The sequence below is a fragment of the Verrucomicrobia bacterium CG1_02_43_26 genome (assembly GCA_001872735.1).
Taxonomy (GTDB): domain Bacteria; phylum Verrucomicrobiota; class Verrucomicrobiia; order Opitutales; family CG1-02-43-26; genus CG1-02-43-26.
Window position 1 is genome coordinate 115,344 of the sequence record MNWT01000016.1, and the last position, 48,393, is coordinate 163,736.

Annotated in this window: 40 protein-coding genes and 2 pseudogenes (1 of these 42 cut by a window edge); 32 read left to right on the forward strand and 10 right to left on the reverse strand. The window is 43.6% G+C overall.

Going from position 1 to position 48,393, the window contains the following annotated elements:
• The 9 genes from AUJ82_06315 to AUJ82_06355 all read left to right on the forward strand — a co-directional run.
• Positions 1-259, forward strand: the 3' portion of a protein-coding gene (locus AUJ82_06315) for a hypothetical protein (protein OIO59379.1). It extends 2 nt beyond the left edge of the window; only the last 259 of its 261 coding nucleotides appear in the window; its start codon straddles the left edge of the window (only 1 of its three bases is visible, at position 1); its stop codon occupies positions 257-259.
• 35 nt (positions 260-294) lie between these two features.
• Positions 295-1,302: a hypothetical protein gene (locus tag AUJ82_06320; protein OIO59380.1), complete on the forward strand. Its 1,008-nt coding sequence runs from the start codon at positions 295-297 to the stop codon at positions 1,300-1,302.
• 17 nt (positions 1,303-1,319) lie between these two features.
• Positions 1,320-1,844: a hypothetical protein gene (locus AUJ82_06325; GenBank protein ID OIO59381.1), complete on the forward strand. Its 525-nt coding sequence runs from the start codon at positions 1,320-1,322 to the stop codon at positions 1,842-1,844.
• 33 nt (positions 1,845-1,877) lie between these two features.
• Entirely contained in the window at positions 1,878-2,900 is a 1,023-nt protein-coding gene (locus AUJ82_06330) for a flagellar motor switch protein FliM (protein OIO59382.1), read from the forward strand.
• Between the two features lie 3 nt (positions 2,901-2,903).
• Complete coding sequence (locus AUJ82_06335; protein OIO59383.1) at positions 2,904-3,170, forward strand: flagellar motor switch protein FliN; 267 nt, start codon at positions 2,904-2,906, stop codon at positions 3,168-3,170.
• Positions 3,167-3,694 (forward strand): hypothetical protein, encoded by a 528-nt coding sequence (locus AUJ82_06340; GenBank protein OIO59384.1) that lies wholly within the window; start codon positions 3,167-3,169, stop codon positions 3,692-3,694. The genes AUJ82_06335 and AUJ82_06340 overlap by 4 nt, the downstream gene beginning before the upstream one ends.
• A 129-nt stretch (positions 3,695-3,823) precedes the next feature.
• A complete protein-coding gene (locus AUJ82_06345; GenBank protein OIO59426.1) occupies positions 3,824-4,474 on the forward strand; it encodes a flagellar biosynthetic protein FliP in 651 nt (216 codons plus the stop codon).
• Complete coding sequence (locus AUJ82_06350) at positions 4,471-4,740, forward strand: flagellar biosynthetic protein FliQ (protein ID OIO59385.1); 270 nt, start codon at positions 4,471-4,473, stop codon at positions 4,738-4,740. The genes AUJ82_06345 and AUJ82_06350 overlap by 4 nt, the downstream gene beginning before the upstream one ends.
• The gene (locus AUJ82_06355) at positions 4,737-5,498 is read left to right on the forward strand and encodes a hypothetical protein (GenBank protein ID OIO59386.1); all 762 of its coding nucleotides are present in this window, start codon (positions 4,737-4,739) and stop codon (positions 5,496-5,498) included. The genes AUJ82_06350 and AUJ82_06355 overlap by 4 nt, the downstream gene beginning before the upstream one ends.
• Positions 5,499-5,575: 77 nt before the next feature.
• On the opposite strand, the gene AUJ82_06360 is transcribed toward AUJ82_06355, so the two are convergent.
• A complete protein-coding gene (locus tag AUJ82_06360) occupies positions 5,576-7,654 on the reverse strand; it encodes a hypothetical protein (GenBank protein OIO59387.1) in 2,079 nt (692 codons plus the stop codon).
• A 324-nt stretch (positions 7,655-7,978) separates the two neighbouring features.
• On the opposite strand from AUJ82_06360, the gene AUJ82_06365 reads away from it, so the two are divergent.
• From AUJ82_06365 to AUJ82_06380, 4 genes are read left to right on the forward strand one after another with little or no spacing between them, the layout of a single operon-like run.
• Positions 7,979-9,292 (forward strand): hypothetical protein, encoded by a 1,314-nt coding sequence (locus AUJ82_06365; protein ID OIO59388.1) that lies wholly within the window; start codon positions 7,979-7,981, stop codon positions 9,290-9,292.
• A 21-nt stretch (positions 9,293-9,313) separates the two neighbouring features.
• Entirely contained in the window at positions 9,314-10,564 is a 1,251-nt protein-coding gene (locus AUJ82_06370; GenBank protein ID OIO59389.1) for an aspartate kinase, read from the forward strand.
• Positions 10,565-10,570: 6 nt separating this feature from the next.
• Positions 10,571-11,935 carry a threonine synthase gene (locus tag AUJ82_06375; GenBank protein ID OIO59390.1) on the forward strand — a complete coding sequence of 455 codons (1,365 nt, stop codon included), beginning with the start codon at positions 10,571-10,573 and terminating at the stop codon, positions 11,933-11,935.
• A 16-nt stretch (positions 11,936-11,951) separates the two neighbouring features.
• Complete coding sequence (locus AUJ82_06380) at positions 11,952-12,809, forward strand: hypothetical protein (protein ID OIO59391.1); 858 nt, start codon at positions 11,952-11,954, stop codon at positions 12,807-12,809.
• 16 nt (positions 12,810-12,825) lie between these two features.
• Here AUJ82_06380 and AUJ82_06385 read toward each other — a convergent pair whose 3' ends face one another.
• Positions 12,826-14,451: an NAD+ synthase gene (locus AUJ82_06385; protein OIO59392.1), complete on the reverse strand. Its 1,626-nt coding sequence runs from the start codon at positions 14,449-14,451 to the stop codon at positions 12,826-12,828.
• 37 nt (positions 14,452-14,488) lie between these two features.
• Between AUJ82_06385 and AUJ82_06390 the strand changes: the two genes are divergently transcribed.
• The 6 genes from AUJ82_06390 (at position 14,489) to AUJ82_06415 (ending at position 20,293) form a co-directional block, all read left to right on the forward strand.
• Positions 14,489-14,875 carry a hypothetical protein gene (locus tag AUJ82_06390; protein OIO59393.1) on the forward strand — a complete coding sequence of 129 codons (387 nt, stop codon included), beginning with the start codon at positions 14,489-14,491 and terminating at the stop codon, positions 14,873-14,875.
• A gap of 42 nt (positions 14,876-14,917) precedes the next feature.
• Positions 14,918-16,180 (forward strand): hypothetical protein, encoded by a 1,263-nt coding sequence (locus AUJ82_06395; GenBank protein ID OIO59394.1) that lies wholly within the window; start codon positions 14,918-14,920, stop codon positions 16,178-16,180.
• A 70-nt stretch (positions 16,181-16,250) separates the two neighbouring features.
• Positions 16,251-16,793 carry a septum formation protein Maf gene (locus AUJ82_06400; protein OIO59395.1) on the forward strand — a complete coding sequence of 181 codons (543 nt, stop codon included), beginning with the start codon at positions 16,251-16,253 and terminating at the stop codon, positions 16,791-16,793.
• The gene (locus AUJ82_06405; protein OIO59396.1) at positions 16,790-17,854 is read left to right on the forward strand and encodes a hypothetical protein; all 1,065 of its coding nucleotides are present in this window, start codon (positions 16,790-16,792) and stop codon (positions 17,852-17,854) included. The genes AUJ82_06400 and AUJ82_06405 overlap by 4 nt, the downstream gene beginning before the upstream one ends.
• Positions 17,851-18,678, forward strand: coding sequence for a hypothetical protein (locus tag AUJ82_06410; GenBank protein ID OIO59397.1), 828 nt, complete (start codon positions 17,851-17,853; stop codon positions 18,676-18,678). The genes AUJ82_06405 and AUJ82_06410 overlap by 4 nt, the downstream gene beginning before the upstream one ends.
• Before the next feature lie 91 nt (positions 18,679-18,769).
• Positions 18,770-20,293 (forward strand): 4-alpha-glucanotransferase, encoded by a 1,524-nt coding sequence (locus tag AUJ82_06415; GenBank protein OIO59398.1) that lies wholly within the window; start codon positions 18,770-18,772, stop codon positions 20,291-20,293.
• On the opposite strand, the gene AUJ82_06420 is transcribed toward AUJ82_06415, so the two are convergent.
• From AUJ82_06420 to AUJ82_06445, 6 genes are all read right to left on the reverse strand, one after another.
• Positions 20,290-21,177 carry an alpha/beta hydrolase gene (locus AUJ82_06420; protein ID OIO59399.1) on the reverse strand — a complete coding sequence of 296 codons (888 nt, stop codon included), beginning with the start codon at positions 21,175-21,177 and terminating at the stop codon, positions 20,290-20,292. The two genes, AUJ82_06415 and AUJ82_06420, sit on opposite strands and share 4 nt — an antisense overlap.
• A gap of 27 nt (positions 21,178-21,204) precedes the next feature.
• Complete coding sequence (locus AUJ82_06425) at positions 21,205-21,816, reverse strand: acyl-phosphate glycerol 3-phosphate acyltransferase (GenBank protein OIO59400.1); 612 nt, start codon at positions 21,814-21,816, stop codon at positions 21,205-21,207.
• Between the two features lie 37 nt (positions 21,817-21,853).
• Positions 21,854-23,443 (reverse strand): phosphoglycerate dehydrogenase, encoded by a 1,590-nt coding sequence (locus AUJ82_06430; GenBank protein ID OIO59401.1) that lies wholly within the window; start codon positions 23,441-23,443, stop codon positions 21,854-21,856.
• A gap of 63 nt (positions 23,444-23,506) precedes the next feature.
• Complete coding sequence (locus AUJ82_06435; protein ID OIO59402.1) at positions 23,507-25,759, reverse strand: hypothetical protein; 2,253 nt, start codon at positions 25,757-25,759, stop codon at positions 23,507-23,509.
• A 51-nt stretch (positions 25,760-25,810) separates the two neighbouring features.
• Positions 25,811-26,782, reverse strand: a complete 972-nt coding sequence (locus tag AUJ82_06440) for a hypothetical protein (protein ID OIO59403.1) — start codon at positions 26,780-26,782, stop codon at positions 25,811-25,813.
• A complete protein-coding gene (locus AUJ82_06445; GenBank protein OIO59404.1) occupies positions 26,779-28,083 on the reverse strand; it encodes a hypothetical protein in 1,305 nt (434 codons plus the stop codon). Before AUJ82_06445 ends, AUJ82_06440 begins: the two co-directional genes overlap by 4 nt.
• Before the next feature lie 40 nt (positions 28,084-28,123).
• On the opposite strand from AUJ82_06445, the gene AUJ82_06450 reads away from it, so the two are divergent.
• A complete protein-coding gene (locus AUJ82_06450) occupies positions 28,124-31,030 on the forward strand; it encodes a hypothetical protein (GenBank protein OIO59405.1) in 2,907 nt (968 codons plus the stop codon).
• On the forward strand, positions 31,027-32,850 hold the full coding sequence (locus AUJ82_06455; protein ID OIO59406.1) for a hypothetical protein: 1,824 nt from the start codon (positions 31,027-31,029) through the stop codon (positions 32,848-32,850). The genes AUJ82_06450 and AUJ82_06455 overlap by 4 nt, the downstream gene beginning before the upstream one ends.
• 3 nt (positions 32,851-32,853) lie before the next feature.
• On the opposite strand, the gene AUJ82_06460 is transcribed toward AUJ82_06455, so the two are convergent.
• Entirely contained in the window at positions 32,854-35,442 is a 2,589-nt protein-coding gene (locus AUJ82_06460; protein ID OIO59427.1) for a DNA mismatch repair protein MutS, read from the reverse strand.
• A gap of 551 nt (positions 35,443-35,993) precedes the next feature.
• Between AUJ82_06460 and AUJ82_06465 the strand changes: the two genes are divergently transcribed.
• The 7 genes and pseudogenes from AUJ82_06465 to AUJ82_06495 all read left to right on the forward strand — a co-directional run bounded on the left by AUJ82_06465 (position 35,994) and on the right by AUJ82_06495 (position 44,895).
• On the forward strand, positions 35,994-37,361 hold the full coding sequence (locus AUJ82_06465) for a hypothetical protein (GenBank protein OIO59407.1): 1,368 nt from the start codon (positions 35,994-35,996) through the stop codon (positions 37,359-37,361).
• A gap of 8 nt (positions 37,362-37,369) precedes the next feature.
• Positions 37,370-38,266 (forward strand): hypothetical protein, encoded by an 897-nt coding sequence (locus tag AUJ82_06470; GenBank protein OIO59408.1) that lies wholly within the window; start codon positions 37,370-37,372, stop codon positions 38,264-38,266.
• A gap of 100 nt (positions 38,267-38,366) precedes the next feature.
• On the forward strand, positions 38,367-39,302 hold the full coding sequence (locus AUJ82_06475; protein OIO59409.1) for a hypothetical protein: 936 nt from the start codon (positions 38,367-38,369) through the stop codon (positions 39,300-39,302).
• A gap of 103 nt (positions 39,303-39,405) precedes the next feature.
• Positions 39,406-40,311 carry a lipoyl synthase gene (locus AUJ82_06480; protein OIO59410.1) on the forward strand — a complete coding sequence of 302 codons (906 nt, stop codon included), beginning with the start codon at positions 39,406-39,408 and terminating at the stop codon, positions 40,309-40,311.
• 59 nt (positions 40,312-40,370) lie between these two features.
• Positions 40,371-42,215 carry a phosphomethylpyrimidine synthase gene (locus tag AUJ82_06485; GenBank protein ID OIO59411.1) on the forward strand — a complete coding sequence of 615 codons (1,845 nt, stop codon included), beginning with the start codon at positions 40,371-40,373 and terminating at the stop codon, positions 42,213-42,215.
• A gap of 195 nt (positions 42,216-42,410) precedes the next feature.
• Positions 42,411-42,727 (forward strand): annotated as a pseudogene (locus AUJ82_06490) (hypothetical protein).
• A gap of 125 nt (positions 42,728-42,852) precedes the next feature.
• Entirely contained in the window at positions 42,853-44,895 is a 2,043-nt protein-coding gene (locus tag AUJ82_06495) for a hypothetical protein (GenBank protein OIO59412.1), read from the forward strand.
• A gap of 4 nt (positions 44,896-44,899) precedes the next feature.
• On the opposite strand, the gene AUJ82_06500 is transcribed toward AUJ82_06495, so the two are convergent.
• On the reverse strand, positions 44,900-45,421 hold the full coding sequence (locus tag AUJ82_06500; protein OIO59413.1) for a hypothetical protein: 522 nt from the start codon (positions 45,419-45,421) through the stop codon (positions 44,900-44,902).
• Between the two features lie 148 nt (positions 45,422-45,569).
• On the opposite strand from AUJ82_06500, the gene AUJ82_06505 reads away from it, so the two are divergent.
• From AUJ82_06505 to AUJ82_06520, 4 genes and pseudogenes are all read left to right on the forward strand, one after another.
• A complete protein-coding gene (locus AUJ82_06505; protein ID OIO59414.1) occupies positions 45,570-46,553 on the forward strand; it encodes a hypothetical protein in 984 nt (327 codons plus the stop codon).
• Positions 46,546-47,520, forward strand: coding sequence for a zinc transporter ZntB (locus tag AUJ82_06510; protein OIO59415.1), 975 nt, complete (start codon positions 46,546-46,548; stop codon positions 47,518-47,520). The genes AUJ82_06505 and AUJ82_06510 overlap by 8 nt, the downstream gene beginning before the upstream one ends.
• Before the next feature lie 71 nt (positions 47,521-47,591).
• Positions 47,592-47,945 carry a hypothetical protein gene (locus tag AUJ82_06515; GenBank protein OIO59416.1) on the forward strand — a complete coding sequence of 118 codons (354 nt, stop codon included), beginning with the start codon at positions 47,592-47,594 and terminating at the stop codon, positions 47,943-47,945.
• A gap of 29 nt (positions 47,946-47,974) precedes the next feature.
• Positions 47,975-48,393, forward strand: a pseudogene (locus tag AUJ82_06520) (hypothetical protein).

A 48,393-nucleotide genomic window follows, 5' to 3' on the forward strand; every position in this document is an offset into this window, starting at 1 on the left:
GAACGCACGCAAAAAAACAACAAAAAAAACGACCACGGGGAAAAATAAAAAAACTCAAGCAACTCATGAACCGGAAATTCTATTATTCGACTTGTTTGATCCAGGATACGCTATCTTTGAGCTCGATGGCGATGTCATCTGCTACAAAGCGGGTAGCGATATCATTATCCACCTCGATGGCGATGAAGATTTTGAAGACGGAACCCAACTCCTTCTCGAACTCGAGGAGGATAACGATAACAACCCTAGCTTAAATTAAGCTCTTTTTAACAACAACACAACGAAAGGCACGAGATGGCTCTCAGTAATCTATTACAAAGTGGTGTAAGCACAATCGATGCGGCATCCAAACGCGTGGAGGCTACCGGTAACGACATCGCAAATGTCGAAACCGTAGGCTACAAACGCACCATGGTTCTAACCGCAGACACGTTCAGTAACACGCTTAACGCCGCGGCCCCTTCACCGGGCGGTAATAAGCCCGGCTCCAATTCACCGTCTAACCAAATCGGCTTGGGTGTGCAAATTCAGGGTGTCGTGAACGACTTCTCTCAAGGCCCTATTGAAAAAACAGGGGTTCGTTCTCACTTGGCTATCGAGGGGGGCGGTTTCTTTAAGGTAAAGGATAGTATCAACTCCGTAGACTACATCTCTAGAGCCGGTACTTTTCGTGAGGATGATAGAGGTTACCTCGTCACCCAACAACAGGGTTTCCGTCTCCAGGGTGCGGTAAATGATCCCGCTTTCTACCCCACTTATAACGTCTCAGAGGTAAGTGGTCAGCTTGTTTTCACCAAGGTCACCCCTTCCGGAACGCCTTCAGCACCTACTATTGGCGACCTTAATGTGGACTATAACCTCGCTGTTGGTAGTGGTATTAATAAGGTTGGTACATTTTCAACCTTTGCCGATGGTGATATCAACCGAGCTGCCCCCACGTTTACGGGTTACAGTATCAATAATGCCGGCGATGTTGTCATGCAGCTCAGTAATAATGATTCTTTCACCAAGGGGTCCATTCTGCTCGTTCAGGTCAGCGATGAACAAGCGCTCACCAAGCAGGGGGACAACTTGTACTCCGGTCTTGCCGCAGCCGGGGCTTCACCGTTTGATGTTAACTTAAGCCGGGCTAATTCCGGTAAATTAGGTATCATCAGGCAGTACAGTCTGGAAAGCTCTAACGTTAATTTAACAGAATCTTTCTCTAAATTAATCGTAGACCAAAGATATTACCAAGCAGGGGCTACTTTAGTAAGAACTGCAGACCAAATATTACAAGAGCTTGTAAATCTCAAACGATAATGTCATGATCCATCATTATGGCTGATGAAGATAAAATAGAAGATTTGCCCAACGATAAACAATCCCAGGGGGGAGCCTCGCAGAACCCCTGGGTGCCTTTGATCGTTCTCATTGTCCTCGTGCCTTTGGTGTCCATCTTAACAACAAAGTTCATCACGATCCCCACAATCCAGAAGCATTTAAAAACAACGGAGTCTACCCAGTCCGCCGGCCACGAGGGTCAGGAAATTCCGGTAGGTCCTCCTCAGAAATATAAATTTGATAACATCGTAGCAAACATATCCGGTACACTCCAGGCTCGTTACGTTAAGGTCAGTTTTACCGTGGAGGGTAGAGCCGCCAATTTCAAGGATGTCATCGAGTCCAATAAGGCTAAATTGATCGATGCCACCATCACCCTCCTCTCTTCTTTAACGCTTACTGACCTCGAAGAGCCTGGCATCCAAAATAAAATTCGTAGCAATCTCTTAAGCGTCTTCGAAACAAAATTAAACCAAGAACTCATTCAGAATCTCTACTTCTCTGAATTCGTTGTTCAATAAACGCTACCCACTAATCTCTACCCCACACACATTATGAGCGCGGAAGATTCTGGAGATGATTTTTCAGAAATCCTTAATCAATCCGATATTGATCGTCTCATGGAGGATGCCCAAGGCACCCCCAGTGGTATCGTTTACAATCTCGAGGGTGAAAAATTCGGTTCCGATGAGAAAATTAACATCGAGGCCTACGACTTTCGTAATCCCGTTTTCTTAACCGAAACAGAGCTCCGGCAAATCCGTATTCGGCACGAAAAATTCGTCCACTACTTATCCGCTCGTCTCTCTATGTTTCTTCGCTTGGATACCCAGCTAAAAATGTCCAAGCTTTACACCACCACTTACCAAAAGTTTACAGAAGCCATCCCAAACCCCACGTTCATCAGCCTTTTCCAAATCGATAAACTCGAGGGAATCGGCGTTATGGATGTGAACCCGCGTTTGGCCATGACGTTCATAAACCGCATGCTCGGTGGCAGGGGCCACTCTATTAAGGATGAACGCTACCTCACCGAAATCGAAATCACCCTCATGGAGGATGTTATTTATATCATCCTTTTCGAATGGTGCCGCCAGTGGACAGAGTATACGGGCATGGAGCCCATTATCGCGGGTCAGGAAAATAGTGGTCGTTTCCTTAACACTGCTTCCCCGGACGCCATAGTACTCATCCTCGATATCGAAGTCTCCCTGGGCGATTGCTCCGAAACCATGCAGCTGTGCTTCCCTTACTTTATGATCGAGCCGATCATAAAAACAATGCACGCCAATAGTCTCAAATTTAACCAGGGTAAACAGGCGGACAAAACTAAGCCCGCGTGGACAAAAAGCTACGACAACATCACCGTACCTGTCTCCGCCGAATGGGAGCCTTTCGAAATCCAAGTGCGTGATCTCTTAAACCTCAGGCCGGGTGACATCCTTGAAATGCCGGAAAACGCTTTACGCAATACCCGTATCCGTCTCATGAATACCGTCTGTTTCATCGGCGAGGCCGGTATAGACTCGGATCATAATGCCGTTAAAATAACTCGTAAACATATAGGGGAAAAATAAATTATGGAAACACCTACAATTGATACCAAAAATCTCGAAATCGTTTTAGATGTAAGGGTAAAAGCAACCGTACAACTCGGCTCTTGCGAACTGCCTATGCGAGAAATTGTTGAGCTTTGTCCCGGTGCCGTCATTCAGTTACGCCAAAAAACAAAAGACCCAGTAGGCCTCTATGTTAACCAAAAGCTTGTTGCCTATGGTGAGGTTGTTGTGGTAGAAGATAACTTTGGCATTAAAATAACTGAATTAGTCGGAGACAGTACCAAGTGAAATGTATATCGTTACTCGCAATCATAATCCTCACCCCGCTCCATCTCGCCGTTGGAGAATCAGTCGCTTCTAAGGACAATACTCTTCCCCAAGAGGTCATTGAACAAACTATAGTTGAGCAGGCACAAGGTGCCAAACCCGAAATAGTGGTTGATACTGCCGTTGTAACACCGCCGTCTTATTTCCCTTCACCGCAAAGCCCTCCTTCGTCCGCCGAAATGGTGAATACTTCCGGCCTCATCGGCCAGATTTTCCTCTACCTAGGGCTAATCGCTTTCATCGGCTTATTAGTTATCTATATCTCCCGAAAGAGCAGCTTTCCTTTTAGAAATAAAAAACAGGGTAGCAAGCTCATTATCTCGGAAACACGTGTTCTCGGCAATAAACAGTTTCTCGTTGTCGTCGAATATGGTCAAAAAAAATTCCTCCTCGGCGTCGGCCCTGGCATGATCAAAAATTTATCTATCCTAAGTTCCGAATTTGATGAGGATCTTTCCCAAAAAGAATCTTCAAGTTCGTCATAAAGTCGTACCTCTTTGAAACCTTTTAAATATACCCCTCTCCTCCTTACTTTAGGCTTCTTCTTCTTTTCGGCAGCGCTTACGCCTGCGTTCGCTCAAGCTGCCCCCGCTCAGCCCACATTCCGATTAGATATTAGCGGTCTCGATAGCCCGGGTGACCTCAGTGTCGCCATCCAATTGCTTTTCTTCATGACGTTGCTCACCCTGGCACCGTCTATCATTATGTTGATGACAAGCTTCACGCGTATCGTCATCGTCCTGGGTTTCGTCCGTAACGCTCTCGGTGTCCAATCTGCCCCCGCAAACCAAATCATTATCGGGCTAGCGCTCTTTCTCACATTCTTCCTCATGGCTCCCATCTGGGAACGCGTCTACAGCGAGGCCGTTCAGCCTTATATGGATAAAAAGATAACGTCCACACAGGCTTTCGATAATGGCTCCGCCCACCTCAAGGGTTTCATGTTAAAGCAAACGCGAGAATCCGATATCGAATTCTTTCTCGGCCTGGCCAGTATGGGCTCAACCTTACCGTCAGACCTCCCCATGCGCGTTGTTATACCGGCTTTCATCATGAGTGAGCTTCGTACCGCTTTTCAAATGGGTTTTATGATATTTGTTCCTTTCCTTATCATAGACTTCCTCGTCGCGTCAACGCTCATGGCCATGGGTATGATGATGATGCCCCCCGCTATTATATCTTTGCCTTTTAAAATACTCCTATTCGTTCTCGTAGATGGTTGGTACCTTGTGGTACGTTCCCTCGTCGAAAGCTTCCGATTATGACCATTGAATCCTCAGTTGATATCTTGAGGACGCTTATCCTCACTTCCATAACCCTCATCGCCCCTCTCATGGCAACCGCCATCAGCGTAGGCGTGCTCATCAGCTTGCTACAATCCATTACAAGTATCCAGGAACAAACCCTAACATTTGTCCCTAAGCTACTAGCCGTCTGCTTCGTCCTCATCGCCTCCGCTCACTGGATGATCCGCACGCTCATGGAGTTTACCATCACTTTTATACAAAAACTCCCTGAAATGGCACGATGACTTTTCCCTTAACGGATATCATTATTGGTTTCTTCGTCCTCGGGCGTACCGCGGGCTTCCTGATGATGATTCCCTATTTTTCCGGAAAAATCATCCCGCTACCGGTTCGTTTCGCCCTAGCAATCACATTTGCAATCCTCATCTATCCCAAGATTAACGAAACCACCCCGATCCCTTCCCACGTCCTAGGGCTCTTCTTAATCTTCGCAAAGGAATTTCTCTTCGGCACACTCATGGGTTTTGGTGCCCGCATAGCCTTCTGGGTAGCAGAATTCGCCGGCTCCGTCATCTCCACGGAAATCGGCCTCTCCATGAGCTCGAACTTCGATCCCATCGCGCAAACCCGTTCAACTGTCATCAGCACCGCTCTGTTCTACATGACAGCGATCCTTTTCTTCATAACAGGTGTCCATTACCAAACGCTTCATAACTTTGTCATGAGCTATTACCACTTCCCTGTCCTCGGCGGTTTCCCCGCCTTCCGCGGGGTCGAAGGTCTCGTAAAGGCCACCAGTCTCATTTTCCTCGTTGGCGCCCAAGCGGCAGCCCCCGCCATCGCCCTCAACTTCGTCATCAACGTCACCTTCGCCATCATGGGCAAAGCCGTCCCCAAAATGAACGTCTTTATGGTGAGCTTTTCCGTAAGAATCCTAGCCGGCCTAACCCTCCTCTTCCTCACCGTTGGCCTAATAACCCAATACCTCTACAAAATCATCGATTTTACCCCACGGATAATTATCGATGTCATTACGTTTTAGATGTAAAGAAACAGGATCAGACTTAGAATTCAGGTTGGCATTTTTATTTAACGGTGCCTCCCGATCAGCCATTAAAATCACTCAAGTTCATCTTTTTCAAGCAACTTCCTACCACGCTCACTTTTGCTGAAAAAATCCAAAATTTTACCCTCGGTTGCTTCCATCAAAACATCAATAATGAGCTTATTTTCCAAAGTCTTTTTACTCATCAATCCATCCTTCACCGGAAACAGATGTACACGATCAATAGTTTCATTCATCAACAAAATAAACTCATCATCATCCTTAAAATTCTCAAGCACTATATTTAGTATGATCGGCAAATCCTTAACGCGCGGAACGCCATGGCTATCATCACAGGCTTCCATTACCGCCTTTTTTAGGTAATCTTTTTTGATCTCAAACGTTACATCGGCTAACGCTTTAATCATTTCTTTCGGTAAAATTTTTTGCAAACTGTCATACAAATCTCGATTACTATACTTCAGGTAATGTATCAACGGTAATTGGTAGGTCTTATGCGTCACGCATGAAAGCAGCTCTTTCAACATTGCCTCAGGTACTAATTTAATGATCTCCCCAATTTCTTTTTCATCACTTGCTAAGGTTAAAATTTTAAATAATGAATTCGCCAAAACCAGTCTATCCCTCTTGTACGCATCAGGATACTCATCTTTCGTTTTCGTGAACCCAAGTTTGCTAATATCTTCTAGGAAATATTTTGAGATTTCTTTTTCCATGTAGTCATAATGCTTGTCATCACTTCTTTTCATGGCATCTTCCAACTTATCAAAGTAATCTGAGCTCTTCTCCCAATAAACGCCTTCTTTCTCTAGTTGCTTAATCGCAGTCAGGGTCTCTAAACCAAGAGCTTGGTTAAAATAAATGCAATTACCCACTACTTGTCGTTTGTCTTTCAGTTGGCGCTCAAAAAGCAATGACATATCGGGCTCAACATCTTTCATGTTCTTAATCGTATTGTTAACTTGTTCTTTAAAGCGTATGCCACCCTTCATTTCTGTCACCGTAAATAGGTTTATTCCGGAATAGTTCTTGCCAACAAGCTCAGGCTTATCCGTCACATATCCTTTATCTTTTTTCTTTATATCTCCCAAATTTACGGCTAAGCGATTTCGCCCATTAAGATCCACCACCATGCGTACCCGCCGTCCTTCCAATTTGGATTTTTCTCCCTTGACTGCAATGTAAGACTGCAGGTGCCCGGATCCTTCCTTGTCAAACATCCTAACCTTTATCGGCTTGCCATCCTTATCTTGGGTAAAGGTTACCCAATCATGTCGAGCTTCCATAACCTTTATAAGATCTTTAACAATTTCACTGTCCTTATTGCGCTCGGCAAATAATGTTAAATACCCAATCAGTTCTTCCCTAACCAAACGCCCAAAGTATCCCTCAGATGCCTCACATATTAAGCCCAACAAATGTATCTTGAACATTCCGTATGCCACCTCAAACTTATCCTTGGGCATATTGTCTCTTATATCCGCAAGAGTTATTTCAGGAATGCTACACACAAGTTCGCCTATAAAACTTCCTGCACGGCATCCATGATACGTATCTAATATATTTGGTTCGCCATCGCGTAATACTTGTAGCACGAATGCTTTATTGCCGGACTCCGCCATACACGTAAACCAACTAGCAGCATAGCCCTCTTCTGTTTTTGCCGTGAAGTCAGATAAAGCTCCTTCTTTAAGAAGCTCCTTAAAAATGTCATAGTGCCCCAGCTTGCTGGCCATCAAAAATGGAGTGTAATCATTTTTATTCCTAAAATCGTCAACAAATATCCATTTCTTATTGTATGCTGCTATTATCTGTTTAACGCACCCCAAATCCCCTCCCTTAACTGCTGCCATTAACAAACTGTCTCCTGTTTCTTCTCCCACAAACTTAAGATCAAAGCCTTCTTGCCCCATATAGTATTTCAGTCGTTCCAAATCCCCTTCCTTTGCCGCAAAAAAAGCGCCCGCTGTATTCACAGAAACATTACTGTTAAATTCATAATTCCAACTTATCTTCTTTTTAAGTTCATCCACTTCGTTATCATGAGACTTATCCGTTGATAATGATTTTTCGTTACTTTTAACAGAGCGCCTGGTAACATCGCGATTACCGGAAGAATAATTTGTATTCATAGCAGAATATAGCATAATTTTTCCATACTTCAAGATATGGAGACCATTTTCAACAAATCCTCACGAAATACTGCTCATAATTTCACTACCCCATCCAATGTTTGTTTCAGGTGAAACAAACCGCCTCCATTATACCGAACAAATAGCTAAAAAATGAACAGAAAATAACCAAATAATTATCAATTAAAGATCAATTGGATATCATAAATACTCAATAAATAATCCAATAAACGCTACAAATAACAGGTTTTTGGCTCATCTCACATCGTTAGAATACCCTTGAACTATTCCACAAAATAAAAGATAATTTTGTTATATTTCCCCATGGATCCTAAAAAAATTAAAATCGGCCTACTAGGCTTTGGGACCGTTGGCCAAGGGGTCTGGAAGGTTCTTGAAGCCAAAAAAGCCAAGTTTTTAGAGCACTTTGGCCTCGAAATTGAGATCCAGCGTATATTTGTCCGCAACCCTCATAAAAAAAGAGAGATCGCTCCTCCAGCGCATTCCCTAACTATGAATGCCGATGACATCCTAAACGATCCCAATATAGACATAGTATGCGAGCTCATGGGTGGCGTAGAACTAGCTAAAGAGCTGACTCTAAAAGCATTAGTAAATAAAAAACCCATCATAACAGCCAACAAAGCCGTCATCTGTGAGCATGGAAAAGAGATCTTTCGTATCGCCAACGAACACGAAACCCCCATATTTTTCGAAGCTAGCGTCGCCGGAGGAATCCCTATAATAAAGGTTCTCAGGGAGGGATTGGCAGCAAACTCTTTTCCATCCATCTATGGAATCCTAAATGGCACGTCAAACTATATCCTAACCCGAATGGAGCGTGAGTCACTTTCGTTCGAGGAGACAATCGCCGATGCTCGCCTACTCGGCTACGTGGAGGCAGATGAAGCCTTAGATCTAGACGGCATTGATGCCGCCCACAAGACTGCTATCCTAGCCTACCTGGCTCATGGCAAGTGGATCTCGCCATCAGAAATGATCATAGATGGCATACGTAATATATCCCAGTTAGACATTAGGTTTGCCAGGGAATGCGGGTATAAAATAAAGCTATTAGCCAAGATTGAGGCCAATTTAAAAAAGAACCTAATATCGGCTTCTGTTTGCCCCACTTTTGTGCCGATTAACGAAAGCATAGCCTCTGTAGACGAGGTCTATAACGGCATAACGCTCATTGGCGACGTGGTCGGCAAGGTAATGCTAACCGGTCGTGGTGCCGGCATGAATCCCACTGCCAGCGCAGTCGTCAGCGACATCATAGATTGCGCCCGCCTACACTGCGCCCACAAAAACCCCTACGATGCCAGCCTAGGCAAGGAGAACAGTGATATAGCGCTCTGCCCCCCAGAGAACATCTTTGAAAAGTTTTACCTACGCCTATCCGTTGCTGACAAAACCGGAACCCTCGCAGAAATCTGCAAATCACTGTCCAATAACGACATAAGCGTAGCCACCATGAAGCAACTCACCGGCCCGGAAGAGGGCACAGCCACCCTACTCCTCACGCTCCATCAGGCCAGCGAGCAAAGCATGCAAACCGCCCTTCACCACCTAAAAGAGTTACCGATAGTACTGGACAATCCCTTTCTAGCTCGCATTATGAGTACTCATCATTAGAGTAAAGGTGTAGCGCGTGTCATGGCATTAATCATACAGAAATATGGGGGAACATCCGTAAAGGATATCGATCGCATTAAAGCAGTAGCAGAGCGGATTAAGGCTACTTATGATGCCGGAAATCAGGTCGTTGTCGTAGTCTCAGCTCGCGCCGGCGTGACAAACGAGCTCATTCAACGCGCCCGCCAAATCAATCCCCAAGCCAACAAGCGGGAAATGGACATGCTCCTGGCCGTTGGCGAACAGGAAACCATCGCTTTAATGGCTATTGCCTTGCATACGATTGACGTCCCTGCCGTCTCCCGGACAGGCGCTCAGGCTGGTATTATAACAGACCACGACCACACGTGCGCCCGCATCGTCAATATAGACGGCGGTGACCTGCTGGAACAGCTTTCGCAAAACAAAGTGGTCATCGTAGCCGGCTTCCAGGGCATGAGCCGCGAGGGCAACATAACCACACTGGGGCGTGGCGGCTCAGACTTGACTGCCATTGCCATAGGAGCGGTCGTAAAGGCCGATATTGTTCAGATTTTCACAGATGTAGATGGTGTTTATACCGCAGACCCCCGAATCGTCCCCGAAGCCACAAAAATAGAATGCATTTCCTATGAAGAGATGCTCGAGCTCGCTTCACAAGGGGCTAAGGTAATGCAGGCCCGCTCCGTTGAGTTTGCACAAAAGTATGACGTACCCTTTGAAGTCAGATCCAGCTACAATAATGAACCCGGAACAATCGTTAAGAAGGAGGCCCCCGTTATGGAAGAAGTACTCGTAAGAGGAACCGTGCTCGATGTCAATCAGGCAAAGATCACGGTAGACAAGTTACCCGACAAGCCTGGAACCGCTTCCATGATATTCGTCGCGCTGGGAAAAGCCAAAATCATGGTGGACATGATCATCCAAAACGTAGGCGAAGCTGGTGAAGCCAGCTTGACCTTCACTGTCAATCGTGATGAAGCACACACCGCTAAAAAGGTGGTTGCAGAGGCCTTAAGCACACTCGGCTGGGAAGGCACCGCACGGGATGGCGAAATTGCGATTATTTCCGTCATCGGCATCGGAATGCGCTCCCATGCTGGAGTTGCGGCAACTATGTTTGAGGCCCTGGCCAAAGGCGGCGTTAACATCAAAACGATCACCACGTCCGAAATTAAGATTTCCTGCGCAATCGACCCAATAGATGCCCAAAAGGCCTTAAAAGTGGTTCATAAAGCCTTTAGGCTAGACGAACCTGAAAGCATCCGCATGCAAAAAATTTGTGAAAAATAATCATTCATGAGATATATCAGCACACGGGGCCAATGCCCTTCCCTCTCCTTTACAGAAGCAGTAGAAACCGGCCTTGCGCCTGATGGAGGCCTTTATCTACCCGAAACTCTTCCCAACATAGAGGAGCACTTAAAGGATTGGACAGGTCTAACCTACCCCGAGCTGTGCTACGAATTCTTAAAGCTCTTCGCAGATGATATCGCTCCCGCTCACCTGAAAGAGATTATTGATGCTTCCTACACAAAATTCTACCACCCAGAGATTGCCCCCCTGCTGCAACTAGAAGAGCGCCTATATGTCCTTGAGCTCTTTCACGGCCCTACTCTGGCCTTTAAGGATTTCGCTCTACAATTACTAGGAAATCTTTACGAAGCGCAAATACAGCGCACAGAAAGACCCATTAATATCCTTGGCGCAACTTCGGGCGATACGGGTTCTGCGGCGATACACGGCCTTTTAGGCAAAAAGGGTGTAAATACCTTCATATTGTACCCGGAAGGCCGAATTTCCCCCCTTCAAGAGCGCCAAATGACATGTACAGGAGCTCACAATGTCTTCCCGATTGCTATTAAGGGAACATTTGATGATGCCCAAGCTATTATAAAAGAGCTTTTCAATGACCTGGAATTTCGCAAAGAGCACCATTTAAGCGCTATCAATTCCATTAACCTGGCTAGAATACTCGCTCAATGCGTTTATTATATTTATGCCTGGCTGAAAATACCGGCAAAACGCCAAAATAAAGTACAATTCATTGTCCCTACAGGCAACTTCGGTAACGTCTTTGCGGGCTGGCTGGTACGCAAAATGGGTGTCCCCATCGCTTCCATAAAGGTGGCCACAAACCAAAATGACATCCTTTACCGCCTCTTTAAATCCGGTCTCTACGAAGCCAAAGTCGTCAACCCGAGTGTCGCACCTTCAATGGACATCCAGGCCGCTTCTAACTTCGAGCGTTTCCTGTATTACAGGGTAGGCGAAGATTCCGCTAAGGTGCGTGAGATTATGGCCACCATTAAAGAAACGGGTAAATACACGTTTACGGACTTTGATCCCGATATCCTAAAAGCTTCCCGTGCGGTTGATGACGAGATCACCGAAATCATTCGCTACATTCACAACGCCTACAACTATTGCCCTGACCCGCATACAGCCTGTGCTTTCAAGGAACTAGACACTCAATTTACAAAAATCGTTCTCGCAACAGCTCACCCCGCCAAATTCCCGAAAACAATTGAAAGCGCCATCAATATTACCCCGAAATCGGATATTTTGGAACACCTCAAATCCGCCGAGCCCAGAAAGCAAATTATTGACGCAGCTGCCGATAAAGTACGTGCTCTCATTGAAATTGAAGGCGTTTTCAAGTAACTTAAGGTAGAAGCATATGGTAAACCCCTTAGAATCCATTTTACGATTGGACGATCTAAATGATCGCAATGCTGTGGCAATGCTTATCGAAAGCAATGCCGCGGGTAAGGTTGCCTATTATGCTTCGCATATACGGGGCATGATTGTCATGCATGACAACAGTAATGTAACGGTAGATACCGGCCTTTGCTCGGAAACCTTTAATTGCGTAGTCGCGTCCCACTTCTCCGGACACAAAGTAGACTTTGAGGTTACCCGTACTATTGATCACTTTGTAAGAAAACGTTTGCCGTTCGCCTGGTGGATCAGCTCGTTTAGCGCACCAGAAAACTTAGGTGACGTGTTAACCAGAGCCGGATTACATTTCTCAGAGAAGGATGTTGGCATGGCTGCACTCTTAAAGGATGTAGCCATCCCAGAGCCCCTTCCGAAAAACTTTCAGATACATGCCGTAAATAATGCCCGTGAAATGGAAAACTTCGCCAATGTCTTAGACACCTTATTTGACCCCAAAGACACGGAATTAAAGAAGTATTACCACATGGTGGCCTCACTCAACATGAGGCAAGAACGCCCGATGCATCTTTTTGTAGGCCATTTCATGAATAAGCCCATCTGCTGTTCTGTGCTATTTCTGGGATCTGGTGTTGCCGGCATTTATGATATAGGCACAAAGCCGGAAGCCAGGCGAAAGGGCTATGGTACGATCATGACACTCCATGCCCTTAATTTCGCACGCGAAATGGGCTATCACGTAGCTACTTTGCAGGCCTCTACAGACGGCATAGAATTGTATAAGAAGCTAGGATTCCAGGAAATATGCGAATTTCATGTCTACAACAACAAGGATTTGTTGCATAGGAAGAAGTTTTGATTCTTGGATTCCTCCACTAGCTCACATACTTTTGTACAATCGGCATGCGGCGCCCTACCCCAAACGCAAGGGGAGAAATCTTTAGCCCTAGAGCGGATTGTTTACGCTTGTATTCATTTATATCAACGCGGCGAACAATATCTCGAACTACAATTTCATCAAATCCTTTAGCTATAATTTCAAGGGAGCTTTTGCGCTCTTCAATGTAGAGACGAAGAATCTCATCTAAAACCGGATAAGGAGGAAGGGTGTCCTGATCCAATTGATCTGGAGCCAACTCCGCAGAGGGGGCTTTTGAAATTGTATTTTTGGGGATAAGAACCTTTTTGCGGTTCATAAATTTGGCTAATTGATACACCTTCATCTTGGGCACATCGGATATAACAGCCAACCCACCAGCCATATCACCGTACAGGGTACAGTACCCCACAGCCAATTCACTTTTATTACCCGTGGACAGGAGAATTGCGTTAAATTTGTTCGAGATGGACATGAGCACCATACCTCGCGAGCGCGCCTGCATATTTTCCTCAGCAGTGTCTCTAGGGCGTTTCTTAAAGAGTGGCTTTAAGACATCCTCAGTCGCGGAAACAATTTTCTGTATGGGAATCGTATGAAACTCGATACCAAGGTTTAGCGCGAGCTCCTGAGCATCCGTCTTACTATGTTCGCTTGAAATACTAGACGGCAAGCTCACCCCCATCACATTCTCCTTCCCTAAAGCCTCAACAGCGAGAACAGCGACAACCGCGGAATCGATCCCGCCACTTAAACCGATGACCGCGCGTTGAAAACCTGATTTATGAGCATAATCTCGAAGCCCAAGCACTAAGGCGTCGTGGGTTTCTTGCATTTCACTGGGTTCGGTTAATTTAATGGGCTTGCCGGAAGTATCCACTACTTGAAGTTCCTCTACAAATGGTTCCATCGAGGCAATGACCTCTCCCTTTTTGTTGGTTACAAAACTACGACCATCGAATACCACCTGATCATTTGCGCCAACAAGGTTACAATAAATAACGGGAGCTTTTGTTCGTTTAGCACATGCTTGAGCAACTTTACGTCGCAGCTCATGTTTCCCAAAGAACCAAGGGCTGGCTGAGAAATTAAAAATGAAGTCTACATCTGTGTTAGCAAGCAGGGCAACCGGATCTATATGATACTCATAATGCTCCACGCTAAACTTAGCTGTCCAAATATCCTCACAAATAGTCAAACCGATGCGTTTGCCCTTATACTCAACCATAGTGGGCTCTTTAGCGGGCGTAAAATGGCGCTTCTCATCAAAGACATCATATGAGGGCAAAAGGCATTTATCCGCGAATTGCTGTACTTTGCCGTCTACACACCAGGCAACCGAGTTAAATAAGCCTTTTTTACCAGAAATCTTTCGTACGCAACCGATAATAGCTGGGACCTCGCCTATTTTAGCTGCAAGCGCACGGAGCGCCATGTCATTATCGTGGACAAACCGTTTTTTAAACAGGAGGTCTCGCGGCGAATACCCACACAGCACGAGTTCCGGAAAAACAACAACCTCCGCGCCTTGACGGCAGAGCGTTTCGTAGGATTGAAGAATTTTTTGAGAATTTCCGTAGAAATCACCAACGGTGGTATTAATTTGGGCTATTCCGATTTTCATTGCGTTAAGAAAAACAGCTTTTTAGATTCTATATTCCATGAATACACCAAAAGAAGTTATTAAACAATATTACGAAGAACTGATCCGCGGAGTGCGAGAAAAAAGCGTTGATTTGAAGAAATTGAATTTTGCAAGCGATATTAAAGTGACTGGATCCGACATGGAAATGGAAGGCGAAGAATCTGTCTCCATGGCATGGGCCGCGTTTACCCATATTTGTAACGCTATTACTATAGAGAAGCAATATTTTGATGAAAACTCGGCCTGTTCGATCATCACCTGCGAACCGGAAAATGGTGCTCCTGCCTCACGTTATGTTGAACAAGTAAGAGTCAAGAACGGCAAGATAAATGAGATAAATGTTATCTACGATACCGCCGCTTGGGCTAAGATTATTGGTAAAAGCCCTGCAGCCGTAGAATAAAGGATTATATTTGTGAAAGTTCTAAAGCTATTTATTTTATTAATGTTCTTTGGCATATGCGCCAAGGGGCACGCCTTATACCTAACCCTCGATGACGTTTTAGACCGTCTGGAGAATGAAAACCTGCAAGTACTGGTTCAACGTGAAGTGGTTGTGCAAGCATTGCAGTACTCCTACATACAACGCGCAAAATTACTTCCAACGGTTAATTTTCAAGCACAACAAACAAAAACCAGGAACTTTTTTACCGCGCTAGGGGGCACCCCACTCACCTCTACTTCACGAGCTTTTTACGGTCGCGTAGAGGGAACGCTCAGTCTCCTTGATATGCGTCGTTACGCCGATTTTGAACTAGCGAGACAAGGCCATAAGATATCCGAATTGTCTTACAAAGCCGTGATCCAGGAGATCATGAACCAAGGAGCTTTGGCCTATTACCTCCACTTGAGAAATCTCAACCGGGTAAAAGTGATTGATGCAAACATTGAGCGCGATAAACTTCTCTTAAACTTAGCTGAACACCAATTTAAAGGTGGCATAGCAACCCCACTAGACGTTACCCGCGCAGAAGTACGCTTGGCATCCGACGAAAAGGAACGATTACAGCAATTGACACTCGTTCGCCAAAGCGAATTACTATTAGTACAGCTATTAGGCCTAGAAGCGCATGAGCGCATAGAAACTTCTCAAGGTCTACCAGAGCCACAAAAGTTATCGAGCAAAATATACTGGTCTCCTGAAGAGGCGTTTAAGATGCGCCCGGACTACTTGAAGGTGGAAATGGATTTCAATCAGTCTAAATTTGATTATGAGGCCTCTTATTGGGATCATCTCCCTAAGCTGTCGGCTTTTGGCAACTGGGGTTATGCCTCTGTCGATGCCTTTAATGGTAAAGAAAAAGAGGTGTGGATGATGGGGCTTCAATTAAATATCCCCGTATTTGAAGGCTTCGCGATCCAATCTAACTCGATTAGCAAAAAGGCTGGCATGCGGGCACAAAAGTACACCTTGCGTGATTTTCAAAACAAGATAAAAACAGACTTTGTCCTAAACCAAGTCGACCTGCTGTCTCGCTTCGAGCAAATCAAAGTTGCGGTAAAACAACAATCTTTGGCTCAAAAAGAGTTGGATCTTGCCCAAGCACGTTTTGAAAGGGGTCTTGCAGGAAATCAGGAAGTTGTAGACGCGCAAACAAATGTAGCGGAAGCAGAAGATGGTCTCGTGGATTCGCTTTACCAATATTATGTAAGCGAGCTGGAATGGGCACGTAATATGGGCGATGTGCGCATGGTTCTTGATACTTAATCTAACTAAACTGAGTACAGAGGTGGATGTAGACGAAATCATATTAGCTTCCGGTTCACCCCGGCGGTCAATGCTCTTAAGGGACTTAGGCCTTTCCTTTCGAATCGAATTGCCTGATGTTACAGAATTGGAGGACCATGATGAATCCCCGGAGCTTATGGTCCTCCACAATGCCATCTTAAAAGCCGATTGTGTTGCTAAAAAATTCCCAAACGCACTCATTATAGCAGCGGACACCACCGTAGCCTTGGGAAATAAAGTTTTCAACAAACCTAAAAGCATGGCTGAAGCCTTTGCGATGCTAAAGGAACTTTCGGGCAAAACACATACAGTCTATACCGGGGTATGTTTAGTGAACGAGTCCACTGGACTGCGTATAAAACATTGTGAAAAGAGCCAAGTGACCTTTCTTGATCTGAGAGATCGTCTTATTCAACAGTACCATAGCCTACTCGACCCCCTAGACAGGGCTGGATCCTATAGTATTGAAGATCATAGAGATATGATTATCAAAAGCCATGTAGGATCTTTATCTAATATTATCGGTTTGCCGATTGAATTTTTGAGCGAGACGCTTCATAATTTGGGTTATCTGAAGCGTGCCGATAAGTGAATAAGGGCTTGATAACAAAAAGAAAACGTAAGCACAACAATACCCCGTGGCCAGAGTTTGACAAAAACACTCTCGAACGTGAGAGAAAATGGCCATGGCTCCTGTTGAGCTTGTTCTTGACGTTATTTATTCACCTTTTACTCGGTATTTTTTTTGAAGGGTATACCTTTAAGCAAGCCAAGCCCACTCCACCAGCACAGGAACTGGAACTCGTCCTCCTTCCAAAAGAAGAACCGGAGATGAAGTTTGTAGAAACAAACCCGGATGTTGCTTCCAATGAACCCGATGATACCAAAAATTACGCCGCCCGTTCACAACAGGCCGCACAAGAATTACCAGAAAATGGGGAATCCATATTGCCAAGATTAGAAGGAAAAGAGAGGGATTCTCAAGCCCTCATAGAATCGCAAACCATGATGGAACCGACGCCGCCCATGCCACAGGCTCAAGTCGCCCAAAATGAACCCGCCAAAGAGGTTCAAAAAGAAGAGGAAAACGCACCCGAAGGCAAGCCGGGGGAAAAAATCGCCGATTTTATGGAACAGCCAAAGGTCTCTTTGGAAAAGGATGGAACGATTGTGCTAAAATCCGATCAAGAAGCTAAACCTGTCGCGGAAAAAAAAGCGGAAAAAAAGGCCATTTCTGAAATTCGCCCACAGCCAAGGCCTACGCTTAGAAAAGCAGGCGTGCCCGCCCCCTTGTTACTCTCTGAAAAAGGTAGCGCCCCCCAAGGCATGATCGCCGCAGATGCGAAGTTTAGCCAATTCGGGCAATATGAACAACAGATGCTAGAAGCGATTGTTTACCAATGGCACATGCTGGCCAATCGATTAACTTTTTCATCACAAGACATCAATAGCGTTGTCGTACTTTCGTTTAATTTAGACAAAGCCGGAAACGTAAGTAATGTGACCATTGAAACCTCTACAGCCAGCTCTATGGCCACCTTGATTTGCAAGGATGCGGTACAATCAAGAGCTCCCTATGGCCCCTGGCCACCGGATATGATAAAAATACTTGGCGATCAGCAGCACATACGTTTTACTTTCCACTACCAATGACATCAAACAATCGAATGACGCACAAACACATCCCTTTAGGCAAAGGTGTTACCGTATTAAAAGAAGACGAACTCGGGCTCATTGCGCTTGAAAAGCCCGCTGGCATAAAAAGTCACCCTAATTCCGTTGAATTGGAAAGGGGTTGTCTGGTCCAAGCGAAATATGATGTTCAAAGGGAATGTTATTTTTGGAAGACGGTTAAAGAAGGCGAACCTGCAGTTGAAGAAAGGCTGTATTTATTAAACAGGTTAGACTCCCCAACCTCAGGAATCATACTCGTAACCTTTTTCAAAGCAGTTGCCGAAACGATACGGGAACTCTATAAAACGAGGCATGTTCACAAAACATACCACGCAATTGTAAAAGGGCAACCCAAGCAAATTTCCCTGACATGGACAGACCACCTGGAACGAACTCGCACGGAAAAAAGAGGCCATTTACGGGTACAGAAAGGCGGTCATTCTACTGCTATCACAAAGGTGAAACTGGAAAAGCGGGATCATAACGGTATTGGCATCTCGCTCCTTCGCCTAGAACCGCAAACCGGCCGCACCCACCAGTTAAGGGTTCAATCGGCATTGCGCCATCACCCTATAATCGGAGACAAGACATACGGGGACTTTAAACTCAACCGTGCCATCGAAAAGGCCGTTGAGCAAAAACGCCTTTATTTACACGCCACTGCGCTTTCGCTCGAATATCAATTAAGCGGAAAAACGTCTTTATTTGAAGTGGAATGCGCTCTTCCGGAAAGCTTTTCTGTTTTAATGGATTCAAATGCTCGCATTCGGCAACAATTATTGTCAATAAAGCCTTTAGTTTAACCTCACTGACGTTGAAGGCGGTTTATCCCGTTGACTCAATGTTCTATTACGCTTTACTGTTTAAACAAACAGGCCTCAAACTTTATATTTAGTGAAAAACGAAAAAACATGGTTAAATAAACGTGCCGCCGGAGTCCTGCTACACCCGACCTCTTTGCCCAGCGAGCAAGGAATAGGGTCACTCGGAACAAGTGCGTATCGATTAATTGATTTTCTGGCTGCCAGCGGGATGAAGTATTGGCAAGTATGCCCCTTAGGGCCTACCGGCTATGGAGACTCTCCCTACCAGTGCTTTTCAGCATTTGCGGGTAATCCCTATTTAGTAGACCTCAAAGAACTTGTTATGCACGGGTTACTGGCAGGCTCTGACCTCGCTCCCTTACAAAAGCTACCACATGATGAAGTCAATTTTGGCGAACTCTACAAGCTGTTTTGGCCTTTAATTAAGAAAGCTTTTCACTCGTTTCAAAAGAAAAAAGCCAATATAGAGACCTATGGAGACTATGATACATTTAAACAAGAAGAAGCACATTGGCTACACCCTCATGCGTGCTTTATGGCCTGTAAAGACCACTTTCATGGCATGCCTTGGCATGAATGGCCAAGGGCATACAGAACATTTGCTGAAGCCCAAAAGCGACCCTTGTTTTTATTCAATGAGCTGAGTGAACAAATCGAGGCCCATAAATTTTACCAATACCTTTTCCTAGGGCAATGGAAACTTGTGCGCAAGTATGCTCAAGAAAAAGGTATCGAAATCATTGGCGATATTCCAATCTTTGTATCACTAGACAGCTCAGATGTTTGGGCAAATGCACATTTATTTCAACTTAATGCAAACGGTACCCCTAGCAAGGTTGCTGGCGTTCCGCCGGATTATTTTTCACCAACAGGGCAATTATGGGGAAATCCCCTTTATGACTGGAAGGAAAAAGAAGGTGATGTGTTTAAATGGTGGCAGCTAAGGATTAAACATACGTTACGTCTGTATGACGTGGTTCGTATAGACCACTTTAGAGGCTTTGATACCTATTGGTCGATTCCGGCAGGATCAAAAGATGCCTCTGTCGGCAAATGGGTAAAAGGCCCAGGTAAAGCATTTTTCGATGCCATGAATAAATCGATGCCCGGCATCAAGTGGATTGCCGAAGATTTGGGGGACATTAATGATGATGTTCGAGAACTACGGGACTCCCTTGGGTTGCCTGGTATGGCGATTATGCAATTCGCATTCTCAAACGATTCCTCAAATCTTTATCTCCCTCACAATCTCTCGCGTAACTGCGTTTATTACCCAGGTACACATGACAATGATACCGCTTGGGGCTGGTACCGCTCAACGAGCCGGGAGTCTAGAGACCAGTTCAGGCGATACTTTAGAGTTTCCGGAGAGAGTATCCCATGGGATATGATTCGAGGCGTCTACCAAAGTGTCAGCAGATTGGTTGTTATTCCCATGCAAGACCTGATGAACAAAGGCCCCGATGCTCGCATGAACCTCCCCGGCAAGCCTGACGGAAATTGGAAATGGCGCTATACGGTTAATGAGCTGGAACGCTTGTTTGTAGACAGCGCGCATTATTTGCAAGAACTGGCTTCTTTATATTACCGCTAAGCGTCTTCTGCCAAGAACTTCACGATTTCTTTTAGAACTTCTTCTCCTTCATCCTCCAAAAGATAATGGCTGGCCTTTTCATAAACGTAAGTCTCAGCATTCTCAAAACGCTCTTTCCAGACCTTTAAAAAGTGCTGGTTGAAACAAAAGTCCTTTTTACCCCAGCAGATCAGCATAGCTTTTTCCTTTAACTGATGCAGTTTCTCCTCTATCCCTAATAATGTATTATAGGAAGGGTGTTTCTGATTCAGGGGGATATCTTGAACAAAACGCGCAATGGCGATACGGTTTGCCCAATTATTATAGGGGAAGAGGTAGCCGTCTTTTACCGCTTTGGGTAATTTTTTCTCGACCGCCATAAATGTGGCTGGCCTCGCAAAACCATTCAGGGCTCGTACGATCCATTCACCGATAATTGGTATACGGCACAGTCTTATTCTAAAAGGAATATGTTTTGAGCGAAAAGCAGCTGTGTTTAGAATAACTATCTTATCCAATTTATCAATATGCTTGAGTGCCGCGCCAATACCGATAGCGCCCCCCCAATCATGAACGATCAAATGAAAGCGTTCGATCTGTAAGTGCTCGATCAAGCGAGACAAATTATCAATATGGGTACTAAGCGTATAGCTATAATCTTGCGGTTTATCAGAAAGGCCACAGCCGATATGATCCGGCACGATGCAGCGATATTTATCACGCAGCCCCAACACAAGGTTACGATAATAAAAGGACCACGTGGGATTTCCATGCACCATAATAACCGGTGTGCCATTACCTTCATCCAGAAAGTGCATCCTATGAAGAGGATCTACTTTAAAAAAGTCTCTGTCTCTTAAAGGAAAAGGATATAGCTTTCGTATGTCTTCAGGAAGCTTTCGCATAAAATAGTATATAAAGTAAAAGAAAAATTACTTTTCTTTTTTAACAAACTTGCTTTCCGTCCCTGAGACCAGGCGTTTGATGTTTGCGTAATGCCTCAAGAGAATAAACACTGCTAGACCCCAAGCAAAATAAAGTGCCCACGGATTATTATTCATTAAAAACCAGGTACTGAGCGGGAGCGTCGCACCAAAAACAATGGATGCCAAAGAAACATAACGAGTCGAATAAAATACAATCAACCAAGCAATTATTCCTACAAATACAACGAGTGGCATAAGCGCTATAAGCCCCCCAATGGTTACCGCTACGCCCTTCCCTCCTCTAAATCCCATGAAAATAGAGAAACTGTGCCCAACGATTGCCCCTACTAGTCCAATAAAACCAAGGGCAAAGGGATCGTCTACAAAACCAGATGTGCAAAGCATGGGCCATCCCGCAGCAATAAAACCCTTGATGACATCTAGTCCAAAAACGATGTTTCCGGCAGATTTACCCACCAATCGTTTCACATTCGTGGCTCCTGCATTCTTACTACCCTCCTTGAAGAGGTCTATACCGTGCCTTTTGGCTATAATTTGAGCAAAGGATATTGAGCCCAAGACATATCCGACAACAATACTTATAAAATAGATGAACATAACTGCTTCTTTTTGAATCTCTAATACTTAATACTAATCAAAGCTTGATCATTTGGACAAGCACAATGCCAGCATTTTCGGCTAGCTCGCGAAACGCCTTATCACTTAATTCCGTATCCAGTTCAAATACAGTCATTGCTAGGCCATCGTTCTCGCAGCGACTTAAAGCCATATTAGCGATATTTACCCCATCCATACCAAGGATAGAGCCGACCATACCTACGACACCTGGCACATCTTTGTTTCCGATTAACAATAAGTGCCCATCAGGCCTAAACTCCAGTTCATATCCATTCATATGAACAACTCGAGGATTATGCTGTTTGCCAATAAGGGTTCCCTCTAGGCTCCATGTCTTGCCATTCTCGTCAATTGCCTCCACGCGGATTAAATCCGTGAAATCAGCCTCATCACTTGAGTTCGTTACTTTAAGGGAAATGCCCAGTTGTTTGAATTTTGCGGGTGCATTGACATCATTAATATACTCCCCGCAAATATTCTTTAAATAACCCCGCTGAATGGCTCGTGTGAGGGGCAATAGGTCCATTTCAGTTAACTTACCCCAGTAGGTGACTTTGAGTTGCTCGATGTCCTTACCGGTCATCTGTTGCAACATATGTCCTAACCTTTCGCCCAATGAAAGGTAAGGGCGGAGCGTCTCCAGGGTTTTTAAGTCAATAGACGGCATATTCAGGGCATTTCTGATCATGCCTCCACGAAGGACAGAAGTAATGGCCTCGGCTACTTCCAGTCCAACGCTCTCTTGAGCTTCTTTTGTAGAAGCACCCAGGTGAGGTGTCAGGACAACATTCGGTAAATTGCGCAATTCGCTATCTTTTGAAAGCGGCTCATTTTCAAAAACATCTAGCCCTGCTGCGGCGACTTTACCAGATTTAACCGCTTGGATGAGTGCAGATTCCTTTATAATACCACCACGAGCACAATTGAACACTCGCACCCCCTTTTTCATTTTTGCAAATGCGCTTTCATCCAGCAAATACTGGGAATCTTCGGTTAAGGGCACGTGTACCGTGATATAGTCCGCGTTCTTAAAAAGATCATCTAGAGAAACCATGGTAACTCCAATTGCGCTGGCTCTTGTTTTTGTTAAAAAAGGATCATACGCCAATACGTCCATTTCAAATGATTGTGCACGCTTGGCTACCTCCGCGCCAATACGTCCCGCACCAATAACACCAAGCACTTTTCCGCGCAGTTCATTTCCAGAGAACGACTTTTTGTCCCACTCCCCTGCCTTCATCGATTGGTTTGCTTGAGGAAGTAAGCGAGCAGAACACATAATGTGGGTAAAAGTAAGTTCGGCCGTTGCGATAGTATTTCCTGTCGGCGTATTGAGCACAATAATACCCTTTTCAGTAGCAGCTTCTAAATCGATGTTGTCTACCCCTACTCCTGCGCGCCCTATAACACGCAAATTGCGGGCAGCATTAATAATAGCAGCAGTAACTTCAGTGGCACTGCGCACAATGAGGGCATCAATGCCTTGTACTTGGCTGATTCTCTCTTCAGGAGAAGCTTCGTACTGCTCAATCACCTCCAGGCCATTTTGTTGTTTTAGGTAATCAATACCAGTGGAAGAAATACGGTCAGCGACTAAAATTTTCATAAGGGCTAGTTTTGTTTAAACCCTATTATAAAACGCAGCAAAAGTAAACCGAATGTGTCCGTGTTATTCCTCCTCTATTTCCAAATCGCTACCCTTGCTCAAAAAATAAAACAGATAAGCCGCGATAAACAGCTGGTATAATAATAAATTTCTTTTCCGAGAGGTTAAATCACTTGTAAAGACGAGATGAGATAGGGTTGTAATTAAAAAAAACAAGGCTTCTCTTTGTGAAGAATTCCTCAGATATTCCCGTTGTATTTTTTTATAATTGATGTGTGTCAGAAATTTCACGAGCAGATTCTGCTGATTATTGGAAATGACAGTTTGTAGTTGTTGATTAGACTGCTTGGACGGCAAATCAAGCAATAAAGGCTTGGGGGAAACAATCTGCTTAACCTTCCATTCTTTAAGCTTATTATTTCCCCTTACGAGCACCTTATAAATTTCCTGCACCGTGTCTTTATTGAGCAAACCGAAACCTTTTTCACCAATAACATCCACATGGTGATTTACAATCCGCATGTGCTCATTCAGCTGATATTGAAAAAACTTTTGCGATAATTTATTATTTTTAATTTCATTTTCTAGCACTTCAAGATTTGAATGAGAGAACGCATCCTCGTGGTATAATTTGAAGATGGCAAAAATCAATTGCAGGGCTAATTCTTGGCTTTTGTAACCACAATTGCCCACCTCTTGTCTTTTATCCAGTAAATGTCGGATCATTTTTAATTGGAAACGCGTTTCTATTTCAGTCTTCTCGTCTACTATAGTTAGATGTTTCTGCGTTGGCCAATTTTCAAAATCGTTTTTATTGATTTCACATAAAAGAATACCTAATTTTCTGCGCTCATTTTTTTGTGAAGTTTTCGGAAAACCATCGCCCCCACCATCGCATAAATAATCATAGTAGCCATTGCCATCTTTAACAACCACGTGAAGGCGTAAATGCCTGACACCCTTCCACTTAGTTCGCTCAAGACGCTCAAAATAGATGCAGATACTTATTTTGTTGCCATTGTTAAATCTAACTTCGCAAAAATGACCTGCATTTTTAAATACAGCTAAAACTCTTTTTGCAACCATCCGGTCTGGAGTACCTCTTTCTAGAGATGCTGGATCAGTAAAGGATTGTAGTGACTGAACTAGTAACTGATACATATGCCTTGTTCGCCCGCCTTCAGAAACATCCAATAAGTTTCCTAGCTTGCAAGCATGGGCATATATCTCTTCATCCAAAGGCTTAACCAGTTTGGGGTATTTAGTCAAAAGAGTATTGCTATCAATTGTATGCTCAGTATTTCTTTTTTGTTCCGGAAATACAGACATGCCTAGCTTCTTTATCACTGTTTGAAAAAAAGCCTCCTGATAGAATGAATTATTCTCAGAAACGCAAAGTGCCTCATAAAGCCAATCGTTTCCATAGGTTCGCTTCAATTTTGCACCATTTTGAACGAGGCTAATAAAGTGCTCTGCTAATAATAGATAAGCGGCGAGATTTAGTGGCGTACATTTATAAACGTCCGGAACATTTAGGGAAAATCCTCTTATAGCCATTGCTTTTGTGAGATCGCTAAATACGGCAAAAGAAAGATCTCTATAGCGCATGTATCTGTGTAAGATTGTTTCTCCATCTTTGTACGCGTTCAGGTGGGTAACAGGTAGATTAAATAGCTGATTATAATATCTTTTAGCATTCAGCGATCTCTCGCTGTGTATCATTTTGGGCAATGCCCAAACGATGCGTGTGGCCAGGGTATTATGCTCTTTATTTTTAAATTCATTCGCTAAGCCATATTGTTTAAACATTTCAGCCAGCCAGCAGTAAACAAAAAAGACATTCCCTTTTGAGGCGTAACTGTTATTCAAATACTTGGATGCCCACTTAATAAATTCTTTTTCTGTAAATTTATTTTTCGAAAGCAAACCCCACTCCACTTCCTTAACATTACCAAAAGGAGGAGCATCTTTTGTATTTCTACAAAACTCTATTGCCCATTCTCGCAATCCTTTTTCATTTAAAGAAAAATGACCGGACTTCCCTACCTCGCTCATTTTATAGGATATTGCTACTAAATGATCACTCTTATGCGTTTTTTGTCCATACTGCACCTTGTATTTACCAAATTTTTCATATTCGCCAAATATATGTACCTCTTTGCCGTTCTTTAATTGTACCTCATGCTGATCTCCTGCAAAAAAGGAAAGTTTCAGGGAAATGGGTAAATTCCCGTTCCCTTTTGAGGTTTCAGTAAACTGTACTTTTATCAGGGGCCTGTTACCCCTGGGTGGGAATTGATTAGGAGGGGTATTCATAAATCGTTTTCCTCATTAATACAGGTTTTTCAGCCTACACCGACAATAAACCTACCGCATTCCCGTCAATACCTGAAACTTTGCCCCCATATGACTTGGATGCAGGAGCTGTTGGAGAGATTTTTTATCAGGATCAAATCCCATGGGATTTTTCGTTATAATGCGCTCAATTTCCTTTGTTGCATAGTGAACAAAAAAGCCTTCTTGGCGATGGATACGCGTTTTACGAAAATTATTTTTATGTAGAATAGACTCTAATCGATCCCAACAGATATGGCAGGTGATATCCTTTTCTCCTGGGTTATCAATTAAATCACTATCCTGTTTATGGTGGTGGTAGGTACGCGCTGTGCCCTGTGGGGTTTCATTTACTAACGTCTCCCAAGGAAGGCCGTAGTCAAAGAACATCAATAGCCCATTCCATGCCTGTTGGGTAATTTTGTCAAAAAGGGTTTCCGCATAATAAGGAATATCTAGTTGATATCCCTCTACAGCTTGTTTAGGCAACATCTCTATAAAAGGCCTCAGTTCGGGCGATGCTTCATCTAGCATAATTTCCTCCAAAGAACCCTCTTTGAGGCAGATCGCTCGCTCCCTCCAGAAACTGTCTTTATAGACAAGCCGAAAGAAGGGTTGAGCATCTAATAGTTCATTTGAAAAAACAACGGCTCTTTCGGGAATATTAATTTCATCATCGACACGGAAAACTAAGCCTTCCTTAAACGGGTGATCTACATTAGCCAAGAGAGACTCTTCGGGCTCTGCCCCTATTTCGACAAAGGTATACTCTTGCAACTCATCTGTGTCTCCTAATAAATTACGCGCCGCCGTTGCAACCAATCGCGGAAAAATATGGTTTATACTGGAAGATGTGTAGAAATCCGTATGGGGACTATAGCCTACTCTACGCTTGTTTTTGCGATAATAACCCAGCTCTGGATGGTATAATACTGCCTTAATATAATCGGGGTAACTTAAGCAATCAGCTTTAGCGATACTTTTTAAATAGTCATAGATACTCATGATTTCAGGTAAACCTCCAGTTCGTTCAATGTTCGTTTAACAGCCCCTTCATTTTTCTGAAAACACGTGCGAGCATTTTGCCCCATCACTATCCGCTTGTGACCATCCTGGATTAATTCAAACAAGGCCAGAAAGAGTTCTTTAGCGTCTTTTACGGAAAGCGCTCCTTTTTCATTCAACAAGTCTCTAGCAAATAAGCGAAAATTACTCATATCCGAGCCAAATACGATGGGCATGGCCAAAGAAGCAGCCTCGATAGGGGTCTGTCCTCCAATGTTTGGCGGAAGGCTCTTTCCAATAAAGATAATATCGCCAACCTGTGTCAGTATACTGAGCTCCCCAGTCGTATCTCCCACATAGATAAAGCACTCCTTGCCTGCCTTTTTGCTATCGCTACGAAAATGGAAAGAAAGGTCTTGTTTCTCTAGAAACTGCCTGATCTCATTACCTCTTTCTGCATGTCTTGGAACGAGTAAGAGGCGGCAATTCACGCCGATATCCAAGGCCTTCTTCAGAATAAGTACCAGCGCTTCTTCTTCCCCTGGCCAAGTTGAGGAACCCACGATAACTAAGGGTTGCGCAAGATCCTTTTTATGAAAGAAGCCCATTTCTGATTTCAGAATATTGCGATCTGAATAAGGCATCGGGTTAACAACAGCGGCATCAAATTTAATATTGCCGGTTAAATGCACCTTGTTTGAGGCCGCACCCAATGCAATAAAACGATCTCTGTCCTGACTATTGGACGCTAAAATAAGATCCACCTGGCGAATCACAAAACGGGCGAAGGTTGCCAATTTCTTGTATCGTTTAAAGGAGCGGTCTGATAAACGCGCATTCATCAAAATGACGGGTATCTTGCGCACGTGTGCCTGGTGTAAATGCTCCGGCCAAAGTTCGCCCTCCATCAATATAACTATATCCGGTTGGATACGACTCCAGGCAATCTTACTAAAAAGCCAGAAATCCAGGGGAAACAAACCAATTTCAGTTACCATATTGGGGTACATTTCTAAAGCCAGTTTGTAAGCCGTGCTAGTCGTAGTAGTGAGCACAACATCGATATCTCCCCGATCTTTCAATTGTTCGAGGAAAGGTTTGATCGCTCTCATTTCCCCAAGGCTTACGGCTTGTATCCAAACCCTTTTTTGCTTAGGGTTATCTTTGCCTTTAGGTTTAATAAAGCCGAAGCGATAACGAAAATCTTTCCCGTACCCGCCCCTTTTAAACATTCTCTTCAAATAATATGGTAGCGATAAGAGTAAAACTGGAAAAAATAATAGCCGGTAGAGCCAAATCATCGATGTATAATTGAGTTATTAAATTAATCTATATAAATATATGCCAAAAGACCAATCAATCATGCTCCGGAACAAGAGTAAATCTCTTTCTCAAACAGTCTGGATGTTGCTATTTTTATTTATAACCACAATCTGTTTTGGAAAATGCGAGTGGCCTCAGGATAATAGTGATCTTACGCCTGACCCCAGTGTCACTTTTGGATGTCTGGATAATGGCTTTCGATACGCTATCAAACATAACGAAGAGCCTCCTGGTCGGGTTAGTTTTCGATTATACGTTAATACCGGTTCGCTCATGGAAAAGGATTCTGAACAAGGTATAGCCCATTACCTCGAGCACTTAGAGTTTGAAGGCAGTACGCATTTCCCTCCCGGAGAAATGATTAAGTATTTTCAGCGCATAGGAATGTCCCACGGAGCAGATACCAATGCCCACACCTGGTTAGATGAAACCGTATATAAATTAGATTTGCCCGATCACACAGATGAATACTTAAAAAATGGCTTTACCGTCATGAGAGATTTCGCGGGGGGGCTAGACCTTCATGAGGACATCATTAACAGAGAACGCGGTGTCATTCTTGCGGAAAAACGCCAACGAGACTCTGTTTTTTATCGCACGTATGTTGCGCAGCTGAGCTTTCTCCTCGATGGCACCCTTATCCCAAAGCGTTTACCTATTGGGAAAGAAGAAAACATAGAAGCGTTTGCCCTTCCAGATTTTCAACGTTTTTATAATGAATGGTATACGCCTGAAAGAATGCTATTGGTGATTGCTGGTGATATTAGCCCCAAGGAAATAGTGCCCTACATTAAAGAATATTTTTCTTCACTAAAGTCAAAAAATCCCCCTCAAGCTAGCCCGGCTCTAGGGGAATTGAGTAACCAAGGCAAAACCGTTGCGTTGCTACACTCAGAGCCGGAAGCAGAAGAAACAAATGTAGCTATTCACAATGTTGTTCCCTTTCCCTATAACTCAGACTCTAAAGCACGGTTTGTTGAGGAACTCTCGGTATCTGTAGCAAATGTAATGATGAATCGACGTCTCTCTATTCTCAGCAAGGAAAAGAATGCTCCTTTTACCGTTGGTGCCAGTTATACAACCGAACTAGTAAACGCTTGGATGATCTCTGCGATAGAGCTCACCTGCCAACCCGATAAGTGGGAAGCATGCCTAGGCCTAGCAGAGCAAGAACTACGCAAAGCTCTTGATTACGGCTTCACTAAAAGCGAATTTGAAGAGGCAAAGGCAGTTATCTTGAATGATTATCAACAAGAAGCCGATCAAGCAAAGACGAAGCGATCCCCTACACTCGCCAACGAAATAGTAAAGGAAATTTCCGGTGGCTTAGTTTATTTATCTCCCGAACAAAAATATACGCTTGCGCAAGAAGCCTTTACGATAATCACTCCGGCATCAATTACAGACGTTTTTAGAAAAGCATGGAATCAGCATAGCCGGTATATCTTTATTAGCGGTAATTTATCTCTGAAGAACCCGGAGCAAGAAATCCTTAAGGTTTATGAAAACAGCAAAGCCACTGAGGTAATCGCACCCATTGAAAAAACGATTTTAGAGTTTAAATACACAGATTTCAAAGAACCGGGCAAAGTGGCCAGTATCGTTTATCAGGATGATTTAGATATTTACCAAATCCGTTTTCAAAACAACGTTTATCTCAATCTAAAAAGTACAAAATTTGAGGCAAACACCATACAAATTTCAGTACGCTTTGGGGGCGGTCTGCTTGAATCCATAAAAGACAAGCCTAGACTAGATGTACTCACCAACATGACCTTCATTCAAGGAGGCTTACAAAAGCATAGTATAGATGAGTTAACCACGATTTTCGCAGGCAAAACCGTGAGTGTAAACTTTCGAGTAGATAATGATGCGTTTGCGTTGTCAGGAATAACTTCTCCGGTAGACTTGCGTGACCAACTAAACCTCATGCTAGCCTATATTATTGAGCCGGGATACCGAGAGGAAGCATTGCGCCAAGCTCATAAAGAAATTGACCAGCTTTACATTCAATTAGCTAACACACCTGAGGGCATTATGCAAAACCAAGTAGCCCGTTTAATTACAAGTAACGACAATCGTTTCGGCTTCCCTGAAAAAGTTGTTCTTCTGAGTTACACCCTAGATGACGTTCGCGATTGGCTAAATGAGCCTCTATCCAACGGATTTATGGAAATTTCTATTGTAGGAGATTTTGATATAGAAGCCGCCATTAGAGACGTAGCACTTACTTTTGGTACCTTACCTGAAAGAAATAAAATCAAACCAAATTTTGAAAAAGAACGTCTAGTTTATTTCCCCAAAAACATACATGAAAAAACTTTTCTCTTAAATAGTGAAATCCCCAAGGCGCTTGTCGCCATCTATTGGCCAACGGATGATACTTGGGACATTTCACAAACACGTAAATTAGGTATACTCGCCAATATTATTGATGAAAGATTACGAATAGAGTTGAGGGAGAAAATGGGAGAAACGTACACTTCTTTTGCGATGATTGATGCCAGCGAAACATTTAAAGACTACGGGTACTTGTTGGCTATTTCAATTGTAGACCCCGAGAATATCGATATTATCGCAGATGCCACGTTAAAGGTGACTCAAGATTTATACGCCAATGGCATTACAGAAGATGAATTTGAGCGGGCCATAAAACCAACGATCAACAATGTAAAGGTTTCAGCACGAAATAATAAATACTGGCTGAATCTCGTTTTAGGGCGCTCTCAGGAATATCCGCAACGACTGGATTGGGCCAGAAATCGCCTTCCTGAATTTCTATCCTTTACCGTAAAGGATATCATGGATGTGGCCAAATCGTTTTTAATTAACAAAGACGCCTTATTAGTCAAAATTACCCCTGCAGGCAACTACGATGAAGATGCCGCTCAACCGATTAACCCCAAAGACAACAAATCGCAATGAGACAACCCCTATTCTCACGTTACACAAATCTAAATGGCTGGATAATTTGCCTCCTGTTTATCATTATCCTAACAACTATTACCCAATATATCGCGCGCAGTCCCTTGGTGGGAGTGGATGATGCCAATATATATTTTGTATATGCTAAGAACTTTGTTAATGGGCATGGCTTTGTCTATAACATCGGCAGTGAGCATGTTGAAGGATTCTCCGCCACCTTATGGGTATTTGTCTGCGCCCTAGGCTTTTTAATAACGGATAACCCCGAGTTTTTAATTCTGTGTTTTAATGTCGTTTGCGTAACAATACTCGTTTTTGCCTACCTGCATTTTTTCAAAACCAAACTTGTAAACCTTTTTCACGACAAGCCATTCACGTTTAAAATTTTATTCTGGGGATTTTTATTCACGCTTATATTTGAACTTCCTTTTTGGTTCTGGACAACCATATCGCTGATGGAACCTGCTTTGTGGGCTCTCATCATCAATGGATCCATGCTCGCACTTCTTCACTTTATTCATTTAGACGAAAAAGATCAGATCTCCAAAATAAAAAACTACGCGTGGGGATGCTCGTTACTGATTATATTCGTTGTGCTAGGACGCCCGGAAGGGATGGCTTGGGGATTGATTATTCCAACTTTGTTTTTGGCTAACGTATTTTTTGTTAAAAACAGAAGCAAAGGACAACTCGCATGGTGTCTATTACCTTTCGTATCTTATTTAGTAACAACCGGAATTTTAGTCAGTTGGCGAGTGTATTACTTCGGGTACCCGCTACCTAACCCTTACTACGCAAAGGTTTCTTCGGATATTTGGTACAATATAAACAATGGGCTCTTGTATCTTCTTGATTTTGTTCAGGGGAATTATTACATTCCGTTGGTTATTTTATTTTTAAATTTGTGGGGTTGGCTTTATGTTTACAAGCGCTTTAAGCATAGCGGTGAATTAGCTGCCATCGATCGCGCGTATTTAACGCTCTCCTGCTTTCTCTTTTGCCCTATCGCTTTCAACATATATAAAGGGGGCGATCATTTTGAGGGCTATCGCTTCTTGCAAACAATATGGCCCATGCTTTTCTTGGCCTTTGTATACTTTGTTGCCCTTTCTAAACAAACGGTGGATCGAACCGTATTATTTTCTCTAGGGCGCTTGAGGCCATACGTGTACGGTTTTCTCATCGGGCTTTTTTTCATGGCCGGTGTCCATGTTTGGGTAAATTGGTATGAGCGTAACCCTTTTATTATACGATTGTCTCAACAAGGTCGTGTTGCGGGTGTCTTTCTTGAAAACTTGTTTAAAGACCGGAAAGCGGGTTTGCCAACGCTAGGGATTATTCCCGCCGGGGGTTATAAGTACGGGTACAGCGGGATGGTGTATGATTTAATTGGATTGAATCTTACGTCTATCGCGCATAATGGCGCTTCCCACACGGGCGAATGGCACCATGCAGCTTTTGAGCAAAAGGATTTCTATCGGCTAAAGCCCGATATACTCTCCCCACGCATTGTTATCGGCGAACCAAAGACATGGAATATCGCGGTAACTGAAAAGTTTTTTGTGAATCGCTATTTAAAGAATTTGGCTTTGTATAAGCGTTTCTGGGATAACTACCGTTTTGTCTTTATTCAGAACAAGAATATGCAAGCGAGCTACAACACATCTGATATCACCGGAGCATTTGGTGTCATGGTTTTCTTGAAGAACGATTTGTACGAAGAACTTAAGAAACGCGATGACGTTCTGATGTCGAACATAAACGTCATCTTCCCCGAGGGACTGTATATGGAAGATCCGGTACCCGAAATTAGCCAATAAGAGCTAGTCCATAAACAAATTGAGCTGCTGTTGAGAGGACGCTTCTTCCTCGACAGCGCTTTGTTTTATTAAAACACGATCTTTACGATAAGGTGTTTTTTTAAGATGCTGGCGAAGGCTCACACCTTCATTTTCTAATTCAGCAAGTACTTCGTTGGCACGGTCAATAACGGATTTCGGAAGACCGGCAAGACGAGCCACCTGTATACCGTAAGACTTATCCGCCGCACCGGGGATGACTTGCCTTACAAAAATAATTTCATCATTCCACTCTTTAACCGAAACAGAGAAGTTACGTAAACGGGGAAGTGAGCTTTCCAGCTGTGGCAGTTCATGATAATGGGTAGCAAAGAGTGTACGAGGACCCTCTGCCTCATTACTATGTAGGTGCTCAACCACTGCCCATGCGATGCTCAAGCCATCATAAGTGCTGGTACCTCGGCCAATTTCATCCAGAATGATGAGGCTTCGATTCGTGCAGTTGTTTAAAATATTAGCCGTTTCGTTCATTTCGACCATAAATGTGGAATTGCCACGGGAAAGTTCATCACTGGCACCAACTCGGGAAAAAATCCTATCTACAATACCAATGCGGCATTCGCTTGCGGGAACCCATGAACCTATTTGCGCCATAAGCGTAATCAAAGCAACCTGGCGAATATAAGTGGATTTACCGGCCATATTTGGCCCTGTGATAACAGCAATTTGATCCTGAGAAGCGCTTAAATAAGTATCATTAGGTACAAATTTATGGCTGCCACCCAAGCCAAGACGAGTCTTACTGAGCATCTGCTCAATAACAGGGTGTCGTCCTTGTTTGATATCAAGCGCATCGCTTTCATCCAACATGGGGCAACAATAATCCCAGTCTCGCGCAACTTGAGCCCAACCGGTAAACAAATCTATTTCGGCGAGCGCTTCAGCTGTTTCTGCCAATTTGCTGCTGTGTTCAAGCACTTGAGCGAGCAGTTCATCATACAAAGCCTCTTCGCAGCGCAACGCCTTTTCCTCTGCTTCCAAAATTTCTTTTTCCTTGGCTTTAAGTTCCTCGGTGTAATAACGCTCGGCATTAGTCATGGTTTGTTTACGGACATAATGACTGGGCACGCGATCGATATTCGATTTCGTGACCTCGATAAAATAGCCGAAGGACCCGTTATATTTAACGCGAAGATTCTTGATACCGCTTGCTGATTGCTGCTGATGTTCAAATTCGGTAAGCCAGTTTTTGCTATTATGGGTCAGATCCAGCAAACGATCCAACTCTTTGTCATATCCCTTTTTGATCACTCCGCCTTCCTGCAGTTTCGTAGGCAGCTCTTCATTTAAAGCGCTTATTAGCAAATCGCACAATGCTTCAAATGTCGTGATTTGATTAGCCAGAGCTCGAACGCTCATTCCTTCAAATTCAGTCAATAACCTATAGATATCCGGCAACAAAGCTATCGTATCACGAATGCCCGCAAGCTCACGCGGATTACGAGAACGGTTTTGGAGTCGTGTCAAAATACGAGTAATATCTCTTAATTGAGCCAGCTGTTCTCGGAGTTGCTCGGCTAACGAAACTTCTTCCACAAATTCACCGACACAATTTTGCCTGCGTTTTAATTCAAGGATATCAATAGCCGGAGTCGCTAAAAATTGTTCCAATAAGCGGGCTCCAGCTGCCGTCACCGTGGCATCCATTGCCTGAATCAGTGAGCCTTCGCGAGTATTTTGACTGGAAGAAAATATTTCCAGATTACGTAGTGTAGCAGGATCCAGGATTAAAGAGCGCTCGCTCTTATATTCACGTATACTAAATAAATTTCTTGGGCGGCTACATAAGCTCTCTGTAGCATAATAGACTAAAGCGCCCGCGGCTCCTAAAGCATTATGCTTATGTGCTATGCCAAAGCCATCTAGGCCTAGAACACCTAATGTTTCGATGACAGTACGCGCGCCACTAACAAGGTCAAACTGGAAGTCAGCCACATGGGAAATTACCCTTTCTTGAGAAAAGTAATTAAACTTCTCCATAAAATCCTCACGCCATGCATCAGACTCCCAACTTTTGTGCGCCCATTCAGGCAGAACAATCTCCTGAGGGTCAATTGAATAAAATACGGAAAGAAGATTATCGTAATTCTTATCCGAAGCGATTTGAAAGTCGCCGGTAGATAAGTCGAGCCAAGCTGCCTGCAGCTCTTGATCAACAAACGTGATCGCAAGCATATAATTATTACGAGAGGCTTCTAATTGAGAGGATTCAATACGTGTGCCTGGTGTTAGCATACGGGTAACTTCCCGTTTCACAAGCTTACCAGGTTGTGGTGAATCGACCTGATCGCAAATAGCTACTTTTTTACCCATGGCGAGAAGCTTATTAACATAAGTTTCGGCAGCATGGTAAGGGATCCCGGCCATCGGATTTCCGTTACGATGAGTTAATGTGAGACCAAGCAGTGATGATGCCTCCTTTGCATCCTCCAAAAAGAGCTCATAAAAGTCTCCCAAACGAAAAAGAAGGAAAGTGGCAGCAGGTAATGCCTCTCGAATAGAGAGGTATTGCTGCATCATAGGCGTAAGTGTACTATTATTCTCTTTTATCATAATCAGATGACACCCGTGAAATTTAATTACACATATGCGCATTTGCAATAATGGAATGGCTATTGCCTTGCCCAAGCCTCCAGGAAAACCTGCTAAGCCATACGTTTGGCTGTCGTTTGAACTTAGAGATCGGTAATATATAACCATAGGGTCCCCAAAAATAGAAACGATATGTGATGAATAAATGCGTGGCCTTCGAAGCCAAGCAACAGATATTAGTAGAGGTAGCTTTCATTATACAAACAATAGTTTGATGGGTTAACGTTGATCAGTAGGTTGGGTATTCTTTGAATGAGGAAATTCAAAGGCCAAGATTGTAATATAATAATTTCATAACAGTCAATTATTTTCTGTAAAAAAACTAATAAAAAAGCCTATTATCGTGTTTTAATTTTACAAAAGCGCCAATTTCAGGCAAACTATGCTCAGCTCTCATTCCTACTGTCCAAAATTATTTACTTTTCTATAGTTGTTGGCGTGTGGCATAGTTAATTTTTCCTAGAACTGATTTTTGAATGAAAAAGAGATCCTTGCCCTTATATTTTTTAGCCATGCTTTTTGCGACTACGTCCTTAATGGGAAAGGAACGCGGGAAACATGTAGATAACTTTGCCAGACTCTATGATGAGCGCTTGCGATCCTGTGTTGTGGTGCAATACACGGTTAAATATTACTTAGATCAAGAAAAGAAAGTGGTGAACGGGGTTGTCATTGATAATGAAGGGACAATCGTCCTCAACAGTTTTGATATACCGAACAACGTTTCAATAGAGCAGCTTTCGGACTTCAAAGTATACCCTTTATGGAAGCGTTCTCAAGGGCATGAAGCCGAATATTTAGGATCTGACAATCTCCTGGAGCTTCATTATCTGAAGGCAAAAGGAGATGTGGTGAAGGAAATGAAGTCCATTCGTGATTATAAACGCGCCACCGCCAAACAAGGCGATCCCGTGTGGGGAATCAGTGTGCTTGAATTTCAGAATGATTGCTATGAGAGTGCGCTGCATCGAAGCCAAGTGAGTTTCATTGACCATTCGCCCTACCGTGTCGGCTGGGCACAAAGCTTTGTGTGTACCGCGGGAATGCCTACGTTTAACCGAAAAGGCGAATTTGTGGGTTGGGGAATTTTACCCCTAAACTCTCCCTATCAAATCGATATTAATGGCCAAAAGTATATGACCCAGCTGACTCCTAGTGGACGGACCGAACGTTTCTTATTTGCGGAAGACTTTTTTCACTACCTAAAGGGCGCTCCTAAAAACATAGGCGGAGATCCTATTCCCTCCATTGGTGTTATTGGAGCAGACCCCTTGAACCCGAAAGCGCTCGCATTTTTCGGGCTAGAGGAAAGTTCTGGGATTGTTATTGGCAACGTTGTGGAAAACAGCCCGGCCAGCAAATCCGGTATACTGCCCGGGGATATTATATTAGGTATCGATGGACTCCCAATACCCTTTTTTGCCGCATCATACGCATACCCGGAGTATCTGGCTCTGCTCATTCGAGAAAAGAAAATCGGTGACAAGGTAACCTTTCAAATCTTTAGAAACCGAGAAATAAAGGATTTCGAAGTCGTTATAGAAGCTGCCGCTAAGGGCCTGAGCCAAGCGAAACGGGAATACCTGCCCGAGTACGGCATGGCACTTAGGGAGTATACCTTGGATGATGGCGTTAAGCGCAATGTATTCAAAGCGGATGCCGGAGGCGTAATTGTTGATTTTGTAAAGTATAACAGTCCCGCGGATGATGCCAGCGTTAAGCCGGGAGACTGGATTAAAAGAATAGATGACCATGAGGTTACGAATTATGCAGATGCCATAGCACTCATTCACACAGCAAAAGACGACACCAGTCGAAAGTATTTTATATTGCTTGTACAACGGGATAATGAGACAAGGGTATTGAGAATACGAAAATAAAAGGGCACATGAAGCACAGTTTGGAACAATTAGTTGGCCACTTGGGCAAGTTGAAAGCGCGCGGGGCGAAATCTGTAGCAGTATCGGCCGAGACCTTGGAATCATTGCGCAGTGCGGTTTCAGGAATCAAGCATATAGAAACGCGTACCGAAGCTGAGGAAATACCCCATACTAAGGAAGTTGCTGTCGACTTCGTAAAAAATGAGTCCCCTAAAGAGGCGAAAGAAAAGCCCGTTGAAAAAACTTTGGAGAAAATAACTGCATTTACCTTGCCGGAAGGAAGTAAACAGGAACGTTGGGAATATTTGAGAGATAGAGTGACTAATTGTCCTATTTGTACCGCACACGTAAAGCCGGGTAAGAAAGTCGTTTTTGGTGTGGGATCGTTAGATTCAGAAATCTTTTTCTGCGGCGAAGCCCCTGGAGCGGATGAAGAAACACAAGGAGAGCCTTTTGTGGGAAAAGCCGGGCAACTATTGACAAAGATCATAGAAGCGATGGGGTTGAAGCGATCGGTTGTTTATATAAGTAATATTATGAACTGGCGGCCAGAGATGCCGACTCCTTTTGGCAATAGACCGCCTACTCAAGAAGAAATGGAGGTCTGCCTGCCTTACTTGAAGGCTCAAATCGAAATCGTACAACCCAAAGTGATTGTAGCCTTGGGAGCTACCGCCGTAAGCGGCCTCCTGGGCGCGGCTCCAAAAAGGCGCATGGGCGATGTACGCGGCAAGTGGCTGGAATTTGAAGGCACGCCGTTAATGATCACTTTCCATCCTTCCTATTTACTACGTAATGACACCCTAAAGACGAAGAGAATGGTCTGGGAAGACATGATGTCTGTTATGGAAAAAATTGGTATGCCGATATCCGACAAGCAGCAGCAATTCTTCTTGCAGAAGTAAGCATTGATTAATCAGTTATTGATTTCATTGACTACAGGTAATCTTTACGGTTTAATATTTTCACTCTACTGAAAGCATTATCGCATCAACATACTACGTCATGATTCATACTAAAAAATTCATTAAAACAATACATACTAATTCTCACATTACTGATTCTGATAATAAATCACTTAATACCGAAAAAAACGAGGACAAGGATACTCGGACTATTAAGTTAATTACAAATGAGCATAAAGTGTTCTTTCCATTGGATGTTATTTTCTACTTAAGCCAGTTTATGGGGCTTAAGAATTTCTTGCTGTTTACGAGCGTGAATCGTTCTGGTTTAGATTGCAGAAAGAAATTGAATCAATATGGGATCAATATTGCCCTTTTTGAGTCAAAAAACATAAAGAAGCTTTTAAAGCATCCCAAGCTATCTACCGAAATTCAGCTTAAGGAATTGTCATACTTATATCCCAAAAAAGGGAAACAGAAGTTTAAGCACGCAATAGCCAATCAGTTATATCTTCGCCAGATAAAAATCCAAAGTTGTCTATGGAATACCCATTTGGGGATCACGCCTCAAAAGATTATACTTTTTAGCGATGTTGAAGAAAAAACGGAAAAAATGGTTCAACTTGAAACGATTATAAAGAATCTCAAAACCACAGGGCACTATAAATGTGATACGATTCCCCTATGTGAAGCTTTCTTAAACGGTTTAACAGAGGAAGAGGCTATTAAAGTCGCTACAGTAATGGAAAAATATCCCAATCATGATATAAATTACAAAATGGTCACTGAACTCAGTCACCTTTCAGAAGAAGCCATAGATCAGATCCTTATCAAAGGAGCATCTGTTTTCTGGAAGAATGTTAATCACTACACAATTAAGCTGATTAAAGAGTATTCCCCTGATCACGAAACAATTAAGGGTGCCGTTATTGCGCTTTGCTTGGGCGGCTTATGTCTAGCGGGCAGCACCTCTCAATACTGGCTTTCGGTACAGTACCCAGAATTGAATTCAGCATACTTCTACCCGCTCGCGTAAACTAAATAAAGTTGTGTCCTTGACGTTGTGGGCATTCAACGTATTATAATTATGGGTAGCTTCGGGAGTATACCTGACACAATTAAGCCAAATCTTATTTCACATGGATAATAAAGACCAGATGACGCAAAAGAAGCCGGATTGGCTGCGCGCAAAACTACCCTCTAGCCCGGAATACAAGTCTGTCAGAAAACTCGTTGATGATAATGAGCTGCATACCGTTTGCCAAAGTGCTCAGTGCCCAAATATGGGAGAGTGTTGGTCTCGCGGAACCGCAACCGTGATGATTTTAGGGAACGTGTGTACCCGCTCTTGTACTTTTTGTGCCATTCAGACAGGTCGGCCAGGGACCGTAGACATCGGAGAGCCAGCCAGAGTCGCAGACGCAGTTGCAAAAATGGGGCTTAAGCACACCGTTGTTACCTCTGTTGCACGTGACGATTTAAAAGACGGTGGAGCTTCTATATGGGCTGCTACGATACGCGCGATTCGTTTTCGCTGCCCGAACACCGCAGTGGAAGTGTTGATTCCAGACTTCCAGGGCAAATCGGAGCAGATGGATATCGTTCTTGCCGCAAAGCCTGACATTTTAAACCACAACATGGAAACGGTAAAGCGTTTGCAGAGGCCCATTCGGAAAACAGCTACCTATGATAGAACCCTGTGGGTACTTGATTACGCCAAGAAAAAGGGCTTTGTGACCAAATCTGGCATTATGTTGGGCATGGGGGAACAGAAAGAAGAAATCGCAGAAACTTTGCGGGACTTGCGTAGTATTGGCGTAGATATCATTACCATTGGCCAATATTTGCGCCCTTCGGAAAAGCATACCCCGATTGATCGCTGGGTGACGCCAGAAGAGTTTAATGAATGGAAGGAGTATGGCCTTTCCATTGGAATTGGTGTGATTGAGTCTGGCCCGTTGGTGCGTTCCTCATATCACGCGGAAGAACAATCTGAAGCTTATGGGCTGACAGGATCTCGTGTGCGTACAGATCAGGCTATATAGACCCCTTTTTATTTTTTTATTATCGATTCTATTGTATTATTTAACGACAATTACTACCTATGGATTCTTTTCCTAACTCCAAGCGTGTCTATATAGAAGGCAGCAGGCCTGATATAAAAGTCCCTATGCGGGAGATTTCCCTCTCCCCTACTCACCATGCCAACGGCACTGTTGAAGAAAATGAGCCGTTGCGCGTATACGATACCGCTGGACCTTGGGGTGATGAGGATTATGAAGGCGATGTGACTAAGGGCTTACCCGAGTTACGGAAAACATGGGTTCAGGAACGTCAGGATGTTGAGGAGTATGAGGGGCGTGAGATTAAACCACTTGATGATGGGTATTTGTCCGACAAGCATAGAGAGCACGCGATTGAGAAGAATAAGCTGCAGACGTTTACAGGTCATGAGCCTAGAAAGTTCATGCGGGCCAAGGGTGGCAAAGCAGTTACTCAGCTAGAATACGCCAGGCGTGGGGTGATTACTCCGGAGATGGAGTTTGTGGCGATTCGAGAAAACATGCGTTTACAAAATGCGCGCGAAGCATTGGAGATGAACCCGGCAGCGGCTCAGAACGATTTACGCATTCAACATGTCGGACAGTCCTTCGGAGCAAGTATACCGAAAATAATTACGCCAGAGTTTGTGCGTGATGAGATTGCAAGAGGTCGTGCGATCATTCCTTGTAACATTAACCACCGTGAACTAGAGCCCATGATTATTGGGCGCAATTTCTTGGTAAAGATTAACGCTAATATTGGGAACTCAGCCATTACTTCCTCCATTGAAGAAGAAGTTGAAAAACTACGCTGGGCGGTGCGCTGGGGAGCAGACACCGTAATGGATCTCTCTACGGGCAAGAATATTCACCAGACCAGAGAGTGGATTATTCGTAACTCCCCTGTGCCAATCGGTACAGTACCGATTTACCAAGCCCTTGAAAAGGTAAACGGTAAGGTAGAAGACCTGAATTGGGAGATTTTTAGAGACACGTTAATCGAACAAGCTGAGCAAGGCGTAGATTACTTTACGATTCATGCCGGCGTACTCTTACGCTATATCCCTTTAACGGCTAAGCGGATGACGGGGATTGTTTCCCGTGGTGGGTCTATCATGGCCAAGTGGTGCCTGACGTACCACCAGGAGAATTTCCTCTATACCCATTGGGATGAGATTTGTGAGATTATGCGCGCGTATGATATTTCGTTCTCAATTGGCGATGGCCTAAGGCCTGGCTCGATCGCGGATGCTAATGACGCGGCGCAATTCGGAGAACTCAAAACCCAAGGCGAGTTGACCAGACGCGCCTGGGAGCTCGGTGTCCAAGTGATGAACGAAGGGCCGGGACACATCCCCATGCACATGATCCAAGAGAACATGGAGAAGCAGCTTAAATGGTGTGATGAAGCACCTTTCTATACGCTGGGGCCATTAACAACAGACATTGCACCTGGGTATGACCATATTACGAGCGGTATAGGAGCAGCTTTGATCGGATGGTACGGTTGCGCGCTTCTATGTTATGTGACACCCAAAGAGCACCTTGGATTGCCGGACAAGAATGATGTGCGTGACGGCGTGATCACTTACAAAATTGCGGCCCACGTGGCAGACCTTGCTAAAGGGCACCCCGCGGCACAGTATAGAGACAATGCCCTTTCTAAAGCACGCTTTGAGTTTCGTTGGGAAGACCAGTTTAACCTTTCCTTGGATCCGGAACGAGCAAGAGAGTTTCATGACGCTACCCTCCCCCAGGAGAAAGCGAAAACAGCTCACTTCTGCTCGATGTGCGGACCCAACTTTTGCTCCATGAAAATATCCGAAGACGTGCGTAAGTTCGCAGAGTCCGGCATGGAAGAGAAGGCCAAGGAGTTTGTCGAACAAGGAAGCGCACTGTATACGTAGGCGTTAATATCTATTCAATAAGATGGCGATATACTGCTGCAACCCGTTGTTACTATTCCCGCAAGAGAAATGTGGTTATATGAAAATGAGGCTGCCAATCGTTCCGTTGATCGAGGCCTTAAAGAGGCTGGCGAGGGCAAGGCTAAATACTTGGGCTCCTTTGCAAAATACGCAAAAGACTAATATAGCCACCACATGGATTTCAAATTGCTTTTTAATCCTGAAGCAGAATCCCAGCTTGGCGAGATCCTCAACAATAAATCCGATATAGGGCGTGCGAAACAAGTTAAAAAGGCGTTGCACCTTATTGAAACAAACCTGAAGCAGCCTTCTTTACAGGTACATATATTTGAGTCTAAAAAAGACCCAAATGGAGAAAAGTATGTGAGGCTTACGCCCAAAATAAAACACCTGGTGCTTACCGTATTTTCTTTTATTTTGGCCCAGATGAAACAATAAAAAGCAAACGGATACCGGTTATTACTATTATCGCCATAACACCGCATCCGTAGCAATTACTAAACGGGTACGGGTAGCGCTCTGGGGTCGAGAGACGCATGCTTTTGAATCATGACTGTCTTATTTCCATATTGCCATAGGGGATAAACGAGCTATACTTGTTTTTTTTCTAAATGCTATGAGTAAGAAACGAGTAAAAAAGGCCACGGAGAGCAATACGGTTCAGTCGAATTATAGGAATCGCACGAAAAAGAATAATACCCCATTCAATCAGAAGGGAATTTCTGTTGTTCAAAAAAAGGGAAATAGCAACGTTACAGCAAAAACCTCAAAAATCGAGCCAGAACACACTAGCTTATTTACGCGCAGTGCTTGGGCGGGTTATAAAGTAGTCGATTTCTTACTGCCGGTACCTTCATTTTTGTTTGATGGATTTAATATATATGGAAAGTATTTGGTGGGATTAAACACTCGGGACGTGAAAGATCTTACAGCCCAAACCGTCTGGAAGAACTTGAAGTGCCTCTCACTGAGCAAAGCGTTTGAGACAGGGAAAAGCGTTTTGTGGCATTCAAAGAACCTGGCCTTTATTGCGGGCGTTTCTGCGCTAAACTTCTATGTAGCTTATGCATTGATGGGGTCTTTAGATGAATCCTTTTCAACATTATCAAATACAATCCACTCAACAGGCCTAACTGCCGAGCTTTTTGATGCCGCCTATTGGCCCGTGATGACCGCATTAGGTGCGTTTGTAGGAAGTCAAGTGACAGCTTCAACCTTCAGCACCGTTTTTGAGCATATATTCTCTACCGAGATGGAAATTGACTTAACCAAAGAGTGGATTGATTCCGGCGCTTGTTACGGGATGAAGTATATTGATATAAAGAAAAAGGGGAAAGTGAATGCGCCACATATTCTTTCTGCCGACATTAAGAGCTGGGCTGGTCAGATAGGTTCAATGTTGGCTGAGTGGATTAAAACATGTGCTTCATTCGCACTTGCCGCTAAAACAATTACAAACATTTTGGGTTTTGATATTATAAAGAAATGTATAGGGATACTCCTTCTTGTAAAACTTGCGGTCGCGACATGTAATTATTTTATTCAACTGTATTTTGAACGAGGGGCACGCATACATGATCAGTTGCATGGGAAGTTTCATGATGTGGATAGGTCAGCAGAATCTATTCTACTAAAGCAAGGTCAGCAATATGAGATTGGTATTCTATCGGGATTGTTTGATAGACTACTTAGTCTCAATATTAAGTTTGCCGGGGTGTGCCTGATTAAAAATCTCATCACAACGATCTTCAGTGTCGGCGGTTTTGCCTTGGGGATATATTTATGCAAAGAAAAATTGATTGGCGGTCTCATAAAAGGTGCAACGGCTGAACTTGTAGCTAAACGTGTTTATGATCTGTTTAATTTTGTCTGTTGGAAAGAGGCGAACTCTAAATGGATAACTGCAAGCAAAGTGGACATAGATCGCGTAGAAAGGCTTGTGGAATACATAAAAGCATGGGAACAGAAACAACTCGACAAAGGCAAAAATTTTAAGACTCAGGTGACTCAAGAAATAAAATTTGAATTTGACGGCACGATTGGGAAGATAGATGCTGAAGGGCATTTTGCAAAAGGGAAAATAAGCCTGAAAGCCGGGGATATCTGCCAATTGAGCGGAAAATCCGGTGAAGGAAAATCCACTAGCATACGGGCATTCGCTGGCCTTTACCCAGCTGTTAGCGGTCAGATGACTACGCATGAAAACATGTATTTTATTCCTCAAACCTCTTATATACCCAGAGGTAAAATAAGCTTGCTGGATATTATTCAGTACCCTGAAATCGGATCTGTTAACAAAGAGAAAAAAGAACAAATCGTTGGATTGCTCAAAAAATTTGGATTTGATGATAAACGATTTATTGACCATATCGACGACAAGGAAACGGATTGGTCCGGCGTGCTCAGTGGCGGAGAGCGCCAACGATTAGCGTTAATCGCCGCGATCTTGTGCCTTCTAGAGAAGCCTGGAATGCTGATTCTAGATGAAGCCACTTCTGCTATTGATCAAACAACGAAACTCATGATCGAGAAATACATGAAAGATAATTTACAGAAGAGTATTATCCTTTTCGTAGACCATAATCATAGCGGAAACTTTGCGAATAAAGTTATTCCGATAAATGATCTAAGCGCAGCGTACTCTTTAAATAAAGAGTAAAGCCCTACTCTACCTTTTCTTTCTGTGGTTTTGAAAAATGCCCCTCACGATAGTGGATCAGGAATGAGGCGAAGTATGTGCAAATTACAAAAGAAATACTGCTGACCATAGCAATAGCGGCAAACTGGTACATACTCGTCATATAGTCATATAACCGATACAGAATACCTAGTGTTGTTATAGCACCCACAATGTAGGAGGAGAGTTTATAGTCTAGTATACGCGCTTCGTCTTTCTGTGACTCTGGATTAAGCGCTTCATCCGTCTCTTGTGATTCTAGATCAATCCTTCCCTCGCCCCTATTGTTGTCTTCGATGATACCAAGCTCACGAAGGCACAACCATTTTTCAACTGTAAAACGTGCCTGCTTCATAATCGGATCTTTAGAAAAAGCATTAGCCAGCTCTGAGTTACTAACGTACTCAACGACTCGATTAAATAAACGATTAAGAGACCTTATGGGATTCTCCTGGCAAAATGCGATCAATTGAATGCAAGCGTCTTGATGTGGTAAGTTGAAGTTCATCAGAATAATAAGGGTTTGGGTATTCAGGACATCTATGATGTCGGAATAAACAATGGCAAAAGCAAAATTGCAAATCAAACATTATTGAAATTTTACTTTTATTTATCAATGGTTAGCATATGATGAAAGAAATTATAACAGTGACTCGATGAAAGCTAAATTTCAAAAAAAATGTTTTTCTTTCGTGTTTAAGCCAACAGGCTGGCAGGTAAAGCTAATCCTTGCATTGCTTGTCGTGGCAGGTGCCACGCTTTATATTCTGGGGTATATTGACCCCGCGATTGCCTATCTGGATTCAGAAAGATTGACCTTTCACATAGGCTATTATGAAGTGAGCGTATATGGAATACTCCAACGCCTAGGGCTCATTATTCTTACGCTTTGGCTGACGCATTTTGTGTCTGTGTTTATCGATAGCAGACTACGAAAATTAAGGGTAAGAGCGGGCAACCGGGCGCTAATTGCAAAAGCTGTTCAAATATTACTGTACTGTATTGCGTTTCTCGTTGTCTTGAGGATTTTAAACCTGAATCTTTCTGCACTGGCCATTTTTGGTGGGGCACTCGGTATCGGTATCGGCTTTGGCTTACAGAAGATCGCTTCTAACTTTATCAGCGGGCTGATCCTTTTATTTGAATCATCTGTAGAAGAAGGGGCTATGATAGAGCTTCCTGACGGTACCGCAGGATATGTGCGCTATATTGGGGCACGCTATACACTCATTGAGCAGTTTGATAGTAAAGAAGTAATGGTTCCAAATGAGGAGTTCATAACAACCAGAGTCATTAATTGGACATACTCGAATAACCAGTCTCGTGCAGAAGTCTTGGTTGGGGTTTCTTATGGCTCCGATTTAGATCAAGTACGAGAGCTATTATTAGCAGCAGCGAAAGAGCACCCGATGTGTAGCTTGGCACCCGAGCCCAGGTGCTATTTGACTGAATTCGGGGACAGTTCTGTCAATTTCCGGTTGCTATTCTGGGTTGAAGATGTTCGTAAGGGTAGGCTTCAGCCCAGAAGTGATGTCATGTTCTCTATATGGAACAAATTCAAAGAGCATAATATACAAATTCCTTTCCCTCAAAGAGACATCCACATAATTAGAGACAAGGACGGTAGCGTAGATGAATAATCATATCATTTGGGCATTTGCATTTGATGAAAACGGGAATGCACGTCCTATCAAAGAGGATGAAGTTGCTAAGGAGGTGGAGGCAGAACATTTAACCTGGGTACACCTCGATGCTAGCAATCCGCGAACTAAAGGTTGGCTGGAAGAAGAAACTTCTTATCTTGACCCGTTTATCACAGACGCGCTTTTAGTGGATGAGACACGACCTCGGGTAACTGAGATTGAAGATGGCGCCATTATGATCTTTCGCGGTGTGAATTTAAACGCAAACGAAGACCCCGAAGACATGGTGTCTGTGCGCTTATGGGTAGACGATTGCCGTATTATTACCTTACAACGACGCGATGTGAAAGCATTGTCTGAAATGGTAGACAAACTGAAGTCCAGTAAACGCGGACCCAAGACTGCAGGCGACTTCATTTGTATGCTGGTAACACGTATGTTTGAGCACATGGAGCCCGTACTCGCAACCCTTGAAGAACGTGTTTATGAAATCGAAGAATGCCTTTTAGATAACCCGGACTACAGCCTACGGGAAGGTATTGTAGAGGTTCGAAAACAAGCAATTATGTTCCGGCGCTATATGGCTCCGCAACGAGATGCTATCACTCATTTATACTCCTCCGAAGTCTCATGGCTAGACACAGTCAACATACGCCACTTACAAGAAAATTATAACCGCATCATGCGATATGTGGAAGACCTGGATGCCGTTCGAGAACGTTGCCAGATCGTTCGAGACGAACTCGCAAACGTCCTTTCCGACCGTTTGAACAAGAACATGTATATCTTGTCTGTTATCGCTTCTATCTTCCTTCCCTTAACCTTCTTGACGGGTCTGTTTGGAATAAACGTTTCAGGCATCCCAGGTGCTTATAATAACAATGCATTTGTTATTATAACAGGAGCTATGGTTGCACTGACTCTGATACAAGTTGTTATATTCAAGAAACTTAAGTGGTTTTAGCGAATTTAGCTTTGATTGTCTTTCCTTGGCGGAGTATTATTCTCAACACACAACAAACCCATCATTAAGTTATGAATAAAAGCAATAATGGAAACAACTCATTTAAAAATTTTATTAACAAAATTCCTTCCCTTCTTACTAGAAAAGGAAGCAATAGTGGTAATGAAGGAAATTTGACACCCACTAACACAAAAGAAGATCTGGGTGAATTAGGCAACAAGGATTTCAAACATAACAACAGTTTTGAGCTCTATAAAAAGAAAAAGAATAAATCAGTAATCCTCGAAAAAGAAAAAAATATTGAAAAAAGAGAAATACTGGTAAACGAAAAGAAAAGCGAAGGCGAAGACGAGCCCCATCTCAAACTCGAAGTGCAACAGTGTGGTAAAATACTGTTGCAATGGAAAAACGATACAAGCACTTAACCTTAGAAAAACGACATATAATTCAACGCATGCTCCGTGAGAGAGCCAGCATGCGGGCAATTGCCCGCATGCTGGAAGTAACTGTCTCGACGATTAGCAGAGAAATCAATCGCAATAAATGCGCTGAAACAGACGAATACTCTTCCTGTCACGCGGAAAAGTTGCGGCTTGAAAGAAAACCCGCCCCGGGCTCAAAAATAGAACGCTCCAGGGATCTGCAAACACTGATCGAAGACATGCTTGCAATGGAAATGTCTCCGGACGCTATTGCCCATCGACTGAAGCAAGAAGGATCTTGCCATGCCATCAGCCACGAGTCCATCTATAAATGGATCTATGGCGTGGCTTACGAAAGAGCCCTCTATCGCTATCTCTACAGAAGAAAACGAAGGCGTGGAAGAAGACCTTGTCTGAAAGCTCCTCGTGAACGGATACCCGATCGGGTATC

Coding starts and splice junctions, on each gene's coding strand:
- AUJ82_06320 (OIO59380.1), top strand. CDS start 295: ATGGCTCTCAGTAATCTATTACAAAGTGGTGTAAGCACAATCGATGCG.
- AUJ82_06325 (OIO59381.1), top strand. CDS start 1,320: ATGGCTGATGAAGATAAAATAGAAGATTTGCCCAACGATAAACAATCC.
- AUJ82_06330 (OIO59382.1), top strand. CDS start 1,878: ATGAGCGCGGAAGATTCTGGAGATGATTTTTCAGAAATCCTTAATCAA.
- AUJ82_06335 (OIO59383.1), top strand. CDS start 2,904: ATGGAAACACCTACAATTGATACCAAAAATCTCGAAATCGTTTTAGAT.
- AUJ82_06350 (OIO59385.1), top strand. CDS start 4,471: ATGACCATTGAATCCTCAGTTGATATCTTGAGGACGCTTATCCTCACT.
- AUJ82_06355 (OIO59386.1), top strand. CDS start 4,737: ATGACTTTTCCCTTAACGGATATCATTATTGGTTTCTTCGTCCTCGGG.
- AUJ82_06360 (OIO59387.1), bottom strand. CDS start 7,654: ATGAATACAAATTATTCTTCCGGTAATCGCGATGTTACCAGGCGCTCT.
- AUJ82_06365 (OIO59388.1), top strand. CDS start 7,979: ATGGATCCTAAAAAAATTAAAATCGGCCTACTAGGCTTTGGGACCGTT.
- AUJ82_06370 (OIO59389.1), top strand. CDS start 9,314: ATGGCATTAATCATACAGAAATATGGGGGAACATCCGTAAAGGATATC.
- AUJ82_06375 (OIO59390.1), top strand. CDS start 10,571: ATGAGATATATCAGCACACGGGGCCAATGCCCTTCCCTCTCCTTTACA.
- AUJ82_06380 (OIO59391.1), top strand. CDS start 11,952: ATGGTAAACCCCTTAGAATCCATTTTACGATTGGACGATCTAAATGAT.
- AUJ82_06385 (OIO59392.1), bottom strand. CDS start 14,451: ATGAAAATCGGAATAGCCCAAATTAATACCACCGTTGGTGATTTCTAC.
- AUJ82_06390 (OIO59393.1), top strand. CDS start 14,489: ATGAATACACCAAAAGAAGTTATTAAACAATATTACGAAGAACTGATC.
- AUJ82_06395 (OIO59394.1), top strand. CDS start 14,918: ATGTTCTTTGGCATATGCGCCAAGGGGCACGCCTTATACCTAACCCTC.
- AUJ82_06400 (OIO59395.1), top strand. CDS start 16,251: ATGCTCTTAAGGGACTTAGGCCTTTCCTTTCGAATCGAATTGCCTGAT.
- AUJ82_06410 (OIO59397.1), top strand. CDS start 17,851: ATGACATCAAACAATCGAATGACGCACAAACACATCCCTTTAGGCAAA.
- AUJ82_06420 (OIO59399.1), bottom strand. CDS start 21,177: ATGCGAAAGCTTCCTGAAGACATACGAAAGCTATATCCTTTTCCTTTA.
- AUJ82_06425 (OIO59400.1), bottom strand. CDS start 21,816: ATGTTCATCTATTTTATAAGTATTGTTGTCGGATATGTCTTGGGCTCA.
- AUJ82_06430 (OIO59401.1), bottom strand. CDS start 23,443: ATGAAAATTTTAGTCGCTGACCGTATTTCTTCCACTGGTATTGATTAC.
- AUJ82_06435 (OIO59402.1), bottom strand. CDS start 25,759: ATGAATACCCCTCCTAATCAATTCCCACCCAGGGGTAACAGGCCCCTG.
- AUJ82_06440 (OIO59403.1), bottom strand. CDS start 26,782: ATGAGTATCTATGACTATTTAAAAAGTATCGCTAAAGCTGATTGCTTA.
- AUJ82_06445 (OIO59404.1), bottom strand. CDS start 28,083: ATGATTTGGCTCTACCGGCTATTATTTTTTCCAGTTTTACTCTTATCG.
- AUJ82_06450 (OIO59405.1), top strand. CDS start 28,124: ATGCCAAAAGACCAATCAATCATGCTCCGGAACAAGAGTAAATCTCTT.
- AUJ82_06455 (OIO59406.1), top strand. CDS start 31,027: ATGAGACAACCCCTATTCTCACGTTACACAAATCTAAATGGCTGGATA.
- AUJ82_06460 (OIO59427.1), bottom strand. CDS start 35,442: ATGATAAAAGAGAATAATAGTACACTTACGCCTATGATGCAGCAATAC.
- AUJ82_06465 (OIO59407.1), top strand. CDS start 35,994: ATGCTTTTTGCGACTACGTCCTTAATGGGAAAGGAACGCGGGAAACAT.
- AUJ82_06470 (OIO59408.1), top strand. CDS start 37,370: ATGAAGCACAGTTTGGAACAATTAGTTGGCCACTTGGGCAAGTTGAAA.
- AUJ82_06475 (OIO59409.1), top strand. CDS start 38,367: ATGATTCATACTAAAAAATTCATTAAAACAATACATACTAATTCTCAC.
- AUJ82_06480 (OIO59410.1), top strand. CDS start 39,406: ATGGATAATAAAGACCAGATGACGCAAAAGAAGCCGGATTGGCTGCGC.
- AUJ82_06485 (OIO59411.1), top strand. CDS start 40,371: ATGGATTCTTTTCCTAACTCCAAGCGTGTCTATATAGAAGGCAGCAGG.
- AUJ82_06495 (OIO59412.1), top strand. CDS start 42,853: ATGAGTAAGAAACGAGTAAAAAAGGCCACGGAGAGCAATACGGTTCAG.
- AUJ82_06500 (OIO59413.1), bottom strand. CDS start 45,421: ATGAACTTCAACTTACCACATCAAGACGCTTGCATTCAATTGATCGCA.
- AUJ82_06505 (OIO59414.1), top strand. CDS start 45,570: ATGAAAGCTAAATTTCAAAAAAAATGTTTTTCTTTCGTGTTTAAGCCA.
- AUJ82_06510 (OIO59415.1), top strand. CDS start 46,546: ATGAATAATCATATCATTTGGGCATTTGCATTTGATGAAAACGGGAAT.
- AUJ82_06515 (OIO59416.1), top strand. CDS start 47,592: ATGAATAAAAGCAATAATGGAAACAACTCATTTAAAAATTTTATTAAC.